We start from the raw sequence: 56,992 nt of genomic DNA, 5'->3' as shown, positions 1-56,992 counted from the left end.
CCACCGCGAGGAAGATCGAGAGCACCGCGCTGGCCAGCCCGGAGGTCATCAGATAGGGCGTGAAAAACTGTCCCTCGTTGTGGTGCTGCACCGAGTCACGGAAGGGTGTGACCACCACCGCGAGCACATTGACCAGCGCGATCAGCCGCAGGTACCAGACCGTGCCGGTCGCGGCGAGCGGCCGCAGCCGGGGCAGCAGACCGGCTCGGGGCGCGGCCGGGGCAGCCGGCGACGGCTGCTTGGTGGTGGTCGACACAGCTCAATTCCAAACGATCGGATCCGGCGGCGCATCCGCACTGCTGGTGGAGTGTCATCAATCGTGGCGCAGCCCGGCGGAGATCCGCGTGAACCGGGCAGCCGATTCCCACCCCGCCGATCGGCGGGGGTGAGAACCGTTCGACGTCCTAGGCTCGTCTGCGAGCAAGGAGCTAAGGAGGGATCGTGACGGCGATCCGGGTGCTGATCGTGGACGACGAGCTGCTGGTCCGCTCGGGTCTCGGGCTGATCGTCGGATCGGCCCCCGACCTGGAACTGGTCGGCGGCTGTTCGGGCGGCGAGGCCGAGGACCTGGTGCGGCGGCTCAAGCCGCACGTGGTGCTGCTCGACGTCCGGATGCCCGACCTGGACGGCATCTCGGTGCTGCGCCAGCTGCGGGCGCTGCCGGAGCCACCGGCCGTCTCGATGCTCACCACCTTCGACACCGACGAGTACATCGGCACCGCGCTGCGGGCCGGGGCGGCCGGCTTCCTGCTCAAGGACACCGCGCCGGACCAGCTGGTGCACGCGGTGCGGATCCTGGCGGCCGGCGGCAGCATGCTCTCGCCGGCGGTGACCCGCACCGTGATCGGCGGCTTCGTGGAGGGCGGCGGCCCGGACGCGGCGGCGCTGACCCTGGTCCGCTCGCTGACCGGGCGCGAGCTGGACGTGCTGGCGCTGCTCGGCGAGGGCCTGGCCAACGCCGAGATCGCCGACCGGCTCTTCCTCGGCACCGGCACGGTCAAGGACCACATCAGCGCGATCCTCAGCAAGCTGGGAGCGGCGAACCGGGTGCAGGCCGCCGTGATCGCGCACCGCGCCGGACTCGTACGGCCGACCGGGCAGTGATCCAGGACCTCTGGCGCAGGCTCTCGCCGACCGCCCGGCACCGACTGGCCCTGTTCGTCCCGGTGGCCTACGCACTGCTGGAGAGCTGGCTGCTGGACCGCGACACGGTCTGGTGGAAGAACGCGCTCAACTGCGTGGCCGCCCTGGGCCTGCTGCTGCGGCTGCGCTACCCCGTGGTCTCGATGCTGCTCGCCCTGCCCGGCACCTTCTTCACCGAGAGCTGGCTGGCCCCGATCACCGCGCTGTACTCGGTGACGGCCGCCCGGCGCCGGCCGCTGGTGCCGGTGCTCTGCGCGAGCGCCTTCGCGCTGGCCGACTACTTCACCTGGTCGGTCTCCGGGCAGAACTCCGGGATCGATCCGGTCGCGCTCACCCAGACCAACGGGCTGGCCCTGATGCAGTCGCTGCTGCTGGGCACCGCCCCGGTGGCGCTGGGCATGCTGGCCCGCACCCGGCGGGAGCTGACCCTGCGGCTGACCGAGCTGACCCGCGGCCAGCGGCGCGAGGCCCGGCTGCTGGCCGAGCGGGTGCTGGCCACCGAGCGGGCCCGGCTGGCCCGCGAGATGCACGACGTGGTCTCGCACCAGGTGAGCCTGATCAGCGTGCAGGCGGGCGGGCTGCAGGTGTCCACCACCGATCCGAACGCCGAGCGCACCGCGCAGACCATCCGGGAGCTGTCGGTGCGCACGCTGCAGGAGCTGCGGCAGATGGTCGGGGTGCTGCGCGCGGCCGGCGGCGCGGGCCTGCCGGGGTCCGCCGAGCCGAGCGGGCCGCCGCTCGCGCCGCAGCCCCGGCTGGCCGACCTGCCGCGGCTGATCGAGGACAGCGGCCTGCCCGACGGCGAGGTCGAGCTGGCCCCGGGCGAGCGGGAGTGGCCCGAGGCCGTGCAGCGCGCCGCGTACCGCACGGTGCAGGAGGCGCTGACCAACATCCGCAAGCACGCGCCGGGGGCCGCGGTGCGGATCGCGGTCACCGAGCAGGGCGCCCAGCTGCTGGTGGAGGTGCGCAACGGGCCCGCCGACGGCCCCCCGGACGGCGGCCCGGCCCTGCCCGGCGGCGGGCACGGACTGGTCGGGCTGCGCGAGCGGGCCCAACTGCTCGGCGGTCGGCTGACCGCGGGGCCCACCACCGACCGCGGCTTCGTGGTCCGCGCGGAGTTGCCCAGCGGGCGTGGGTGAGCGGGCGCGGATAGGGCCGGACGAGTGCGGTTATCAGGCCGGTTGCTCCGCCGTGCGGGTGACTGCGGGTGACTTTCCGGCTGCGTCACCGTTCCGCGGGGGATCGAAGCCGAAGAGTAGCCCGAGGACACTTTCGGTCAGTGCTGATCGGAAGTGCTCTCGTCTGCCCCTCTTCTATCCGGCAAGGAATGGAGACACCCCCATGAAGGACTTCCGCAGGGCTATCGCCCTCGCCTGCGCCACCGGTGCGCTGGTGCTGGGCGGCGCCGGTGCCGCCTCGGCCGACAACTCCGCTACTGCCGTCGGCACGGCGATCGGCTCGCCCGGCATCCTGTCCGGCAACGTGATCCAGATTCCGGTCAACATCCCGATCAACCTCTGCGGCAACTCGATCGACGTGATCGGCCTGCTCAACCCGGCAATCGGGAACACCTGCACCAACGGCTGACGCCGCGTACCTCGGCCGGCTCCGCCCCTCGGGGCGGGGCCGGCCCTCTGCTGTCCGGGCGGCTACCGCTGTGGTGAGGTGCGCCGGGCGGTACCGGCCAGCCGCAGCTGGCGCAGTGTCCAGCCGCGCCCCGCCGGATCGAGGGCGCCGGTCGCGGCCGTGAAGAGCTCGGCGGCCCGGCGGTAGGAGAGCCGCCCGCGCCCGGTCAACGGGCAGCGGTCCACCGTCGGCGTGCCGGCCGGCGCGCGCCGATCGGTCAGCAGCAGCGGCCCACCGGCCCGGCTGACCAGCAGCAGCGGCAGCAGCCGGGCCGCCCCCGACCCCCAGCGCAGCCCGTCCGCCCGGCCACGCCCGCGCCGCCCCGAGACGTCGATGTCGCCGACGTCCAGGGCCAGCAGCCGCTCGATCGAGGCGTTGGACTCGTACACCAGGTGCCAGCAGACCTGGTCACGCAGCGGTGCGGCCAGCGCCAGCACCGCCGCCACCTGATCCGGGGTCAGCGCCGCGGGCGCGTCCCCGGGCAGCGCGGCGGGCGCAAGGCCGGCGGTCGGGTCGGTCCGCAGCCAGCCCTGGGCCCGCCACCAGGCGAGCGCGCCGCGCAGCGCGGACAGCTCCCGGTTGGCGGTGCGCGCCCGGGCCGAGCGAGCGGCGAAGTGCGCGCCCAACCGGCCAGGGGTGCGCGGGTCGTCCAGCAGGGCCAGCGGCAGCACCGGCGGCTGGGCCCGGCGCCGGCCGGCGCCGCTGGGCACCGGACGGTCGGCCAGCGCCCAGGCCCAGCCGGCCAGCGCGATCCGGTAGACCCGACGGGATTCGACGCCGATCCCCGCCGCCGCCAGATAGCGCTCGACCGCCACCGCGTACTCGACCGGTTCCCGCAGTAAATCAGCCACCGATTTCTCCCTGTTCTCGCAGTTCATCGCGGATTTACTGCGCCAGTTCCGGCATTGTCGGAAATTGACTCGGCATCACTCAATTCTAGTCCGGTAAAGCCTTGTGCCGGAGCCGAACTGACGGGCACTCTGCTGAGCATGACGACCGCTCTCGACGGGCGCCGCAGAATCGTGCGCGCCCTCTTTCAGCACGCCCTGTGCCAGGGCCTTCGATCCGGCCTCGACCCGCTGCGCACGGACCGCGAATTCCGCGTCTTCTTCCCCGGCTACGCCCTCTCGCTGCTCGGCTCCGCGATGGCTCCGGTGGCGCTCGCCTTCGCGGTGCTGCACGGCCCGGGCGGCGCCGACCGGCTCGGCTGGGTGCTGACCGCCCGGATCCTGCCGCTGGTGCTGGTCCTGCTGGCCGGCGGCGTCGCGGCCGACCGGCTCGGCAGCCGGCGGGTGATGCTGGCCGCCGACCTCTTGCGCGCCCTGAGCCAGGGCGCCTTCGCCCTCCTGCTGCTGACCGGCCACGCCCCGTTTTGGGCGATCCTGCTGCTCGCGGCGGTCGGCGGCGCGGGCGAGGCGGTGTTCACCCCGGCGCTGACCGCGCTGATCCCGCGGCTCTCCCCGCCCGGGCGGCTCACCGAGGCGAACACCCTGCTCACCCTGGCCCGGTCCACCGCCGCCGTGGCGGGCCCCGCGCTCGCCGGGCTGCTCACCGCCGCCGCCGGGCCCGGCGCCGTGCTGGCGCTGGACGCGGGCAGCTTCGCCGCGAGCGTGTGGTCGCTCGCCCTGCTGACGGTGCGCCTGCCGGCCGGCGAGCCGGGTCCGTCCTACCTGGCCGACCTGCGCGCGGGCTGGACCGAGTTCCGCTCGCGCAGCTGGTTCTGGGTCACCTGCCTGCACATCTGCCTGTTCAACTTCCTGCTCTGGGCGCCGTTCCTGGTGCTCGGCCCGGCCACCGCCGGTCAGCGGCTGGGCGGCGCGGGGTCCTGGGGCCTGATCATGGCGGCCTACGGCGCCGGCTCGGTGTTCGCCTCGCTGGGCCTGCTGGGCCGCCGGCCCGCCCACCCGGTACGGCTGGCCACCCTCGCCTCGGCCGGCTGGGCGCTGCCCCCGGGCGCCCTGGCGCTCGGCGCCCCGCTGCCCTGGGTCTGCGCGGGCGCGCTGGTGGCCGGCGTCGGCACCGCGGTCAACGGCACCCTGTTCGCCACCGCCGAGCAGCGGCTGATCCCGGCCGCCGCGCAGGCCAGAGTCGCCGCCTACGGCAGCCTGGGTGCCTTCGCGCTGGGCCCGCTGGGCCTGGCCGCGGCCGGACCCGCCGCCGGGCTCCTCGGCACCAGCACCGTGCTCGGCTTCGGCGCCCTGTGGCTGCTGCTCTCCACCGGCCTGGTGCTCACCGTTCCTTCGGTGCGCCGAAACTGACCAGCCGACGGCCGTGCGGCAGCGGGATCCGCAGCCCGTCCCGGTCCGCGCCGGCCAGGTCGAGGGCGGCCGCCACCTCGGGCGGCGCCGGGCGCGCCCCGAGCAGCGCGGCGGTCAGCCGGGCGGCCGCCAGGTGCCAGTCCCGCGAGCGGCGCAGCATCGCGTGATCGCCGCCGGCCACCTCGATCCCGGCCACCCGCGCACCGGCCTGCCGGGCCCGGGCCGCGAAGTCCGCGGTGGCGGCGGGATCCGTCACCCGGTCGCGGTCCCCGTGCAGGGTCACCAGCGTGCGGCCCGCCAGTTGCTCGCACGGGTCCTCGGGCGGGCACCAGGGCGCGAGCGCCAGCACGCCGGTCACCGCCAGATGCCCCGCGGCCTGCAGCGCCGCCCGGCCGCCCATCGAGTGGCCGAGCAGCACCACCGGCACCGGGCCCAGCTCGGCCGCCAGCCCGTCCAGCACCGCCATCACGTCCTTGGCCGGATCGGCCCGCTCACCGTTCCAGCCCTGGTAGCGGTAGCGCACCAGCCCCACCGCCGGCCGCTGCCCGGCCGTGGCCCGCAGCAGCGGCGCCACGAAGCCGCGCATCCGCACCGCCGCCGGCTGCCAGGGGCGGGCCGGCACCATGCTGGCCACCTGCCCCCCGTGCAGCACCAGCACCACCGCCCGGGCCCCGCCCGGCCGCACCCGCCACCGCACCCCGCGCATCCGCACTCCTTCGCCCTGCCTTGGACCGGCCTGCTCAGCATCCAGTGTCGCGGGTACGCCGCAGGGCCGGTCGGCGCGAGGTACGTCACGCCGACCGGCCCTGCGGGAGCGGCCCTACGGAAAAGCGGTCAGCCTCGGGCGCTCCGGCGGCGGGTCGCCACCAGGATGCCCGCGCCGGCGGCCAGCACCACGGCGCCACCGACGGCGTAGGTCACCGTGCCGGCCGCACCGGTGAACGCCAGGCTCTGGGCACCGGCGGCGGACGGCTTGGCGGAGGCCGACGGCGTCGCGGCGGCAGCGGCGGCCGGCTGCGAGGCGGCAGCCGACGGCGTCGCGGCGGCGGCCGGGACGGACGCGGCCGGGACGGACGCGGCCGGGCTGCTCGGCGCGGCGCTGGTGGCGGCGGCCGGGGCGGCGTTCACCGTGAAGGTGCCGGTGGCGTCGCTGAACGGGTCCTCGTACGGCTTGGAGGCATAGACGGCGTAGCCGCTGTGCAGCTTCACCTGGGTGGTCTGCAACGCGGCGTCCGCCTTGAAGGTGAGCTTCAGCGTGGCGTCACCAGGGACCATGTGGCAGATGGCCAGCTCACGGCCCTCGACCGGCGTGGTGTGCTGGTAGGCCACCGGCGTCGCCTTGCAGCTGACACCGTTGTCCGCGGTGGCCGAGAGCATGTCGAGCCCCTGCGGCAGGTCGATCTGCTCCTTGGGGGACGGGTACCAGGTCTGCCCGGCGACGGCGTCGTCGGCCGTGACCACCACGTCCGAGTTGTCGACGGAGTGCAGCTTGACGGTCTGCACCACGCTCTGCCCCGCCGTGAAGTCACTGAGCTGGAAGGTGCTCTTGTCCTGGGCGGCGCGCTCCTTCGACTCGACCTCCAACAGGTGGCTGCCGGTCTGGGTGATCTTGCCGGCCTGCTGGTCGGCCTCCACCTGGGCGAGGGTGGTGTCGCCGTGCGGGACCAGGGTCTGGGAAAGCTCGATCTTCGTCGCGTCCGGAGTGCCGGCGCCGATCTGGACATCGACATCGGCGCGGGCGGCCGCGGTGCTGGTCGGCGGGCCGGGCGGGATGGTGGGGCCCGTGGCGGGCGCGGCCATGTCGCACAGGAACGCGGCGGCCTGGGCCGGGTCCGTGCCGGGCACGGCCGGCGTGCAGCTGCCGGTCGGGAAGGTCAACGTGACGCCCTTGGGCAGCGCGGGGCTCTGGGCACCCACCGGCTTGACCGCGACCAGGACCTTGGCGTTGACCGGGGAACCGGCCGGGCCGCTGACCCAGATCGCCTCGTCCTCATGGTCGCCCGGAGCCATCACCTCGGACTGCTGCCCGGGGTTGTACCCGGACCACTGCTGAAGGGTGAGGCCACCCAGATCGTCGGCCTGGGCCGCTGCTCCGAGAGCCAGCTGGAGCGAGGTCAGACCGAGCGCGGCGAGAGAGAGCGCCGCCGTACGAGCGAGTTTCACGAAACCATCCTGCATGCGAAGCGGCCTGCTGCGGCCGCGTCAGCGCTAAGGCCATCCCCCGGCGCCGGATCACCATAGCTAGCGGATGCCGTCATTCCGCATAGCGATCGCCTTCGTACTGGATTTGTTATCTGCCCACGAGTTTGACTTCCGGTCAATCCGATCGCGATCAACCTCTGTCAATAAATGCCCATTCCAGCAGTCCAGTTAGCGATGATTTCATCAAATATCGGTCAATATCGACCAGTCGGCGGACCGTCCCCATCCGGTTCCCTACCCTCGGGAGTACCCGAACGATCTCTTGGTCCAACGATCCCTGGGAGGCCCGATGGCCGGTGTCGACAGTGCGCTCAAGGAGGCGATGACCATCGAAGGCGCCCTCGGGGCAGCCCTGGTGGACATCGGCAGCGGGATGACGCTCGGCTCGCTGGGCCACGCGAACGACCTCGACCTGACCCTCGCGGCGGCCGGCAGCACCGACGTCGTCCGTGCCACCCTGCGCGCGGCCGAGCTGCAGGGGCGGGCCGGCGAGGCCATGGAGGACATCCTCACCACACTCACCCGCCAGTACCACCTGGTGCGGCCGCTCACCGGCTCCGGCGGCCAGGGCCTCTTCCTCTATCTGGTGCTGGACCGGGCCCGGGCCAACCTCGCCATGGCCCGTCACCGCGTCCACCGGATCGAGAGCGAACTGACCATCTGACCCGTCCGCCCCCGTCGGCACCCGCCCCCGCCGGCACCCGCCCGGGCTCAGGCACCTTCCCGTGCGGCCGCCGTCCGCTGCCGCACCCGGTCCCGGGTGGCCTCGGGCAGCTCGGGCACGTCGAGCAACAGCGGCAGCAGCTCCGGCTCCAGGGTCAGCGCCCGGTACACGGTGGCCACGGTCACCCCGTGCCCCGGACGGTGCAGCACCCGTACCGGATCGCCGGCCCGGACCGCCCCCGGGGTGAGCACCCGCAGGTAGGCGCCGGGCAGCGCCCGCTGGGTGAAGCGCTTCACCCAGCCCCGTTCGCCCAGCCACCCCGCGAAGGTGCGGCACGGGATCCGCGGCACGGTCACCTGCAGGACCAGGCTCGGCCCCAGCTGCCAACGCTCGCCGATCAGCGCGCCGTTCACCTCCAGGCCCTCGGTGGTGAGGTTCTCGCCGAACAGCCCGGGCGTGACCTCACGCCCCAGCTCCGGGGCCCAGCCGAGCAGGTCCTCCCAGGCGTAGGCGTAGACCGCCTGGTCCGGGCCGCCGTGGTGGCGCAGGTCGCAGATCGCGTCGCCGGCCAGCGCGCTGCCCGAGACCGGCGCGACCACCTCGATCGGGCCGTTGACCGGCCGCTTGTCGATCCCGGTGGTCCCCATGTCGGAGAACTCGGTCAGGGTGGCCGACCCGATGTTCACGGACCGGACGAAGGCGCTCGACTTCATGGGTCCAATTATCGCCGCCCGGCCGGCGCCGCCTCCCCCGGGCGGCCCAGCAGGCCGGGCCCCACCCCGCCCCGGCCCCCAGGCTGGGCCTCATGGACTCGCCGTCCCGCGCCGCCCGCTGGCCCCGGCTACTGCTGGCGGCCAGTGCACCACTGCTGCTGGTCGTCTTCTTCACCGTGCCGCTCGGCACCTTCGGCCCCGAGCACCCCGTGCTCAGCTGGTCGGTCTTCGCCCTGCTGCAGGCCACGCTGGCCGGGTTGCTGCTGCGCGAGATCCAGCTGATCGTGGTGGGCTCCCCGCGCGGCCGGCCCGGTCTCGGCATCCCGCTGCTGAGTCTGGTGGCCCTGCTGGTCTTCGCGGGCGCCTATCTCTCACTGGCCCGCGATCCGGGCGAGTTCAAGGGCCTGTCCACCCGGATCGACGCCCTCTACTTCACCGTGATCACCATGTCGACGGTCGGCTACGGCGACATCGCCCCGCTCGGCCAGTCGGCCCGGGTGGTGGTGATGCTGCAGATCCTCTACACCCTGGTCTTCCTCACCGCCGGAGCCACCGCGGTGGGCCAGTACCTGCGCGGCCGGCTCGGCGAGCGGGCCCGGCAGCGGCACGGCGGGGCCCCGCACAAGAAGCACGGATCCGGTTGAGCTCGCACAGCGGACCGGCGCATACGAGAAAGGGCCCCACCTCGATGACTTCCGTCATCTCGGTGAGACCCTGTCTCACTGTGCGCGAGGGGGGAGTTGAACCCCCACGCCCTTTCGGGCACTGGAACCTGAATCCAGCGCGTCTGCCTATTCCGCCACCCGCGCATGGGTGTTGTCGTAGATGCTAACCGATCGTCCGGGTGAGGTCGAACCGGTTTGGACCCGCTTCGCTTCTCACTCGGCCGGTTTCGGCTCCCTCTCGGGCGCCCCTTCCGACATGGAAAACATTAGCACGGTCCACGGGGAACCTACGAATCCATCCCCGGCCCCGACCTGCACAGCTGTCCCGGACCCGCCACTCGAACGGCCTGGCGAACGGGTGAGCCAGGGATGAGGGCCCCCGCCCGGGGGTACCTCTCGTTGCACCAGGACCACCCGAGCAGACAGGGTGTGCGCAAGCGCACGCCCCGTTGTCCGGCGGCCGGGGAACCGTACAGATGGCCGCGGCGTGGATACGATCAGTACGGAAGTACCGCAATCGGGCCCCCTCGGCCCGAGCCGGAAGCCGAGAGCCCTGTGGAAGGGGGTGCCCAGTGGGAGTCCTGAAGAAGTTCGAGCAGCGACTCGAGGGTCTCGTGAACGGCACCTTCGCCAAGGTGTTCAAGTCCGAGGTCCAGCCGGTGGAGATCGCCGGAGCGCTGCAGCGTGAGTGCGACAACAACGCCACTATCTGGAACCGCGACCGCACCGTGGTGCCCAACGACTTCATCGTCGAACTCAGCCCGCACGACTACGAGCGGCTGAGCCCCTACGCCGGCCAGCTCGGCCAGGAACTCTCCGGCATGGTGCTGGAGTACGCCGAGGCGCAGCGCTACAGCTTCCTCGGGCCGCTGCAGGTGAACCTGGAACGGGCCGACGACCTGGACACCGGTCTGTACCGGGTGCGCAGCCGCACGCTGGCCGGTGAGACCCCCGAGCCGCCCGCCCCCGCGCCACCGGCGTACGGCCGCGGCCCGGCGGAGGAGCCCAGCGCACCGTGGCAGCAGAGCAGCGCACCGACGTACGCCGGTCCGCCGCCCGCCCCGAGCGCTCCGCCCGCCGTGCCGTCCGCGCCGCCCGTCGGCGGCGGCCAGAGCAATGTGCGGCCCTTCCCGGGGGCCGGCACCGGCGCGGGCACCCGGCGCTGGATCGAGGTCAACGGGACCCGGCATCAGATCACCGGCAACGCCTGCGTGCTGGGCCGCTCCACCGAGGCCGACGTGCGGATCGACGACCCGGGTGTCTCGCGCAAGCACGCCGAGATCCGCCCCGGCAACCCGGCCATGGTGCTCGACCTGGGCTCCACCAACGGCATCGTGGTGGACGGACAGCACACCCAGCGCGCTACGCTCCGCGACGGCTCGCGGATTGTCGTGGGCTCCACGACGATCATCTACCGACAGGTCGAAGGGTAGGGCGAGCTCCGGTGTCCGAACTGACTCTGACAGTCCTACGGCTGGGATTTCTGGCCGTGCTGTGGCTGTTCGTCATCGTCGCGGTGCAGGTGATCCGCGGCGACCTGTTCGGTGCCAAGGCCACCGCCAAGGTCGGCCGGCGAGCGGCGCGCACGGCGGCCACGCCCGCCGCGGCAGCGGGAGCCGCCGGGGCAGCGGGCACTCCCGTGCGCCAGCAGCCCAGCGCGCCGAGCGGACGCGAGGCGACCCAGGGCGGTCAGCGGTCGAACGGCCGCGGCCGGCAGCCGGCGGCCGAGGGCGGCCGGCGCGGAGCGCCGACCCAGCTGGTCGTGGTGGAGGGCGCACTGGCCGGCACCACGGTCGCGCTGCAGGGCCAGGTCATCACGCTCGGGCGGGCCCACGACTCCACCATCGTGCTCGATGACGACTACGCCTCCTCGCGCCATGCCAGGATCTACCCCGATCAGACTGGGCAGTGGACCGTGGAGGATCTAGGCTCCACCAACGGCACCTATCTTGACCGGCAGCGGTTGACCACGCCGACGCCACTGCAGGTGGGAATGCCGATCCGTATCGGCAGGACCGTCATCGAACTGCGGAAGTAGTAGCGCATGAGGGACAGCACCCCGTCCATGACCAGCCGGGACGGCAGCACCACGGCTGCCTGCGCCCTGCGCGAGGCCCAGAGGGGGGCACGCACCGTATGAGCCTCGTGCTGCGTTTCGCCGCGGGTTCCCACAAAGGCCTGATCCGCGAGGGAAACGAGGACTCCGGCTATGCCGGGCCCCGGTTGCTGGCGGTGGCCGACGGGATGGGTGGCGCGGCGGCCGGTGAGGTCGCCTCCTCCGAGGCGCTCAGCGCGATCATCGCGCTGGACGAGTCGGACCCGAACGCCGATCTGCTGACCCTGCTGAACGATGCCGTCCAGGGCGCCAACGACCGGCTGCGCCTGATGGTGGAGCAGGACCCGCAGCTGGAGGGCATGGGCTGCACGCTCACCGCGCTGCTGTGGACCGGCGAGCGGATGGGCCTGGTGCACGTCGGCGACTCGCGCGCCTACCTGCTGCGGGACGGCTCGCTGTCCCAGATCACCCAGGACCACACCTGGGTGCAGCGCCTGGTCGACGAGGGCCGGATCACCGCGGAGGAGGCCGAGACCCACCCGCAGCGCTCCCTGCTGATGCGCGCGCTGGACGGGCGCGGCCAGGTCGAGCCCGATCTGTCGATCCGTGAGGTGCGGGCCGGGGACCGCTATCTGATCTGCTCCGACGGCCTGTCGGGCCCGGTCAGCCACCAGACCCTCGAAGAGACGCTCGGCAGTTTCTACGCGCCCGAGCCGACCATCCAGGAGCTGATCCAGCTCGCGCTGCGCGGCGGCGGCCCGGACAACATCACCTGCATCGTGGCCGACGTGCTCGACGTGGGCCCCAGCGACACCCTCAGCGGCCAGTTCGTCGCCACTCCCGTGGTGGTCGGCGCGGTGGCCGAGGGGCCGCACGGCACCGCGCTGGACAACGCGATCATCGACACCCCGGCCGGGCGTGCGGCCGGGCTCGGCCGCCCGCAGCAGCCCCCGCAGGGCGCCTTCGGACCGGCCGACGGCTACGGCGGCGCCCCGGGCGGCTTCGGCCCGGCCCAGGGCTACGGCGAAGCGGGCTACGGCGAGGCGTCGTCGGAGGGCTACCAGGAGGGCTACGGCCAGCCCGGCTACCCCCAGGCGCCCGAGGGCTACGGCCCCGCCGGCCACCCGGCCGAGGGCTTCGGCGCGCCGGAGGGCGAGTACGACGCCGAGGGCTACCGCGCCGCGGAGGAGTACCGGACGCCGCCCGCCGAGCAGCCGCGCAAGCGCCGCTGGTTCCGCCGCTCGGCGATCACCGCGGTGGCGATCGGCCTGGTCGGCGGCGCCGCCTACGCCGGGTACCAGTGGACCCAGGGCCAGTACTACGTGGGCGACCACGACGGCCATGTCGCCGTCTACCAGGGCGTCAACCAGAACCTGGCCGGGCTGAACCTCTCCTCGGTGCACCAGGACTTCCCGGACGCCACGCTCGCCGACCTGCCCGCCTACCAGCAGTCCCAGGTCAAGAACACCGTCTCGGCGAACAGCCTGGACGCCGCCACCCAGCGGGCGCGGGACTTCGAGGCCCAGGCCTCGGTCTGCCACAAGCTCAAGCAGCCCACCACGGCACCCGGCGCCACGGCGACCAGCGCCTCGTACCACGCCTCACCCAAGGTGGGCGCCTCACCCGCGGCGCCCTCGGCCACGGCCACCCCCGGCCAGCCGACCCAGCCCAGCAGCCCCAGCCCGAGCACCCCGGCGCAGAGCACGCCGCCGGCCGCGCCGAGCACCCCTGCGGGGCCGCCGCCGCTCACCGCGGACGAGCAGAAGCTGGCCGGGAACTGCTCCTGACGAACCCCACGGGTGCGCGGCCGGGCAGCCCGGCGCGCGGCATCGCCGCCCGCCTCGGCCGGTCGCGCACCTGACGGTCCGTCGCATCGCCTCGTCACCGACCGGTGTGCGACGCCCACGGAACCGACCCGCCCGGTCGGGGCGTAAGGGTTAGTGCGGTTGAATGACTCCCGCCGCACCTACGGGCGGCGAGCACGCCGCGCGCGCCAACGAGGAGGGGACCGCGTCTCTTGAACAAGCCCATCCGACGGGTCTCCGTCTTCTGCATGGTCCTGGTCTTCGCGCTGCTGCTGCGCGCCAACTGGATCCAGGCCGTGGTCGCCGACTCCTACGCCGACAACTCGCACAACCAGCGGGTCAAGTTCGACGAGTACTCCTATCCGCGCGGCAACGTGATCACCGCCGACGGCCAGCCGATGACCGGGTCCAGCGCCACGACCAGCATCAAGTACAAGTACAAGATCGACTGGAAGAACGGTCCGCTGTACGCCCCGATCACCGGCTACAACTCCCAGGTCTACAGCAGCACCGGCCTGGAGGCCCTTGAGGACCCCGTGCTCGGCGGCACCGACGACCGGCTCTTCGTCAACGACACGATGGACATGCTGACCGGCGGCAAGAAGCAGGGCGGGGACGTGATCACCACGATCAACGCCAAGGCCCAGCAGGCCGCCTTCCAGGGCCTGGGGGACAAGAAGGGCGCCGCGGTGGCCATCGACCCGCGCACCGGCGCGATCCTGGCCCTGGTCTCCACCCCGTCCTACGACCCGAGCACCTTCGCGGGCAGCAGCACCGCGGACGGCAAGGCCTACAGCGCCCTGCTCAGCGACCCGAACCAGCCGATGCTGGACCGGGCCCTCAAGGAGACCTACCCGCCGGGCTCGACGTTCAAGATCGTCACCGCCGCCACCGCGTTCGAGACCGGCAAGTACCAGAACCCGACCGACCAGACCGACACCCCCGACCACTACATCCTGCCGGGCACCACCCGCGAGCTGCACAACGACAGCGACGGCGAGGCGTGCGGGCAGGCCACCCTGATCGACGCCTTCGCGATCTCCTGCAACACCGTCTACGGCAAGCTCGGCGCCGACCTCGGCGAGGAGAAGCTGCTCGCGCAGGCCAACAAGTTCGGCTTCAACGCCACGGTGGACACCCCGATCCGCTCCGCGGCGAGCACCTTCCCCAGTGACTCCACGCCCGACGGCACCGCGATGGACGCCATCGGCCAGCACAACACCGCCGCGACCCCGCTGCAGATGGCCATGGTCGCCGCCGCGGTGGCCAACAACGGCAAGCTGATGCAGCCGTACCTGGTGGACCAGGAGAAGACGGGCAGCGGCAGCGTGCTCTCCAAGCACACCCCCAAGGAGATGGACCAGGCGGTCAGCCCGGCCACCGCCCAGAAGCTGCAGCAGATGATGGTCGCCGTGGTGCAGAACGGCACCGGCAGGCTGGCCCAGATCCCCGGCGTCGAGGTCGGCGGCAAGACCGGCACCGCCCAGCACGGCACCGACGCCAAGGGCCTGCCGTTCGCCTGGTTCGTCTCGTACGCCAAGGTGGGCAACGACATCCCGGTCGCCGTGGCCGTGGTGGTCGAGGACGGCGCCGCGACCAGCGACGAGATCAGCGGCGGCAGCATCGCCGCACCGATCGCGAAGTCCGTCATGCAGGCGGTGATCGGGCACTAGGGCTTGAGCGTCGGGCTGGTGCTCCGGCGCCGGAGCAGATGTGGATCGCCCTGCCCCATCGGGCAGGCGCTCGGATACCGGTCTGGTCTCAGCTGGCGGGCGTGTCGAGTTGTCGCTACGGCGACCGGTAGCGTATCCGCAAGCGGCGGGTGTGCCCGCGGCTCGGTCAGGTGGCCCGCCGGGGTCCGGCGACCGACGTCACAGAACCACCGTGGCAAGGGCAGCGTCACTACAGCAATGTGCGGGGACACCTACGTCATATCCTCACCGGCCGGTGAGGGAGAGGGCCGGAACTATGGAAGAGCCTCGTCGCCTAGGCGGCAGGTACGAGCTCGGCGGCGTCCTCGGACGCGGTGGCATGGCCGAGGTCTACCTCGCCCATGACACCCGGCTCGGCCGATCCGTCGCAGTGAAGACGCTCCGGGCCGACATGGCCCGGGATCCGTCGTTCCAGGCCCGGTTCCGCCGCGAGGCGCAGTCCGCCGCCTCGCTGAACCACCCCGCGATCGTCGCCGTGTACGACACCGGCGAGGACTACATCGACGGCATCTCCATCCCGTACATCGTGATGGAGTACGTCGAGGGCTCCACCCTGCGCGAGCTGCTGCACTCCGGGCGCCGGCTGCTGCCCGAGCGCGCGCTGGAGATGACCATCGGCATCCTGCAGGCCCTGGAGTACTCGCACCGGGCCGGCATCGTGCACCGCGACATCAAGCCCGCCAACGTGATGCTCACCCGGCAGGGCAACGTCAAGGTGATGGACTTCGGCATCGCGCGCGCCATGGGCGACGCCGGGATGACGATGACCCAGACCTCCGCGGTGATCGGCACCGCGCAGTACCTCTCGCCCGAGCAGGCCAAGGGCGAGACGGTGGACGCGCGCTCCGACCTCTACTCCACCGGCTGCCTGCTCTACGAGCTGCTCACCGTGCGCCCGCCGTTCATCGGCGACTCGCCGGTCGCGGTGGCCTACCAGCACGTGCGCGAGGAGGCCCAGCCGCCCTCGGTCTACGACCCCGAGGTGCGCCCCGAGGTCGACGCGATCGTGCTCAAGGCGCTGGCCAAGGAGCGGGACTACCGCTACCAGAGCGCCGACGAGATGCGCGACGACATCGAGCGCTTCCTCGACGGCCTCCCGGTGGCCGCCGCCCAGCAGGCCGCCGCGTACGGCATGGGTGGCTACGGCTACGACCAGAACGGCTACCCCGCCGAGCACGACCCCTACGGCCAGACCAACCTGCTGCCCCAGCAGGGCGGCCCCGGCTCCGCGCCGACCACCATGCTCTCGCCGGTGGGCCAGCAGGGCTACCAGCAGGGCGGCCCCGGCAACGGCTACGACGACAGCGCGTACAGCCCCGACGGGTACGACGACGGCCCGCGCGGCAGCCGCCGGCGCGAGGACCCGCCGAAGAAGAGCAACGCCTCCTGGATCATCCTGGCCATCGCCGCGGTGTGTGTCCTGGTCGGCTCGTTCTTCGTGGCCTCGGTCATGTTCAAGACCAACAGCGGCGGTGGCAGCAGCCAGATCACCGTGCCCACCCTGACCGGCAAGAGCATGGCCGACGCCACCACCGCCGCGCACGCCACCAACGCCAAGCTGACCGTGACCCAGGGCGACCCGATCCCCTGCGGGAACGTCGCCAAGGACCTGGTCTGCCAGCAGAACCCGGCGGCCGGCGCGCAGCTGGCCTCCAACGGCCAGATCACCGTCCAGCTCTCCAGCGGCCCCGGCCAGAGCCCCGTCCCGACGGTGACCGGCCAGCCCAAGGACGCCGCCTCGCAGGCGCTGACCGCGGCCGGCTTCACGGTCGCGCCGCTGCAGTACGCCAACGACGACACCATCCCGCAGGACTCGGTGATCTCGCAGAGCCCGGCGGGCGGCGCCAAGGCCGACCCGAACACCCCGGTCACCCTGACCGTCTCGTCGGGCCCGGGCAAGATCGCGATCAGCAGCGTGGTCGGCCAGCCCGCGCAGGCGGCCGTCACGGCCCTCCAGGGCCAGGGCTTCACCACGATCGACAGCACCTCGAAGACCACTCCGGTCACCGATCCCACCACCCAGGCGGTCGGCACGGTCGCCTCGCAGACCCCGGCGGCCGGCACCAAGGCCTCCAAGAGCGCCCCGATCACGCTGACGATCTACACCGCGCCGGCGAAGGTCAACGTGCCGATCCTGGTCGGCAAGACCTACAAGGACGCCTTCGCGGCGCTCAGCGCGCTGCACCTGACCCCGAGCGTGGTCTCGGGCCCGCAGGACGACAACGCCCTCGTGATCAACAGCACCCCGGCGTCGGGCACCCTGGTCGACCCGAACTCGACGGTGCAGCTCACCACCCAGGCGGCCCCCGCGTCGCCCCCCGCCACGCCGGCCAAAGGGGGTCCCTCCGGCGCCTCCTTCCCCTCCTTCGGGTTCCCCTTCTCACCACCGGGGGGGAACGGGAACAACGGGGGGAACTAAGCCCTGATGTGACGCCGTGAGCCACGCGAAGGGCCCTGGACGACCGTGGTCGTCCAGGGCCCTTCGCGTGGCCCGCCCGGGGGCCCGGCGCTCAGTCCCGCAGCTCCGGCGGCGGGGTGCGGCTCGCGTCCACCTGGTCCACCCGCACCAGGCTGCCCCAGACCGCCATCCGGTAGCGGGAGGTGTAGACCGGCGTGCAGGTGGTCAGCGTGATGTAGTGGCCCGGCTTGGTGTAGCCCGAACCCTCGGGGACCGGGGCGATGACGCCGACGTCGTACTTGCTGGTCTCCGGCAGGGTCGCGTCGACCCGGTAGACGTACCAGTGGTCGCGGGTCTCCACCACCACCGCGTCGCCCTTGTCGAGCGCGTCCAGGTCGTGGAACTTCGCGCCGTGGCCGTCCCGGTGGGCGGCCAGGGCGAAGTTGCCGCTCGGGTCCCAGGGCATCGCCGCGCGGTAGGGCTGCTGGTAGACGCCCGCCACGCCCTCGTTGAGCACCTCGGGACCGGTGCCCAGCTTGATCAGCACCTGGTAGTCCTTGCCGAGCGCGGGCACGTGCAGGAAGCCGACCCCGTCACCGGCCTGGTAGGGCACCGCCGGGGCCGGCGCCCCGGCCGCGGGCGCCGACCAGACCTGCCGCAGCCGGTCACCGGCCTGGTGCGCCTGACGCTCCGCCAGCAGATCGGTCCACCAGAGCGAGTAGCCGACGAAGAGCGCCAGCACCAGGCCGGCCGTGATCAGCAGCTCACCGAGGAGCCCGAGCACCGCCGCGACGCGCGAACGGCGCCGGCGCGGCGGGTCGGCCGCCGAAGCATCGTCGACCGGCTGGTGCGACAGGTCCGTCACGCTGGCTCCGCTCGCTCGTCCGGCTGCGGCGCCCGGTGTGACGGCCCGTCTCTACTGGCCGCTCTGCAGCGCCGACGGCAGCCCCTGGCTGCGCGGCCGGTCGTCCACCATCTTGCCAAAGACGATGAGCCGTCCCTGGGCACTGAACTCCGGCGTACAGGTGGTCATGGTGATGTAGCGACCCGCTTGGGTGAACGGGGAGCCCTTGGGGATTGACTGCAGCACCGACACGTTGCCCGGCGGGGTCATCGGGATCCCGCCCTCCACCTCGTAGGTGTAGTAGTCCGTCTGGGTCTCCACGACGATCTTGTCGCCGGGGGAGAGCTGGGCGAGCTTGCGGAACGGCTGGCCGTGCGTGGTGCGGTGGCCGGCGACGGCGAAGTTGCCGCTGGCGTCCGAGGGCATCGCGGTGCCGGTGTAGTGGCCGACCAGGCCGTGGTCCAGCACGGTCGTGGTGTCGGTGCCCTCGGCGATCGGGTCGACCAGACCGATCTTGGGCACGTGGATGATCGCGAAGCCCTTGCCGGGTGTGAAGGTGGGCGCGGGCGTGTTGGACGCGCCGGGCGAGGGGGTGGGCGCGGGCGCGGCGGGAGCGGCCCACTGCTGCTCCAGCTTGCTGCGAGCGGCGTTCGAGTCGGCGTTGGCCTGCACGTTGGTCCACCACAGCTGGTAGGCGACGAAGAGCAGCATCACCAGGCCGAGCGTGATGAACAGCTCGCCCACCGCGCGGGCCAGCAGCACCCGCTTGCGCTCCTTGGGCCGCGCCACCGGGCCGCGCCGGCCACTGGCCCGGCGGCGCCCGGTGCCGGAGCGGACCGTCATTCCGCCCTGCGCGCGGCGCCGCTCGGCCCGCCCGGTGTCGGCGGCCTGGGCCTCGGCCGGGCCCGCCGGAGCGGCCGATATCGTGCGCAGCTGCAGCGTCTGGTCGGCCAGCCACGGGTAGGCGGGCTGCTCGGCCGTGGACTGGTCGGCCGACTGCGCCGGGTCGTAGACGCCCCAGCTGTCGGGCTCCGGGGCGCCGCCGTACGGGCCGGAGCCGTTGCCGGTGGCCGGCTGGCCCGGCCGCCCGTACCCGGGGGTCCCGCCGCCGGGCGTGCCGTACCCCTGGTACGCGTCCTGGCGCCCCTCCGGGCGCACCGCCGTCACGGAACTCAGCCCCGACCGATCACCGGGGCGAGCCCGGCCGAACGGTCGATCGCCGCCGGGTCGCCACACTCGGCCAGCCAGTTGGCGAGCATCCGGTGCCCTCCCTCGGTGAGCACCGACTCGGGGTGGAACTGCACGCCCTCGACGGGCAGTTCCCGGTGCCGCAGGCCCATGATGACACCGCTGTCGGTGCGGGCGGTGACCACCAGCTCGGCGGGCACGGTCTGCGGCACCACGGCCAGCGAGTGGTAGCGGGTGGCGGTCATCGGCGCGGGCAGGCCCGCGAAGACCCCGCCGTCCTCGTGACTGACCAGCGAGGTCTTGCCGTGCAGCAGCTCGGGCGCCCGCCCGACCACCGCGCCGTAGGCCACCGCGATCGACTGCAGGCCCAGGCACACCCCGAAGAGCGGCAGCCCGATCTCCGCGCAGTGCCGCACCATGTCGATGCAGACCCCGGCCTCCTCGGGCGCGCCGGGACCGGGGGAGAGCAGCACACCGTCATAGCCGTGCTCGCCGTCGCGGCGCCGCGCCCGATCGACCGTCAACTCGTCGTTGCGGACGACCTCGCAGGTCGCACCCAGCTGGTAGAGGTACTGGACCAGGTTGAAGACGAAGCTGTCGTAGTTGTCCACCACGAGGATCCGCGGTGCGGTGTCGGGCGAGGCCATGCGTGCTGTCTCCGGGTGAGTGCGGACGGGCGAGGGTCGGTGGCGCTCGGTGCGGCTGGTCAGCCGCCGTTGTTCACCGTGACGTCGTTGAAGGGGAGCAGCGGTTCCGCCCAAGGGAAGACGTACTGGAAGAGCACGTAGACCACACCGAGGATCAACAGCAGCGAGATGACGGCCCGCACCAGGAAGTGCCCCGGCAGGTGGCGCCAGATCCAGCTGTACATGGTGCTCCCTAGGTGATGGATGGTGGGCACCAGAGTAGACCTCGAAGCTGTGCGGATTGGTTGCCGTCGCCGATCTTCCCGACACTCCCCCGATTCCCGACAGCGCCCGATTCCCGGCCGGATCCGGCCGGGGCCCGACGCGGCTACTGCCCGGTGGCGGCGTGCAGGTCGGTGCTGCCGGTGTAGCCGGGCAGGTTCAGCTCGCCGTTCTCCTGCACCTTCCAGCCCAGCCCGTAAGCCGTGACGTACTGCAGGTAGTTGCGCACCGAGGGGTCGGCGTCCACGGCGGCATGCAGGTCGGTGGTCCGGCCCACGGCCCGGATCACGTACGGCGGCGAGTAGACCCGGCCCTGCAGCAGCAGCGTGTTGCCGACGCAGCGCACCGCGCTGGTGGAGATCAGCCGCTGGTCCATCACCTGGACGCCCTGGGCGCCGCCCCGCCACAGCGCGTTGACCACGGCCTGGATGTCCTGCTGATGGATCACCAGGTCGTTGACGCCGGGCTCGGGCACGCCGGGGATCCGGGCGGTGGCGTCCGGCGGCGCGTCGTTCAGGGTGACGGTCAGGCCGGGGCCCTGCAGCGGGGTGAGGCCCGCCTGCTGCTGGAGGGTGGCCAGCAGATCGGCGTCGGCGGGGCTGCGGCCCTGCTGCTTGGCGAGCTGGTCGGCGCGCTGCTGCTGGTCGGAGATGGCGGACTGGGCCTGCTGGTTCTGGTTGCTGCGCTGCTGTATGACGTCGCCGAGCCGCAGCAGCGAGTCGTCGGTCCTCAGGTCGATGCCGTGGGCGGCGTGCGCGCTGACGTAGAAGAGCATTCCGGCCAGGGCGAAGACGCCGCAGGTCAGGACAGGACCGACAATTCGGGGCGAGTCGCGTCGAGCCGAGGCCGGCGACGGGGGAGGGTCCCCGGAAATCGAGGAATTAGGCACCGTACCCTTATCTCCTTCCGACCCGGCGAGCCACTACGCTAACGGACGCCGGTGGCATGTGCGGATCCTGAGCCGTACGGACCCGGTCCCACAGCCGCCCGCCCAGCCCCGCTGCACCCTGCGCGGTCCACAGCGCATCGACAGGAGAGCTCCTCGTGCCGAAGTCTCGACTCCGCAAGAAGTCCGACTACACCCCGCCGACGACGGCCACTGCCGTCAAGCTCAGTACCGGGCGCAGCTGGGTGGCCCCCGTGATGCTCGGGCTGTTCCTGATCGGGTTGGTCTGGATCGTCACGTACTACGTGACCAGCAGCAGCTACCCGGTGCACGCCTGGGGCAACTGGAACATCCTGGTCGGCTTCGGCTTCATCGCGGCGGGCTTCGGCGTCTCCACGCAGTGGAAGTAACCGCCCGCTGAACACCCCCTGATGCCGCCCCGCCGTGCTGCCGCACCGGTGGGGCGGCTCGTCGCGCTGTGCAAGCGCAGTCCTACGAACCGCTTATCCACACGGTTATCCACAGTGGGGAAAAGTCGACCCATCCTGTGGATAACTCACCCGGGCGAAGCCTGTGGAGGATCGGCCCAAAACCCGTCCCCACCTGGTGACTTCGCTGACGGACACGCGTAGACCGACCTCCGGAGCACCATTCGGCACACAGCCTGTGTGCGGTTCACCGCATGCTGTGGACAACGTCAGGCGCCCCACTGGGGGGCGCACACTCGGCGATACGCGCCCCCGTCGGCGCTGACGGCGCTCAGCCGGTCAGCCGCGCCGACTCCACCAACACGATCGCGACCACCACGGCCAGCATCACGACCACCGTGCCGGCCTGCACCAGGTTCCGGTTCGCCCGCGGCGCGTACATCATCCCGATCCCGGTCAGCACGCCCGCGACCAGCCCGCCGATGTGGGCCCGCCAGTCGACCTGCGGCACCGAGAAGGTGATCACCAGGTTGAAGACGATCAGCGCGATCACCGGGCCCAGCGGCTGCCGGGCCACCCGGTAGAGCACGGCGGTGGCGCCGAAGACCCCGAAGATCGCCCCGGAGGCGCCCAGCGAGGCCACGGCGGACCCCGCGACCAGGTAGACCAGCGCACTGCCGGCCAGCCCCGAGACCAGGTACAGCGCGAGATAGCGCACCCGGCCCAGCACCCGCTCCAGGGTGGGACCCATCCACCAGAGCGCCAGCATGTTGGAACCGACGTGGAGCGGCGCGGTGTGCAGGAAGGTCGCGGTGAGCAGCCGGTACCACTGGTCGGGCCCGGCGGCCACGCCGTAGCCCGTCCCGGACGGCGAGACGTAGCTGTACAGCTCCCACTGGTTGGCCAGCGACTTGTCCAGGTAGCCGGCGAGCAGGAAGACCACCAGGTTGATCCCGACGAGGATCTTGGTCACCAGTGCACCGTCACCCGTGAGCCGGCCGCCGAACCGGGTGGTCGGCGCCTGGGCGGGCCGGGCGGCGGTCGCACCGCGCACGCACTCCGGGCAGTGGAAGCCGACCGAGGCGTCGATCATGCACTGCGGGCAGATCGGCCGGCCGCAGCGCGAGCAGCTGACCCCGGTCTCCTGGTCGGCGTGCCGGTAGCAGCGCGGCAGCACGTGTGCCTCGGCCGCCGCCTCGTCCTGGGCCATCTGCGGATCTTCCTCCTCATGACAGTTCCCGGTACCGCTCCGCCACACGGAGGGTCACCGGGAACGTCAAGGCTACTGCCGCGCAAGCGGCGCCGACAGGACTCAGCTGCGGGTGATCTCGACCGACTCGATCACCACGTCCCGCACCGGACGGTCAGCGCGGCTGGTGGGGACCACCGCGATCTCGTCGACGACCTTCTGGCCGGCCTCGTCGACGACCTCACCGAAGATGGTGTGCTTGCGGGTCAGCCAGGCGGTGGGGCTCACCGTGATGAAGAACTGCGAGCCATTGGTGCCCGGGCCGGCGTTGGCCATGGCGAGCAGGTAGGGCTTGGTGAAGGCCAGGTCGGGGTGGAACTCGTCGGCGAACTTGTAGCCCGGGCCGCCGGTGCCCTGACCCAGCGGGTCGCCGCCCTGGATCATGAAGTCCTGGATCACCCGGTGGAAGATGGTGCCGTCGTAGAGGCGGTCGGTGCTCTTCCTACCGGTCTCGGGGTGCACCCACTCACGCTTGCCCTCGGCCAGCTCGACGAAGTTCGCCACCGTCTTCGGAGCGTGGTTCGGGAAGAGCTTGACCACGATGTCGCCGTGGTTGGTCTTGAGCGTCGCGAACAGTTCCTCGGCCACCAGCAGCGCCTTCCTTCTCTCTCCAGTACTGACCGCTGCATCATGCCACGCCCGCCCCACCGGCCCGGGGGCCACGCGGAGAGCGCCACAGCGCGGACGGCCCAGCCTGCCATGCGATAGGACAAATCGGGATGCATGATCTCGAATCAGCTGGATAAGTGCATAGACGATGCCACCCAGGAGGAGGATCCCCGTGACCCGCTTGGACACCGCACGTGAGACGGCAGGCAAGACCATGGACTCGCTGGCGCCCTACGCCGCCACCGCCAAGGACACCGCCGCGCACTACGCGGACGAGGCCCGGCAGCGGCTCGGTCCAGCCCTCGACGCGCTCGGTCCGCGGGTCGAGGCGGCCGCCTGCCAGGCCAGGACCGGCACCCGGCAGGCCGCCCACTCGGCCGCCCACTCCGCCCGGTCCGGCTACAGCAGGCACCTCGCGCCCCACGTCGGGCAGGCGTTCACCGCCCTGCCGCCGCGCGCCCAGGAGAACACCCTGCGGGCGGTGCACCGGGCGCAGGAGGCCGCGCTGGCCGCCAAGCACTCCGCCGACCGAGCCGGCGACTACGCGCGCGCCACCACGCTGCCCAAGCTGGCCGGCGCGCTGGACGAGGCCCGGTCCGCCGCCGGCCCCGCGCTGCACGAGGCGCAGAGCCGCGGCGCGGCCGCCCTGATCGCGCTGCAGGGCCAGGTGAGCCCGGCGGAGATCAGCAAGCTGGCCGCCAAGAACGCCCGCAAGGCCCGCTGCAACGCGCTGGCCACCTCACTGGCGGTGGCCGGCGCGGTGGCGGTCGGCGGCGGGGTGCTGATCTGGGCCTGGTGGCACAAGCGCAGCGAGCCGGAGTGGCTGGTCGAGCCGCCCGAGGTGCAGGGCCCGCCGACCTCCGTGCACCCGGGCACCGCCCCGCTCAACGGCTCCGGCCCCGGCGCCGCCGACGAGACCGACCAGCCGCTGCCGGACTCCCCCGGCGGCACCCCGCACCCGGACGACGGCCACCCCAAGCCGCACGACCCACGCAAGCCGCACTGAGCCCCGCCGGGCCACCGAAAACGCGGATGGCCGACCTGTTTCCAGGTCGGCCATCCGCGTTCGCGCTGTGGAGCTTAGGAGACTCGAACTCCTGACATCTGCCTTGCAAAGGCAGCGCTCTACCAACTGAGCTAAAGCCCCGTGACGGTGCACCGGTCGCCGTCGGAGAACAGCGTACCGGGTCCGTCGGAAAATCTTGAGCAGGTATCCGGCATCAGCCAGGCAGGCGGGATCCGGGGAGGTCCAGCGGGACCTCCCGTCGTCCGCTGCGGGTCAGCGGCCGGCCGGGATCGGGTCGGTGGCCTCGGTCCACAGGTCCTGCTCGGCACGGTCGGCCTGGACCTGACGGTAGACAAAGAAGCCGCCGAGGGCGACCAGGGCGACCAGGAGGAGCTTCTTCACCGCGGGACCTCGTCCTTCTCAGCGTGGGCAGTCTCAGCAGCCGGCTGTCCGAACCGGGCGTCCGGGCTGCGAGTCCTCGAATGTGCACGTATGAATCGGCGGTTGGCGAGCCAAACCGCTCTGCGGCCGATGATACACACCCGTGTCCTGTTCGAGACCGGCCAGCGGCAGCTCAACCGGCGGACCCTGACGACGGTTTGACGGCGCGGTGCCCGTCAGCACGGCGGGCGGCGGGTCCGGCACCGGTGCGCAGCGGCCGTTCGGCGCCGGTGCGACGGCTCAGTCGGCCGGGCCGGGGCGCCCGAAGGCCACCGTGGCGTCGTCGTGGCGCTTGCCGCGCAGCCCGGGCGGTTCGGCCAGCTCAGCCGCCCGTACCGCCCGTAGGGCCCCTTCCGGGCCCTGCTCGTCCAGCACGTCGAGCAGCTGCCGCCAGCTCCAGCCGTACCGCTCGACCAACCGCGAGACGCCGTCGGTGAGGACCGCGAAGCGGCGTACCTCGCCCCACGGGTGGCAGCCGGTCAGCGCCTGGTCGGCAGCCTCGGGGCGGGTGCTGGCCACCCAGAAGCCGCCGGGGGCGTTGCGCAGCCGGGCGACGGTGGCCAGATCGTAGGCGGGCAGGCGCTCGACCCGGTCGTCGAGCACCACCTCCAGCCGACCGTCCGTCAGCTCCACCAGGACCGGCGAGTCGGCGAGCACCAGGTGCTCCAGCCGATCGCCGCGCCGGCGCAGCAGCGCCACGGTGGCCGAAGGGCTGTCAGGGTGGCCGAGATCACAGCTGTCCGCGTGCAGCTCCCGCAGCCGTTCGATCGCCGCCCGCAGCACCTCGGTCAGTGGCCACTGCGGCTCCTCGACCAGCAACTGCCCCAGCCGCACCCCCAGCCGCCTGGTCACCCAGGCCACGTCGTGCCGGCAGCCGGTCTCGGGCGCGCTCACGGTGGCACCGTCCAGCACCACCACGAAGTCCTCGCCCGCCAGCACGAAATCCTCGTTGGCCCGCCCGCCCGGCGCCGCCACCGACAGATAGCCGACCCGCATCCACCCGCTCCTCTGCCTCGAAACAGCGCCGAAAACAGAAGCGCCCCGGATGGTGAACCATCCGAGGCGCTCTCGCAGGTGGGCCTAACAGGACTTGAACCTGTGGCCTCTTCCTTATCAGGGAAGCGCTCTAACCGTCTGAGCTATAGGCCCTTGCCGCACTGAAAGATTAGCGGACCGATGGCCGATCTCCCAAATCCACGCTCTCGGCCCCGCTCGGCCCGGCAATCGCAACGTGCAGCTCAGGGGCACCGGGCCCGGCGGCGGAGGGCTCGGCGCGGGCCAGCCACTGCTCCCGGGTGGCCTGCAGGCCGCTGTCGCCGCTCGTGGCGGTGCGCACGGCCAGCACCTGGTTGACCCCGATCCGGTTCTCCTCGAAGGCCAGCGCCGAGGCGGCCATGTACAACCGCCAGACCCGCGCCCGGCCCCGGCCCACCAGCCGGATCGCCGTCGGCCAGCCGGCCTCCAGGTTGGCCACCCACTCGCGCAGCGTCAGCGCGTAGTGCTCGCGCAGGGCTTCGACGTCGCGCACCTCGAAGCCCGCCTCCTCCAGCAGCTCCACGGTGTGGCCCACCGGCGCCAGCTCGCCGTCCGGGAAGACGTAGCGGGAGATGAACGGGCTGCTGCGGTAGACCTCGTCGGGGCGGCTGGGGCGGCGGGCGATCTGGTGGTTGAGCAGCCGCCCGCCGGGGACCAGCAGGTCGTACAGGCCGCCGGCGTAGACCCGGTACTGCTCGCTGCCGACGTGCTCGGCCATGCCGACGCTGGAGATCGCGTCGTAGGGGCCGTCGGTGATCTCGCGGTAGTCCTGCAGGCGGATCTCCACCCGGTCGGCCAGCCCGGCGGCGGCCACCCGCTCGCGGGCCAGCGCCACCTGTTCGGCGGAGATGCTCACCCCGACGGCGGTGACGCCGTAGTGCTCGGCCGCGTGCAGCACCAGCGAGCCCCAGCCGCAGCCGACGTCCAGCAGGCGCATCCCGGGACGCAGGCCCAGCTTGCGGCAGATCAGGTCGAGCTTGGCCGCCTGGGCGTCCTCCAGGCTCTTGCTCTCCGGCGTCCAGTAGGCGCAGGAGTAGACCATCGAACTGCCGAGCACCAGGCGGTAGAACTCGTTGCCGACGTCGTAGTGGTGACTGATCGCGGCCCGGTCGCGCCGCCGGCTGTGCAGCCGGCCCTCGGGGCGGGCCTCCTCGGCGGGCAGCGCGGGCTGCGGGCCGAGCGCCCCGACCTTGGCCAGCACCGCCGCCGCCCGGCGCCCCGCCGGGCCGGTCAGGTCGCCCAGGCCCAGGTGCAGGTCGCGTACCTCGGGACGTTCGGCGAAGTGCGCCACCTCGGCCAGCACGGTGTAGAGGTCCTCGCCGGGGCCGAGGTCCAGGTCGCCGGAGACGTAGGCACGCGCCAGCCCGAGCTCGCCCGGGGACCAGAGCAGCCGGCGCAGCGCCCGCCGGTTGCGCAGCAGCAGCACCGGCGCCTGCGGGGGCCCCGCGGCGCTGCCGTCCCAGGCCTGCAGGCGGAACGGCAGCTGGGTGCCGACCAAGTCCTCCAGCGCACCGACGAGCTGCTGGGCGATCTGTGCCATCAGTGAACCTCCGCGCAACCGAGTGGACAGCGCTCGCGCGGAGGCTGTCCCGTGGGCCGAACCGGTAGCCGTGCAGCGGGACGCTCCAGCCAATCCAGGCACCGTCACCCGGCTCCGGCGGCGCGCCGGGGCCGGGCCCGGCTGTCACCCGAATGACGAAGCGGACCCCCTCGATCCAACAACCGAAGGGGCCCGCGCATGCCGTGTTTCGCGAATTTGGTTCGTACTGTGAGACGTTTTCTGACGATCGATCAGCCTATGACCGGGCGAGCGTCAGTCCTCCTCCGCCAGGGTCAGCTCGATGCCGCCGGTGAAACCCGCCGCCGCGTTGTAGATGAACGCCGCCAGGGTGCAGAGCGCGGTCATCAGGATCACGTCCACGACGGCGATCAGCGAGGTGTAGGTGAGCACCTTGCCGAAGCCGATGTAGTCCATGATGTTGATGCCGTTGCCGCTGCCGCCGGTGCCCGAGCCGGTGGCGTCCTTGAGCATGTTGCCCACCGAGCTGAAGACGCCCAGCGAGTCCAGCACGCCCCACAGCACGGCCGCCGCGACGATCATGATGATGCCGAGCGCCAGCGACAGCAGGAAGCTGACCTTCATCACCGACCAGGGGTCGGCCTTGGTGATCCGCAGCCGCGCCTTGCGGGTGCGCCCCGCCAGGCCGGCCTGGGCCGGCACCGGAGCGGCGGCGGGGGCCGTCGCGGGACGCCGCGGTGCGGCGCCCTGCGGTGCGGCGGGCCCGGCGCTGCGGGTGCCGCGCGGCGGGGTCGGCTGCCCCTTGGTGTACGTGGTCGGCGTCGAGTAGCCGCTGCCACCCGGCGCCGGCGCACCCGGCGGCTGGGCCGGGGCCGGCGTGTAGCCGCCGCCCGAGCCCACCGCGGACATCAGCGAGGTGGAGGCAGCCGGGTGCTCGGTCGGCGGCTGCGGTACACCTCCGTACGGCGCACCGCCCGGCGCGGCACCTCCCGCAGCACCCGTGGTCCCACTCACTCTGGTGTCCTCCCAGTTTCCCGCCGGGGGCGCGCTGTACGCCCCGGTCGACACTCCACTGTGCGGCATCAAGCTGAGAAGCCCGAAACCGGGGCAGGCCGGCCCTCCCAGCCCGTGAGCGGGAGTGCCGGCTGCCCGATGTACGTCAGCCCAGGTCAGCGGCGTCGTCAGCGGTCGGTGCGGGGTCGGTCACGGCCTCCGCCGTGCCCTCGACCACACCTTCCGCAGCAGCCTGCGTGCCGTCCTCGGCCGAATCCTCGGCCCCGTCCTCGTCCTCCGCCTCCGCGTTGCGGGCCACGCCCACCACCGCGTCGCGCTTTCCGAGGTTGATCAGTTGGACGCCCATGGTGTCACGTCCGGTTTCACGAACTCCGGAAACCCTTGTGCGGATCACCCCACCCGAGAGGGTGATGGCCATGATCTCGTCGCTCTCCTCGACCACCAGCGCGCCCACCAGCGAACCGCGGCCCTCGACGATCTTCGCCGCCTTGGTGCCGAAGCCGCCGCGGCCCTGGACCCGGTACTCGTCCACCGGGGTCCGCTTGGCGTAGCCGCCGTCGGTCGCGGTGAAGACGAAGGTACCGGGCCGCACCACGTTCATCGACAGCAACTCGTCGTCCTCGCGGAAGGCCATGCCCTTCACGCCCGAGGTGGCCCGGCTCATCGGGCGCAGCGACTCGTCGGTGGCGGTGAAGCGGATCGACTGGGCCTTCTTGGAGACCAGCAGCAGGTCGTCCTCGGCGGAGACCAGCTCGGCGCCGATCAGCTCGTCGTCCCGGCCGTTCTCGTCGGTGCGCAGGTTGATCGCGATCAGACCGCCCGAGCGGGGCGAGTCGTAGTCCTTCAGGTGCGACTTCTTGACCAGGCCCTCGCGGGTGGCCAGCACCAGGTACGGCTTGTCCTCGTAGGTGCGCACCGCCATCACCTGGGTGATGTGCTCCTCCGGCTGGAAGGCCAGCAGGTTGGCCACGTGCTGGCCGCGGGCGTCGCGCCCGGCGTCCGGCAGCTCGTAGCCCTTGGCCCGGTAGACCCGGCCCTTGTTGGTGAAGAAGAGGATCCAGTTGTGCGTGGTGGTCACGAAGAAGTGGTCGACGAGGTCGTCCTGCTTCAGCTGCGCGCCGCGCACGCCCTTGCCGCCGCGCTTCTGCGAGCGGTAGAGGTCGGAGCGGGTGCGCTTGACGTAGCCGCCACGGGTGATCGTGACGACGATGTCCTCCTCCGCGATCAGGTCCTCGACCGACATGTCGCCGTCGAAGGGGATCAGCGTGGAGCGCCGCTCGTCGCCGTACTTGTCGACGATCGCGGTCAGCTCCTCGGAGATGATCTCGCGCTGACGCGCCGGCGAGGCCAGGATCGCGTTGTACTCGTCGATCTTGCGCTGCAGCTCGTCGTGCTCGTCGGTGATCCGCTGGCGCTCCAGAGCGGCCAGGCGACGCAGCTGCATCTCCAGGATCGCGTTGGCCTGCAGCTCGTCGATGGCGAGCAGGCTCATCAGGCCGCTGCGAGCCGCGTCGGCCGAGTCCGAGGCCCGGATCAGCGCGATGACCTGGTCGATCATGTCCAGCGCCTTGAGCAGCGCGCGCAGGATGTGGGCGCGCTCCTCGGCCTTGCGCAGCCGGAACCGGGTGCGCCGGACGATGACCTCGACCTGGTGGCCGACCCAGTGCCGGATGAAGGCGTCCAGCGAGAGCGTGCGCGGCACGCCGTCCACCAGGGCCAGCATGTTGGCGCCGAAGTTGGTCTGCAGATCGGTGTGCTTGTAGAGGTTGTTCAGCACCACCTTGGCGACCGCGTCGCGCTTGAGCACGATCACCAGGCGCTGGCCGGTGCGCGAGGAGGACTCGTCGCGCACGTCGGCGATGCCGGCCACCCGGCCGTCCTTGACCAGGTCGGCGATCTTCAGCGCCAGGTTGTCCGGGTTGACCTGGTACGGCAGCTCGGTGATCACCAGGCACTGGCGGCCCTGGATCTCCTCGACCTCGACCACCGCGCGCATGGTGATCGAGCCGCGCCCGGTCCGGTAGGCGTCCTCGATGCCGCGGCGGCCCACGATCAGCGCGCCGGTCGGGAAGTCCGGCGCCTTGATCCGCTCGATCAGGGCTTCCAGCAGTTCCTCGTTGGAGGCGTCCGGGTGCTCCAGCGCCCAGAGCGCGCCGGAGGCCACCTCGCGCAGGTTGTGCGGCGGGATGTTGGTGGCCATGCCGACCGCGATGCCGGTGGCACCGTTGACCAGCAGGTTGGGGATGCGCGAGGGCAGGACGGTCGGCTCCTGCGAGCGGCCGTCGTAGTTGGCGGCGAAGTCGACGGTCTCCTCGTCGATGTCGCGCATCATCTCCATGGCCAGCGGCATCAGCTTGCACTCGGTGTAGCGCATCGCCGCGGCCGGGTCGTTGCCCGGCGAGCCGAAGTTGCCGTTGCCGTCCACCAGCGGCATCCGCAGCGACCAGGGCTGGGCCAGCCGCACCACGGTGTCGTAGATCGAGGTGTCACCGTGCGGGTGGTAGTTGCCCATCACGTCGCCGACCACGCGGGCGCACTTGTAGTAGCCCTTCTCGGGCCGGTAGCCGCCGTCGTACATCGCGTACAGCACACGCCGGTGCACCGGCTTGAGGCCGTCGCGGACCTCGGGCAGCGCACGGCTGACGATCACGCTCATCGCGTAGTCGAGGTAGGAGCGCTGCATCTCGGTCTCGAGCTCGATCGGCTCGACCCGGGAGACAAAGGTATCGGTGGAGCCGGTTTCCGGCTGCTCGCCCTCAGGACGGTTGTCGTCGACCACTGGTGGTCAGTTTCCTTTCACGCGTGACTGGAGTGTGCGATCCATCGCGGTCGCTTGGTGAGCTGCGATGCCTCGTCACACGTCCAGGAAGCGGACGTCCTTGGCGTTGCGCTGGATGAAGGACCGACGGGCCTCGACGTCCTCGCCCATCAGGACCGAGAAGAGGTCGTCGGCGCGGGCCGCGTCCTCCAGGGTGATCCGCTGCAGCAGGCGGTGCGCGGCGTCCATGGTGGTGATCCGCAGCTCCTCGGCGTTCATCTCGCCCAGACCCTTGAAGCGCTGGATCGCGTCGTCCTTGGGCAGCCGGCGCCCGGCCGCCACACCCGCCTCGATCACCGAGTCGCGCTCGCGGTCGGAGTAGACGTAGTCGAAGTCGTCCTTGCCCCACTTGATCTTGTACAGCGGGGGCATCGCCAGGTAGACGTACCCGGCCTCGACCAGCGGGCGCATGAAGCGGAAGAGCAGGGTGAGCAGCAGGGTGCGGATGTGCTGCCCGTCGACGTCGGCGTCGGCCATCAGCACGATCTTGTGATAGCGCAGCTTGGACTCGTCGTAGTCCTCCTGGATGCCGCAGCCGAAGGCCGAGATCAGCGCCTGGACCTCGGTGTTCTGCAGCACCTTGTCGATCCGGGCCTTCTCGACGTTCAGGATCTTGCCGCGGATCGGCAGGATGGCCTGGGTGCGCGGGTCGCGGCCCTGCTTGGCCGAGCCGCCGGCCGAGTCACCCTCGACGATGAAGATCTCGCACTCGGCCGGGTCCTTGGACTGGCAGTCGCTCAGCTTGCCGGGCAGCGAGGCGCTCTCCAGCAGGCCCTTGCGGCGCGTCAGGTCGCGCGCCTTGCGGGCCGCCATCCGGGCGGTGGCCGAGTTGATCGACTTGCGGATGATGTCCGCGGCCTCGGTCGGGTTGCGGTCCAGCCAGTCGTTCAGCTGCTCGTGCACCACGCGCTGGACGAAGGTCTTCGCCTCGGTGTTGCCCAGCTTGTCCTTGGTCTGACCCTCGAACTGCGGCTCGCCGAGCTTGACCGAGATGATCGCGGTCAAGCCCTCGCGGATGTCCTCGCCGGAGAGGTTCTCGTCCTTCTCCCGGAGCAGCTTCTTGTCCCGCGCGTAGCGGTTGACCAGGCCGGTCAGCGCCGCGCGGAAGCCCTCCTCGTGGGTACCGCCGCCGTGCGTGTGGATCGTGTTGGCGAAGGAGTAGACCCCCTCGGTGTACGAGGAGTTCCACTGCATGGCGACCTCGACCGAGATCGTCTTGTCCTTGTCCTCCGCCTCGAAGTCGATCACCGAGGGGTGGATGACCTCGCCCTTGCGGGAGTTGAGGTCCTTCACGAAGTCGGCGATGCCGCCCTCGTAGTGGTACTTGGCGGAGAGCGGCTTGCCCTCGTCGTCGACGTGCTCATCGCGCTCGTCGGTCAGCGAGATGCTCAGGCCCTTGTTGAGGAAGGCCATCTCCTTGAAACGGCGCGAGAGCGTCTCGAAGGAGTAGACGGTGGTCTCGAAGATGTCCGGGTCGGCCCAGAACGTGACGCTGGTGCCGGTCCGGTCGGTCACCTCGTGCTGCTGCAGCGGGGCGGTCGGGGCGCCGAGCTTGTAGTCCTGGGTCCACCGGTGGCCATCGGTGTGGATCTCGATGGCGAGCCTGGTGGAGAGCGCGTTGACCACCGAGACGCCGACGCCGTGCAGACCGCCGGAGACCGCGTAGCCGCCACCGCCGAACTTGCCGCCCGCGTGCAGCACGGTCAGCACGACCTCGACGGCCGGCTTCTCCTGCCCTGGGACGATGCCGACCGGGATGCCGCGGCCGTTGTCGACCACCCGCACCCCGCCGTCGGCCAGGATCGTCACGTCGATGGTGTCCGCGTGCCCCGCCATCGCCTCGTCGACGGAGTTGTCCACCACCTCCTGGACCAGGTGGTGCAGCCCGCGCTCACCGGTGGAACCGATGTACATACCGGGACGCTTGCGAACCGCGTCGAGCCCCTCCAGCACCTGGATGTTGCTGGCGGTGTAGGAGGTACCCGAGGACGGGTCGGTGGGGACGGGGGACTGGCTGGAATCGCCGGAATCGGCCACGAAGCGCCCTCTCTGGCACAGCACGGGCCGCATCCCCGCCCAGGGTTCGGGCGGACGTGCGACCACGGCGTTTCGACTCAGTTACCGCAAGCGGCAGTGTTTGACTCTCAGTCTACCGGTACCACTGACATAGATGGGCGTTTGGCAGGCTCTGAAGGCGGATTTGCCGCCCCGAATCCCCTCCGCACATGTCCCGATACTCGCCCGGGGGGCTCAGCGGCCTCACGCGGGCCGTCAGCGGTTCCGGAGGTATGCGCTCCGTCAAGGGGGACCCACCGGCCGGGATCACCCCCAGGTGTCACGCGGCCCCTGGCTGCCCGGGGCCCGCAGCCGGCCGTAGCGCCGCTCCGGCGCCGAGGGGCCGAGCACCCGGATCAGCCGGACCGTGCCGTGTCCCAGCTCGTGGTTCAGCCGGGCCACCAACTGCCGCGCCAGCAGGCGCAACTGAGTGGCCCAGGCGGTGGAGTCACAACGCACCGTCAGCACCGCCTCGGCCTCGGCGAACTGCTCGGGGGTGCAGTGCGCGGCGATGTCGGGACCGACGATCTGCGCCCAGCGGCCCATCACCCCGCCGACCGCGGCCGGGGCCTCCCAACCACGCTCCGTGATCAAACGATTGAGTGCGGCCCCCAGCGGGACCGGGTCGCGACCGTCCGCGCGGGCGCCGCTGCGCAGTCCGTGCCGCTTCGCCTCACGCTTCTCGCGGACCTGCTCGCCGCGCTGGCGGGCCTGCTCCTTGGCCGCGCGCAGGGCGACCCGCGCCAGATCGACGCCGGACAGTTCCGATTCACTCACGGGCGGTGCACTTCCTTCCCCAGCCTGTGGACAGACCAGGGTACGAGGTTCCTGGGCGGTCCCGAAGCGAGCCACGAAGACGGCTACGAAGACGCCTACGAACCGAGCCTGGTCACTTCGCCCGCGGCGACCGCGTACCGGGTACCGGCCAGCGCCTTCGGGACGTCCTCCGGCACCGCCGCCGTCACCAGCACCTGCTCGCCGCCGGCCACCAGCTCGGCCAGCTGCTCGCGGCGGCGGGCGTCCAGCTCGGCGAAGACGTCGTCCAGGATCAGCACCGGCTCGCCGCCGTCCGCCCGCAGCAGCTCGTAGGAGGCCAGCCGCAGCGCCAGCGCGAACGACCAGGACTCGCCGTGGCTCGCGTACCCCTTGGCGGGCAGCGTGCCGAGCAGCAGCCCCAGCTCGTCGCGGTGCGGGCCCACCAGGGTCACCCCGCGCTCGGTCTCCTGCTTGCGGACCGCCTGCAGCGCCTCCAGCAACTGCTGGTGCGCCTCCTCCCGGCTGCCCGGCAGCCCGCCCTCGAAGGAGGAGCGGTACTCCAGCCGGGTCGGCCCGCCGCCCGGGGCGAGCCGTTCGTAGGCCTGCTCGACCAGCGGCGCGAGGGCGGCCACCAGTTGCAGTCGAAAAGCCGTCAACTCGGCGCCGGCCTGGGCCAGGTGGCCGTCCCAGACGTCCAGGGTGGACAGGTCGGCGCCCTTGCCGCCGCCGGCCCGGCGGGCCATCGCGGCGGTCTTCAGCAGCGCGTTGCGCTGCTTGAGCACCCGCTCGTAGTCGGCGCGCACCCCGGCCAGCCGGGGCGCCCTGGCGGTCAGCAGCTCGTCCAGGAAACGCCGCCGCTCCCCCGGGTCGCCCTTCACCAGGGCCAGGTCCTCGGGGGCGAAGAGCACCGTGCGCAGCAGGCCCAGCACGTCGCGCGGGCGCACGTTGTCCGAGCGGTTGATCCGGGCCCGGTTGGCCTTGCCCGGGGTGATCTCCAGTTCGAGCAGGGTGGTCCGGCCGCGGTCCACGACCGAGCCGCGGACCACCGCCCGCTCGGCGCCCTGGCGCACCAGCGGCGCGTCGGTGGCCACCCGGTGGCTGCCCAGCGTGGAGAGGTAGCCGATCGCCTCGACCAGGTTGGTCTTGCCCTGGCCGTTGGGCCCGACGAACGCACTGACGCCCGGGTCGAGGGAGACCTCGGCCCGGGCGTAGGAGCGGAAGTCGGCGAGCGACAGGTGCGCGACGTGCATGGCTGTGGACTGCGCTCGCCTTCTGGACCGTCGGCTCTGCTCGACTACTTCGACTCGACCGCGTGGCCGCCGAACTGGTTGCGCAGCGCGGCGATCATCTTCATCTGCGGGGAGTCCTCCTGGCGGGAGGCGAAGCGGGCGAAGAGCGAGGCGGTGATGGCCGGCAGCGGCACGGCGTGGTCGATCGCGGCCTCCACCGTCCAGCGGCCCTCGCCGGAGTCCTGCGCGTAGCCGCGCAGCTTGTCCAGGTGCTCGTCACCGTCGAGTGCGCGCACCGCGAGGTCGAGCAGCCAGGACTTGATCACGGTGCCCTCCTGCCAGCTGCGGAAGACCTCGCGCACGTCGGTGACCTCGTCGGAGGCCTCCATCAGCTCCCAGCCCTCGGCGAAGGCCTGCATCATCGCGTACTCGATGCCGTTGTGGACCATCTTGGCGAAGTGCCCGGCGCCCACCTTGCCGGCGTGCACCGAGCCGAACTCGCCCTCCGGCTTGAGCGCGTCGAAGATCGGCTGGACCCGCAGGACGTGCTCGGCGCCGCCGCCGTACATCAGCGCGTAGCCGTTCTCCAGGCCCCAGACGCCACCGGAGACGCCGCAGTCCACGAAGCCGATGCCCTTGGCGGCCAGCACCTTCGCGTGCTCGATGTCGTCGGTCCAGCGCGAGTTGCCGCCGTCGACCACCACGTCGCCGGGGGAGAGCAGCTCGGCCAGCTCCTCCACGGTCGCCTGGGTCGCGGCGCCGGCGGGAACCATCACCCAGATCACACGGGGGCCCTGCAGCTTGGTGACCAGCTCCTGAAGGCTCGCGACATCGGCGAGGTCGGGGTTGCGGTCGTAGCCGATGACGGTGTGGCCGGCGCGGCGGATGCGCTCGCGCATGTTGCCGCCCATCTTGCCGAGACCGATGAGGCCGAGCTCCATGACAAGTCCTTACCTGGGGTGTCGTGCGTGACGGCGGCGCCGTTGCCGCGACACCAGAGCCTACGCCGCGCGGCTGTCCACAGCCCTGGGACGGGCTGTGGACACCACCCACGTCGTCAGGTCCCGACCGGTTCGGGCGGCGGTCAGCCGCTCAGGCGCACCGGCATGATCAGGTACTGGTAGGCCTCGTCGACCTCGGCGTCCACCGCCGCCTTGCCCTTGAGCAGAGCCGGCTTGGTGGAGGTGGTGAAGCACAGGTTGGCGTACGCGGAGTCGATGGCCTTCAGGCCCTCCTCCAGGTAGCCGGGGTTGAAGGCGATCGAGATGTCGTCGCCCTCAAGGTCCGCGTCGATCCGCTCGGTGGCCTGGGCGTCGTCGCCCGAGCCGGCCTCCAGGGTCAGCACGCCCTGCTCGAAGCTCAGTCGCACCGGGGTGTTGCGCTCGGCGACCAGCGAGACGCGCTTGAGCGCCTCCAGGAACGGCTGGGTCTGGACCGAGGCCTCGGCGTTGAACTCGGTCGGGAAGAGGGTGCGGAACTTCGGGAAGTCGCCCTCCAGCAGCCGGGTGGTGGTACGCCGCCCGGCGCCCTCGAAGCCGATCAGGCCCTCGCCCGCGCCACCCGAGGAGAGCGCGATCGAGACGGTGTCGCCACTGCCCAGCGACTTGGCGATGTCCTGCAGGGTGCGGGCCGGGACCAGCGCGACCGCCGAGATGTCCGGCTGTTCGGGCTTCCACAGCAGCTCGCGGACCGCGAAGCGGTAGCGGTCGGTGGCGGCCAGGGTGATCTTGTCGCCCTCGATCTCGACCCGGACACCGGTGAGCACCGGCAGCGTGTCGTCGCGGCCGGCGGCCACCGCGGCCTGGCTGACGGCCGAGGCGAAGACGTCGCCGGAGACCGTGCCGGTGGCGGTGGGCATCTGCGGCAGCGTCGGGTACTCGTCCACCGGCAGAGTCGGCAGGGTGAAGCGGGAGCTGCCGCAGACCACGCTGACCCGCTGGCCGTCGGTGGAGATCTCCACAGGCCTGTTGGGAAGGTTGCGGGCAATGTCGTTGAGCAGCCGGCCGGAGACCAGCACGGTGCCCGACTCCTCGACGTCGGCGTCCAGCTCGACCCGGGCCGAGACCTCGTAGTCGAAGCCGGACAGCGCCAGGCTGCCGTCCTGGGCGGTCAGCAGCAGGCCGGCCAGCACCGGCACCGGCGGCCGCGCCGGGAGGCTGCGAGCAGCCCAGGCCACCGCCTCCGCGAGGACGTCACGTTCCACCCGGAACTTCACCGGTCACCGCCTCCTGAGGTCCTGCAGTCGCTTGCAGCTCTTGATCGTCTTCTGGCACCTGGTCCGGCGCCCGGGGCCACTGGAGCAGCGAGCCGAGCCCGCCTCGGCTCCAGGTGCCGAAGGACAGTCTGACGTACTCGGCCGACACTCGAGGCCGACGGGCGGAAGGAGGCCGAACAGATGTCGGGGTCCGGTTGTCCACAGTTTTCGGCGCACCCCGCTGTTGAGCCAATCCATGGGTCTCTAGGTGTAGTGGTAGTAGTAGGGCCTGTGGATACCGTGGATAACCCCGTTTCCGCAGGTCAGAGCAGGTTTTTTGTCCACACTGGGTGTGGACCGCGGCAGTGGAAAACCTGGTGCCGCTGTGGACAGCGGAGCGTTACTCACAGGCCACCGAGGGTATCCACAGGTTTTCCCCAGGGCCGTCCCCAGATTCGGACCGGGTTATCCACGTGCGCCGGTCAACTTCTCGTGACGCCTTTCACACCGGGCGATGAACAGGGCTTGTCCGTTGTCGAACAGTGGATAGCGCTGTGGAGAAGCTGGGGATAATCGCCCCTCGCCTGGGGACAGCCGGTGGACAACTCTCGGCGCCGGTTGACGGCCCGCCAGCTGTCCACATGCTGTGGATAACTGTTGTGCACAAGTACACAGGCGGCTGACCTGCGGCGAAGAGCGTAGCGGTGGGCGGGCTGTGGAGAAATTCGGGATAACTCGGTGATCCCCACGCTGTGGACGGGGAAAAACACCCGTCGCTGTGGACAACGCCTCCGCGGGCCCTCGCTGTTCGAATCGCTGGTCAGATGTGCGATCGGGGCCGGAGCTTGGTGGATCGTCAGCTGGTGCGAGCCTTCCCCGGCGCGGTGCGTTTCACACACTCGGTTGGCGTACATCGGGCGCGATTGACCGGTGCCACCCGGCGGACGGGACCGGGAACGCCGAAGGGGCCGCCAGGGGCCTCGGTGGAGGTTCCTGGCGGCCCCTTCAAGGGCCCTGACAGCTCTAGCTCTTGATGCGGTTGGTCAGCTCGGTGACCTGGTTGTACAGCGAGCGCCGCTCGGCCATCAGCGAGCGGATCTTGCGGTCCGCGTGCATCACCGTGGTGTGGTCGCGGCCGCCGAACTGGGCGCCGATCTTCGGCAGGGAGAGGTCGGTCAGCTCGCGGCAGAGGTACATGGCGATCTGACGGGCCGTCGCCAGCACCCGGCTGCGGGAGGAGCCGCAGAGGTCCTCCACGGTGAGCCCGAAGTACGCGGCGGTCTGCTGCATGATCACCTGCGCGGTGATCTCCGGCCCCGCGTCCTCGTCCCCGCCCGGGATCAGGTCCTTGAGCACGATGCCGGCCAACTCCAGGTCAACCGGCGAGCGGTTGAGGTTGGCGAAGGCGGTCACCCGGATCAGCGCGCCCTCCAACTCCCGGATGTTGCGGGTGATCCGGGAGGCGATGAACTCCAGGACGTCGGCAGGGGCGTTGAGCCGTTCCTGGATCGCCTTCTTGCGCAGGATCGCGATCCGGGTCTCCAGCTCGGGCGGGGTGACGTCGGTGATCAGGCCCCACTCGAACCGGTTGCGCAGCCGGTCCTCCAGGGTGATCAGCTGCTTGGGCGGCCGGTCGGAGGAGAGGACGATCTGCTTGTTGGCGTTGTGCAGGGTGTTGAAGGTGTGGAAGAACTCCTCCTGCGTCGACTCCTTGCTCGCCAGGAACTGGATGTCGTCGACCAGCAGGATGTCCATGTCCCGGTAGCGCTTGCGGAACGCGTCCGCCTTGCCGTCCCGGATCGAGTTGATGAACTCGTTGGTGAACTCCTCCGAACTCACGTACCGCACCCGGGTGCCGGGGAAGAGGCTGCGCGAGTAGTGGCCGATGGCGTGCAGCAGGTGGGTCTTGCCCAGGCCGGACTCGCCGTAGATGAAGAGCGGGTTGTAGGCCTTGGCCGGAGCCTCGGCCACCGCCACCGCGGCCGCGTGCGCGAACCGGTTGCTGGCGCCGATGACGAAGGTGTCGAACAGGTACTTGGGGTTCAGCCGGGCGGCCGGTTCGTCCTTGCGGCCGCTGTCCGCCGAGGGGGCGCCGGGCGGGGCCGGCACACCGGGGACCGGGGTGCGGTCGGCGACCCGCTCGGGCAGCGCGGTGGTGGGGCGGTCGTTCTCCGGCGGCAGCGCGCCGGAGCTCTGGGCACCCTGGCCCGGACGGTCCTGGTCGCCGGCGGGGCGGATGGCGGGCGGCAGGTCGCGGCGCGGACCCTGGCCCGGGCGCGGGGGGTGACCCGCGCCACGCGGGCGCGGGTCCTCGCCGGTGGAGTCGTAGGCGCCGCCGAACAGGTCGCCCTGGGCGTGCTCGCCACCGGGCTGCCCCGGCCCGCCCGGGCGCGGCCCGGCGGACTCGTTCTCCCGGTCATTCCAGTCGCGGTAGCCGCGTTCCTGGTAGGTCTGCGCCGGGTAGCCGGGGGTCGGGTAGCCCCCGCCGTTCTCCGGCCGGGGCGGTCCCCACGGCTGTTGCTGCTGCTGGTAGGGCTGCTCCTGGTAGCCGTCGTACGGCTCGCCGTAGCCGTAGCCGCCCTCGTAGGACTGCTCGCGGTAGCCCCGGCCTGGGTAGTCGCGCGGCGGCTGGGGGGCGCCGGGCCAGCCCTGTGGCTGGGGCCCGGCGTGGGGGGACGGCTCGGTGGCCGGCCTCGGCTCGATGTTCGAACGTTCGGGGGCCGGCCGGGCCTCGGTGGGCTGCGGCTCGGGCTCCATCGCGGCCGGCACGGGGCTGGGCGGCACGGCATTGGCGTCCACCATCACGGCGATCCGCACCGGGCGGCCGAACTGCTGGCTGAGCCCGTCGGTCAGCTGCGGCAGCAGCCGGCCCTCCAGCACCTGCTTGGCCCACTCGTTCGGGGCGGCCAGCAGCGCGGTGTCGTGCATCATCCACATCGGCTGGGTGCGCTGCACCCAGAGTTTGTCCTTGTCACCGACCGAGGTGTCGTTGACCAGCCGCTCGACGACCTTCGCCCAGGCGGGGACGAGGTCGCTGTTGACATCAGCCACTGGTGCACGCTTTCTCGTTCCCCCGAAGGGGGTGGTCCTGGTCAGGATCTGGGGCGTCAGGATGTGGGGCTGGCTCAGGTCGATGAACAAAACCAGACAAGTCCTGCAACGGTAGTCAGCGGGCAGAGCTGATTCAAGTTGTTGTCCACAGCCTGTGTATGAGCGGGTCGATCTGTGCGTGACGCGGGTCGATCCGTGCGTGACGCGGGCCGAGCTGTGTGTGATGCGGGCCGACCCGTGCGCGACCCAGGCCGATCCGCCGCGCGACCCGGCCCGATCCGCGCAGCGCGTGGGCCGGGAATCCTTGTGCGGCCGGGCCGATCGGATGCCGGTTTGACCCTCGGCCTTCTCGCCGCGTACCGTAACCAGGTCGAGTTGTCGATGGCCGCTGCCGCATGTCCGCGGGTCCGCCCCGCTTCCAGAAGGCGCGCAGCACGGGCGCCGTGGATTGCCTCAAACCCAGCAGACCTGGGGATTCGGGCCGGATTTCCCAGGACGAAGGGGAGATCACGCGGACGCACGGTGACGGCCAACTTGCAAATCGTCACCCTACGATTCACCCCAGGAGCCCCCGAGTGAGCAAGCGCACCTTCCAGCCGAACAACCGTCGTCGCGCCAAGACCCACGGCTTCCGGCTGCGGATGCGTACCCGCGCCGGCCGCGCCATCCTGGCGGCCCGCCGTGGCAAGGGCCGCAGCGCCATCTCCGCCTGATCCGCGTAAGGGTCTGCAGTGCTGCCCTCCGAGAATCGGCTGCGGCGGCGCCAGGACTTCGCGATCGCGGTGAAACGCGGCCGCCGAGCCGGTCGGCCCCTGCTGGTCGTCCATCTCAGACGAGATGACGAGCCAGTGGGTCAGGCAGACGGGTACAGCGACTCCCACCCGCACGTCGCCGAGGGGCCTCCCTCGGCGCGTGCGGGTTTCGTCGTGAGCAAGGCTGTTGGTCCCGCCGTGGTCCGCAACCTGGTCAAGCGTCGTCTGCGTCACCTGGTCCGCGAGCGTCTGGCCCGGTTGCCCGCAGGTAGCCTGATAGTGGTACGGGCGCTGCCCCCAGCGGGGACGGCCTCGTATCTGGATCTTGCACATGACCTGGACGCCGCGCTGAAGCGGCTGCTCCGGACCGATCCGACCTCCCCGGGAGGAGGATCAGGGCGATGAAGTACCTGCTGATGGGTCTGATCAGGCTCTACCAGCTGACGATAAGTCCGCTGCTGGGCCCGGTCTGCCGCTACTACCCCTCGTGCTCGCACTACGGCTACGAGGCGGTACGGACACACGGTGCGATCAAAGGCAGCGTGCTGACCGGCTGGCGGATCCTTCGGTGCAATCCCTGGTCCCCGGGTGGTGTGGATCATGTGCCGCCGCGTAAGCGTCCCGTTTGGCACCAGCGGCTTCGTACCCTGGTGCAGTCCAGGACCGGTAGTGCCACGGGTGCGGAGCCGACCGGCTCCGCGGCCCGCGGCCCGGTCACCTCAGGCTCGACGGCTGCTGGTCAGACGTCGGTAGGCCCGATGTCCGAAAGCCTGACGACCAAGCCCAATGCCCAAGGAGTCTGACCGGTGACCTGGTCCTTCCTGAACCCCCTCTACACCGCTGTTTCGTGGATCATCGTCCAATTCCACGCGCTGTACAGCAATGTCTTCCCGGCCGACAGCGGCTGGGCCTGGGGCCTCGCCATCGCCTCCATGGTGATCGTGATCCGGATCTGCCTGATCCCGCTTTTCGTGAAGCAGATCAAGTCGACCCGGGCCATGCAGGCGATCCAGCCGAAGATGAAGGCCATCCAGGAGCGCTACAAGAGCGATAAGCAGCGCCAGTCCGAAGAGATGATGAAGCTCTACAAGGAGGCGGGCACCAACCCCTTCTCGAGCTGTCTCCCGATCCTGGTGCAGATGCCGTTCTTCACCGCCCTCTACGGGGTGCTGAGCTCGGTCGCGCACAACAAGGAAATCGGCGTCATCAACGGCTCGCTGCTGGCCAGCGCGGGCAAGGCGCACATCTTCGGCGCCCCGCTGTCGGCCACCTTCGTGCACTCCACCGAGACCAACGTCAAGATCGTCACCGCGGTGATGATCGTGATGATGTCGCTCTCGCAGTTCGTCACCCAGCGCCAGCTGATGACCAAGAACGTGGACCTCACGGTCAAGACGCCGTTCATGCAGCAGCAGAAGATGCTGATGTACGTCTTCCCGTTCATGTTCGCCGTGATGGGCATCAACTTCCCGGTCGGTGTGCTGGTCTACTGGCTGACCACCAACGTCTGGTCGATGGGCCAGCAGCTGGTCGTGATCCGCAACAACCCGACGCCGGGCAGCAAGGCCTGGGACGAGCGGCAGGAGCGGATGAAGGCGTCCGGCCGGCTGAACCCGGACGGCTCGATCATCAAGGGCGCCGGTGTGCTCGGCTTCCTCGGCGGGGGCAAGGCGAAGGCGGCCGCCGAGCAGCAGGCCGCGGCCGCGCTGACCGAGACGGTCCAGGTGCGTCGCCAGCAGCCGCGCAAGCAGACCAAGGCCCAGCGTCAGCAGGTGCACGGTGGTCCGGTGAAGACCGACCAGACCAAGGCGGACGACGAGCCGGCGGCGGAGACCGACGCGCAGGTCGAGGACGCGGTGCCCAGCGCGCAGGGGGCGGGCAAGGCGCAGACCTCGGGCGGCGCCAAGCGGCCGGCCACCAAGCAGGGTGGCGGCGCCAAGCGCGGCCCGCAGCAGAGCGGTCAGCGACCCAAGAAGAAGTAGTCGCCACCCGCGCCTGAACCCATCGATCCTCGATTTCGGCCCGTACTCGTGGGCCCTGTCTGTGAAGGAGTCCCTCCCGTGACGGAAGGCACCACCTCCGCCGTCGATGCCGGATCGGCCGCCCCGGCTGAGGAGTCGGCGGACACCCTGGTCGCTCGCCTGGAGCAGGAGGGTGACATCGCGGCCGACTACCTCGAAGGCCTGCTGGACATCGCCGACCTGGACGGCGACATCGACATGGATGTCGAGGGTGACCGGGCCCTGGTGTCCATCGTGGGTGAAGGCAACGACCGCACCCTGCAGCGGCTGGTGGGCCAGGACGGTGAGGTGCTGGAGGCGCTCCAGGAGCTGACCCGGCTGGCCGTGCACCGGGAGACCGGTGAGCGCAGTCGGCTGATGCTGGACATCGCCGGCTTCCGGGCCCGCAAGCGCGAGGAGCTGGCGGAGCTCGGGGCCAAGGCCGCCGAGCAGGCCCAGCAGACCGGCGAGTCGGTCAAGCTGCGGCCGATGACGCCGTTCGAGCGCAAGGTCGTCCATGATGCGGTGGCCGCCGCCGGGCTGCGCAGCGAGTCGGAGGGCGAGGAGCCGCAGCGCTGCGTCGTGGTCCTGGCGGGCTGAGGCCCGGGGCTCCATCCCTCGACGACCCCGTTCGCACGGTGCGGCTGTGCGAACGGGGTCGTCGCTCCTCGGGGCGCTGTGCGGGGGATGCCTCGCGAGCGGTACTTCGAGTTGGCGTGGGATGTTTCACGTGAAACGGTGCTAACGGTGGATTCGGTGAGCGGAGAGGCTGAGATGGCGACGGAGAGTGCGGCGGCCGAAGGGGTGCCGGAGGGTCTGGGCGAGCCGCCGCAGGCGGCGCGGGAGATCTTCGGCGAGCGGTTCGCCTCGGCACAGCGTTACGCCGAGCTGCTGGCCTCGGCGGGGGTGCAGCGCGGGCTGATCGGTCCGCGGGAGGTGCCCCGGCTGTGGGACCGCCATGTGCTCAACTGCGCGGTGCTCTCCGAGCTGCTGCCCGAAGGGGCGACCCTCTGCGATGTGGGTTCAGGCGCGGGGCTGCCCGGGATCCCGGTGGCGCTGGCCCGGCCCGACGTGTCGGTGACCCTGCTGGAGCCGCTGCTGCGGCGCACCACCTTCCTGGAGGAGGTGGTGCGGGAGCTGGGGCTGACCAACGTCACGGTGCTGCGCGGGCGGGCCGAGGAGATGATCGGCAAGGTCTCGGTGGAGATCGTCACCGCCCGGGCGGTGGCTCCGCTGGACCGGCTGGCCGGCTGGGGGATGCCGCTGCTGCGTCCCTACGGCCAGATGCTGGCGCTCAAGGGGGACACCGCCGAGCAGGAGCTGGCCGACTCGCGGGCGGCACTCAGCAAGCTCGGCGCGGTGGAGTGGGCGGTGATCCCGGTCGGGGAGAGCGTGCTGGGCGCCGCGACCCGGGTGGTGCAGGTGCAGGCCGGTGAGAGCCCCGGCGGGGTGAAGGCCGCCACCCGGCGGGCGAAGGCGGCCCGGGCCGGTCGGGCCAGTGGTCGGCCGGTGGAGCCCCGTGGTGGGCCTCGTCGCCGGCGCTGAGCGACCGGGCCGAACGGCCCATGGCAGAAACCGGGAGGCCCCGGGGCGCGGATCGCGCTCCGGGGCCTCTTGCGTTGGGCCTCTTGCGTTATCCGGAGTGTCGCACCGTCAGATATCCGACATTGCGGGCATGGTGTTTCACGTGAAACGTCGCTCGTTGCTTCCCGCCAGTTTGGACCTCAGGCTCCGCCGGGGGCTCGGCCGTGGCCGGGCGGAGACTGTTGCCGCTCCGGTTTCACGTGAAACACTGAGCCCCATGCAGGACTCGGAGACCATCGACCAGATCGATGACACCCCCATCGCGCGGGCGGCGCAGGCCGCCGTGCAGGCGCTGGGGCGGGCGGGTGAAGGCCTGCCCCGGCCACCGGCGACCCGGGTGATCGTGGTGGCGAACCAGAAGGGCGGGGTGGGGAAGACCACCAGCACCGTCAACATGGCCGCATCGCTGGCCATGCACGGACTGCGGGTCCTGGTGATCGACCTCGACCCACAGGGCAATGCCTCCACCGCGCTCGGCATCGATCACCATGCCGAGGTGCCGTCGATCTACGACGTGTTGGTGGAGGGCAAGCCGCTGGCCGACGTGGTCCAGCCGGTGGTGGAGGTGGAGGGGCTGTTCTGCGTCCCCGCCACCATCGACCTGGCCGGTGCGGAGATCGAGCTGGTCTCGCTGGTGGCCAGGGAGAGCCGGCTGCAGCGGGCGATCGCCGCCTATGAGCAGCCGCTGGACTACATCCTGATCGACTGTCCGCCCTCGCTCGGGCTGCTGACGGTCAACGCCCTGGTGGCCGGCCAGGAGGTGATGATCCCGATCCAGTGCGAGTACTACGCGCTGGAGGGGCTGGGACAGCTGCTGCGCAACGTGGAGCTGGTGCGGGCGCACCTGAACCCGACGCTGCACGTTTCCACCATCCTGCTCACCATGTACGACGCGCGGACCAGGCTGGCCGCCCAGGTCGCGCAGGAGGTGCGCAACCACTTCACCACCGAGGTGCTGCGGACCGCGATCCCGCGCTCGGTGCGGATCTCGGAGGCACCGAGCTACGGGCAGACGGTGCTCACCTACGATCCCGGCTCCACCGGTGCGCTCTCCTACCTGGAGGCCGCTCGGGAGCTGGCGCTGCGGGCGGTGGGCCTGGAGGGCCCGGCCACCGCGGTGGAGCAGGCGGCGGCCGAGGCCCTGGACGCGGTGGGACACCACCGACACACGATCGGCGCGCAGGCGACGCCGACGGCACAGCACAGCACGATGGAGGGCAATCGGTGAGTGGTCGCAGGGGTCTGGGTCGTGGGCTGGGTGCGCTGATCCCGGCAGCCGGTGCTTCGGCGCCCGCCGGGGCGGCGGCCACGACCGCCGCCGCCGAGCGGCCGGTGGCGCCCGGCGGAGCGCCGGTGCTGGCGACCGGAGCGGTCTCGCCCAGCGCGGTGCCGGTGCTGCCGGCGGGGCGCGGCACGGTGGCGGCGCGGGCGGCTTCGATCGCTCGGCCGGAGCTGGTGCCGGTGGAGGGGGTGCGGTTCGCCGAGCTGCCGCTCGACGCGATCACGCCCAATCCGGCGCAGCCGCGCCAGGTCTTCGACGAGGACAAGCTGGCGGAGTTGATCACCTCGATCAAGGAGGTGGGTCTGCTCCAGCCGGTGGTGGTCCGTCAGGTCGGTCCGGAGCGCTATGAGCTGATCATGGGTGAGCGGCGCTGGCGGGCCTCCCAGGAGGCCGGGCTGGAGCGGATCCCGGCGATCGTGCGGGCCACCGAGGACGACAAGCTGTTGCTGGAGGCCCTGCTGGAGAACCTGCACCGGGCGGAGCTGAACCCGCTGGAGGAGGCCTTCGCCTACCAGCAGCTGCTGGAGGAGTTCGGCTGCACCCAGGACGAGCTGGCGGACCGGATCGGCCGCTCCCGCCCGCACCTGTCCAACACGCTGCGGCTGCTCAAGCTCTCCCCGGCGGTGCAGCGCCGGGTGGCCGCCGGCGTGCTGACCGCGGGCCACGCCCGGGCGCTGCTCGGGGTCGCGACCGAGTGGCAGCAGGAGCAACTGGCCAAGCGGATCGTGGCGGAGGGGCTCTCGGTGCGCAGCACCGAGGAGATGGTGAAGCTGCTGGAGCCGCAGGAGAAGCCGAAGCCGGCCGGGCCCAAGGCGGGCAAGATCCTCTCGCCGGCCTTCAACGACCTGGCGGGGCGGCTCTCCGACCGGTTCGAGACCCGGGTGAAGGTCGAGGTCTCGCAGCGGGGCGGCAAGCTGGGCAAGGGCAAGGTGGTCCTGGAGTTCGCCTCGGTGGAGGACCTCAACCGGATCCTGGACAGCCTGGCGCCGGGGGAGGACGGGCTGCGGCTCTCGCAGAGCTGAGCCCGGCGAGCCCGAGCCCAGGGCCGGGCCGAGGACGGGCATGCTGGACCGGTGGGTGCATGTTTCACGTGAAACATGCACCCACCGGTGTCTGTACGGGTCCTGGGGAAGAGTGCGCCGGTTGTGCTGGTTGGCCGCTGCCCCCCGGGGGAGGAACCGAACGAGGAGGTGTGCCGTATGGGTCGCAGGATCGTCCCCCTGACGCTGGACAACCTGGGGGATCTGCCCGCGCCCTGCCGCTCCTGTGTCTTCTGGGAGCTCGATCCGGTGCGCGGCCGGGAGGCGGTGGACAGCGGGAAGGCGGCGGCGGAGAAGGAGGGGTGGATCTCCGCGGCGCTGCTGGAGTGGGGATCCTGCGGGCGGCTGGTCTACGTCGACCAGGAGCCGGCCGGGTTCGTGCTCTACGCGCCGCCGGCCTATGTGCCGCGCTCGCAGTCCTTTCCGACGAGCCCGGTCTCCCCTGACGCCGTCCAGCTGATGATCAGTCGGGTGCTGCCGGGCTATCAGGGGCAGGGAATCGGGCGGGTGCTGGTGCAAGCGGTGGCCAAGGACCTGCTGGGGCGCGGGTTCCGGGCGATCGAGGCCTTCGGGGCGGCTGGCGGCGAGCGGTCGAGCTGCCTGCTCCCGGCCGAGCACCTGCTGGCGGTCGGGTTCAAGACGGTGCGCCCGCACCACCGCTATCCACGCCTGCGGCTGGAGGCACGCGCCACCGTCTCCTGGAAGGGCGGTGCGGAGGGGGCGCTGGAGCGGCTGCTCGGTGCCGGGCGCAAGGAGCCCGCACTGCGGCCGTTCTGACGCGGCCGGGGTGCCGGCCCGCAACGCCGGAGGGCGGCCCCCACAGGGGCCGCCCTCCGGCGTGTGGTGCCGTCGGCTCAGCCGGCGGTCTTCACCGTGATGATGCCGTCGAGGTCGCGCAGCAGGGCGGCCTTCGGCTTGGCGCCGACGATGCTCTTGACGAGCTCGCCCTTGACGTAGACGTTCATGGTCGGGATCGAGACGATGCCGTACTGCGCGGGGACGGCCTGGTTCTCGTCGACGTTGAGCTTGGCGATGGTGAGCTGGTCGCCGTACTCCTCGGCGACGGCCTCCAGCACGGGGGCGACCTGGCGGCACGGGCCGCACCATTCGGCCCAGAAGTCCACGATCACGGGCTTGTCGCTCTTGAGGACATCGCTGTCGAAGGTCGCGTCGGTCACGGTTATGGTGGCGCCGGCCACGGGAACTCCTAAGGTCGCATACGGGGTGGTGCTGGGTGCTCCGACCGGGACAACAACGCACCGGTGGATTCTGTTTCGCGGCCGGGGTGTTTCACGTGAAACACCCCGCCACGAAGGGGCGGTGCCGGGAGGTCAGACCGCGACGGCGGCGGCCTGGCTCTCCTGCCCGGCCGCGTCGGCCAGGTGGGCGAGGTAGCGCTCGGCGTCCAGGGCGGCGGCGCAGCCGGTGCCGGCCGCGGTGATCGCCTGGCGGTAGGTGTGGTCGACCACGTCGCCGGCACCGAAGACGCCGGGGATGTTGGTGCGGGTGGTGGGGGCGTCCACCTTGAGGTAGCCCTCGGCGTCCAGCTCCAGCTGGCCCTTGAAGAGCTCGGTGCGCGGGTCGTGGCCGATCGCGATGAACAGGCCGGTGACCGGCAGCTCGCGCAGCTCGCCGGTGGTGGTGTCCCGCAGGGTCACACCGGTCAGCTTCGGGTCGCCGTGGACGGCCTCGACGGCGCTGTCCCAGGCGAAGCTGATCTTCGGGTCGGCGAAGGCGCGCTCCTGCATCGCCTTGGAGGCGCGCAGCTCGGCCCGGCGGTGCACGACGGTGACGGACTTGGCGAAGCGGGAGAGGAAGGTGGCCTCCTCCAGCGCGGTGTCACCGCCGCCGACCACCGCGATGTCCTGGTCCTTGAAGAAGAAGCCGTCGCAGGTGGCGCACCAGGAGACGCCGCGGCCCGAGAGCGCGTCCTCCCGGGGCAGGCCGAGCTTGCGGTGCTGGGAGCCGGTGGTGACGATCACGGCATGGGCCCGGTGCACGACGCCCTCGGAGTCGGTGACCGTCTTGATGTCGCCGGTGAGGTCGACCGCGACGACGTCGTCCGGGACCAGCTCGGCGCCGAACCGCTCGGCCTGGCCGCGCATGTTGTCCATGAGCTCGGGGCCCATGATGCCGTCCCGGAAGCCGGGGAAGTTCTCCACCTCGGTGGTGTTCATCAGCGCGCCACCGGCGGTGACGGCTCCTTCGAAGACCAGCGGCTTGAGGGAAGCGCGCGCGGTGTAGAGCGCAGCCGTGTAACCGGCCGGGCCGGAACCGATGATGATCACGTTACGGACGTCGCTCACTGAATCTCCTGGTTCGCATCGCGACCCGCGCCAGGCGGGGAGGGTGGCGGTCCTGCTCCGCCGCCCGGGACAACGACTCACCAGTGTCGCGCATTCCCAGGTCCTGGTGTACCAGCGGCCGCCCATCGGACGGCCGTGGCGCCCCCGCGAGCGTGTTCAATGGGCCGGGATCCCCTCCTGGAGGCGAACCGTGGCGGGCGAGTTGGGGGCGGTGGTGGCGCAGCCGGCGGCGAGCAGATAGACGTCCAGGTGCGCCGGATCGTCGCTGATCCGGAAGACGTAGACGTCCACCGGAGCGCCCTGGAAGCTGCCGTGCGTCACCAGCAGTGGCTGCTCGCCCTGGTGGCCGGTGACGGCGGACTCGACGCAGGCGGGCAGTGTGGTCGCCGCGGGAGAGGCGTGGTCGGGCACGGCCTGCTCGCTGCTGGCGTGCGGCAGGTTGCCGGGGCCGGCGGGCAGCAGTGCCCGGAGCTGGTCGGGCAGCCCGTCGGCGGTGAACGCGGGACCGGCCGGGGCGAGGGGCGAGGCGCTGCCGGGGTGCTGGGGCGTCGGTGTGTTCGAGGTGGCATAGGGGGCGGGACCGTCGGCCGTGGCGGGGGCCTGTGCGGAGCTGGTCCCGGGGTTCCCGGTGCCGACCAGTACGGCCGCGGTGCCGCCGCCGAGGATCGCGAGGCAGGTGACGGCGGCCGCCAGCAGCCGGGCCCGGCCACGGCGCGGTCGGGTGCGCCCGGGGCCGCTGGGCCCGGGCCCGGTGGGCCGGCGCGCGGTACCGGGCGGCGCGGCGACGGCCGGCCTGCCGGGTGCGGTGGCGGTCGTGGCGGGTGTGGTGGGTGCGGCGGTGGGCGTGGCCTGGGCAGCGGGCGGGGCCTGCTCGGTGATCGCCGCGGTCAGCGCGGCGTCGATCCGCAGGGCGACATCGGCCGGCATCACGGGCGGCTCGTCGTCCGCCAGCAGCCCGGTCAGCTCGGTCAGCGTCGCCAGGGTGTCCGAGCAGTCGGCACAGCCGGCCAGGTGGTTCCACAGACCGGCCGCCTCGGCGGGGCCCAGCAGGTCCTCGTGCAGGTCGGCCAGCTGGTCGACGCTGGGATGGGAGGCGGTCGGCGCCGACTCGACGGGGTCGGGGGTCTGGTTCGTCATCGGGGCGTCGCGTCTCCTTCCAGGCTCGGATCTTGGGCGGGGATGCCAGGACCCCGCGATGGGACGGACGCGGTGCCCGGTCGGTTCCCCGGTGGACCGGCCGCGGGTGTGCCGGGCGGTGTTTCACGTGAAACATCACCCGCGGCGGTGCCCGGCGGCCCCTCACCCGGCTCGGCGCCCGCCCGCAGGTGGCGCACCAGTGGCAGCAGCCGGGCCCGGCCCCGGGCGCAGCGGCTCTTCACCGTGCCCACCGGAACGCCCAGCAGTTCGGCGGCCTCGGCCACCGGATAGCCCTGCATGTCGACCAGGACCAGCGCGGCCCGCTGCTCGGCCGGCAGCTCGGCCAGGGCCGCGCCGAGCTCGCGGCGCAGCTCCTGCCGGATCACCAGGGCGTCGGTGGGCTCGGCGGCGGGCACCAGGGTGTCGAGCCGGCCCGGTTCCTCGTCCAGCGATCCGGCGCGCCGGCTGCCGGCCCGCCGGGCCCGGTCCAGGCAGGCGTTGACCACGATCCGGTGCAGCCAGGTGGTGACGGCCGAGCGGCCCTGGAAGGTGTGTGCGGCGCGCAGTGCCGAGATCAGGGCGTCCTGCAGCGCGTCGGCGGCCTCCTCGCGGTCGCCCAGGGTCCGCAGGGCGACCGCCCACAGTCGGTCCCGGTGACGGTGCACCAGCCGGCCGAAGGCCGCCTGGTCCCCGGCGACGTGCCGGGCCAGCAGCTCGGCGTCGCTCTGCTCGCCGGCCTCGGGCGGCTCTGGTCGCGCCGGTCCTGCCATCTGCCTGCCCCTCGGATGCCCCTGGCCGCGCTCAGGTGCCGGTGGGCCTCATGCGCGGCCGGGACGCGCTGTGGCGACCCGGCGCCGCAATCAGCCGGAGACCTTGATCTCGGACACCTGGCCGCGGTAACTGCCGTCCCTATCCTTGGGGAGGCTGGTCAGCCAGATCAAGAGGTAACGGGAGGTGACCGGCGCGGTCAGCTGGAACCGGGCGTCCGTTCCGGTGGCGTTGGCCAGTGGCTGGCCGAAGCCGTCGAGGGTGCTCGGGGCACTGCCGCCGGAGGCGCTGGGCACCCGCAGTTCGGCGCTGGTGGTGCCGAGGAACTGGACCTCGATCGAGCTGACCGACTTGGCCGAGCCCAGGTCGACCAGCAGGCCGGTGCCGTGGCCGATGGTGGGCAGATCGGAGAAGTAGCCCTGGGTCTGCCAGGCGCCGTCCGGGTTGCCGCTGTTGATCTCGGAGATCAGCTCCGGGTGCATCGGGCCACTGCCGAAGGGGTTGAACGACTGGATCTGGGCGATCTGCAGCGCCGTGGGCGGCTTGGCGGAGGGCGAGGCCGAGGACACCACACCGGCGCCGCCGCTGGTGCCGAGCGCCTGCTTCTGCGTGGTTGTCCCCAGGCGGCCGGCCAACTCCCAGGAGCCGTAGCCGATCGCGCCCAGCAGCACCACGGAGACCGTCCACTGGAGCACCTGCTTGGCTCGTCGCCGGCGCGGCCGCGGGGCCGGCGCGGCGGGGGCCGGTTGCGGGAGCGGGGCGGGAGCGGGGCGGTGGCCGCCCGGCGGAACGGGCCGCAGCACCTGGGTGCGGTTGTCCGGGCGCACCGGCGCCGGGTAGCGGGGCACGGCCCGTTCGGTGGCCGACTGCTCCGGTGCGGGCTGCCGGATCTTGGGCAGCAGGGCGATCTCCGTGGCCAGCGCGGCCGGTGAGGTGATCGGTACCAGGCCGCGCGGCGGCGGATCCGACAGCACGCGCATGGCCAGGTCGGCCAGACCCTGGTGGACGTCGGGCCGCAGCTGCGCCGGCGGGGCCGGCGGGCTGCCCTCGGGCAGGCCGGGGAGGTCGTAGCGGTTCTCCGGGTGCGGCCAGTGGTGGGTGAGCGCGGCGTACAGCAGGGTGCCGATCGCCCGGGTGTCCGTCAGCTCGGCGTCCCGGTCGGGCAGCCCGCGCAGCGCCGCGTCGACCGCCACCCCGTTGATCCGGTACTGGCCGGTGTCGGTGCGCAGTACGCAGCGCGGGGTCAGCCGCAGGTGCGAGCGGCCGCTGCGGTGCGCGGCGGCGATGGCGTCGGTGACCTGACGGGCCATCTGGTAGGCGTCGTAGGGCTCCATCGGGCCCGGGGCGAGCAACGTGGCCAGGTCGGTGGCGCCCGGCAGCCACTCCCGGATCACGTAGACCAGTTCGCCTTCCTGGACCGCGTCGAGCACCTGGACGAAGCGCGGGTCGCCGAGCAGGGCGGCGGAGCGGGCGGCGGCCAGTACGCCCTCGGCGCGCTTGCTGCCGGCCGCGAGCAGGTGGACGCCGACCGCGCGGCGCAGCTTCTCGTCCACGGCCCGCCAACTGCTGAAGGCCGTCGACTGGGAGATGCGCTCCTCCAGCCGGTAGCGGCCCGCGATCTTGTCGCCGCTGTGGCGCTCCGGGACCGGGAGATGGTCGTCGGGCACCTCCGCGTCGTAGCCGGAGTCCAGCTCGGCTTCGGAGTCGGCTTCGGAGTCGGCCTCGGAGTCGAGCTCCGGGGCCTCCGACGCCTCCTTGGCGTCTTCCCCGGCGGCCTCGGCGAGGTCCTCGGCCGGGCCCCGGCCGGCGCCGGGCAGTGGCAGCACCTGGGTGGCGCTGTTCGCGCCGGCGGGCAGCGGCATCACCTTGGTGGTGCCCGACTCGCCGTCGCCACCGGCGCTCTCGCCGGCAACCGGCTGGTCGGCCAGTTCCGCGGCGATCTCGGCGGTGGAGAGCGGCGCGGTGATCTCGCCGGTGGCCTCGTTCGGGGACTCGCCCGGAGCTTTGGCCTCCGCACGGTCGACGACTGCCTTGGTGCGATCCTTGGTGCGATCAGCCACCGTCGTCCTGCCTCCCCTTGTAGCGCCCGGTCCGGCACCCCCGCCGGCGTGTCGCCGGGCGGCGGACAGGCGAGGACCCGGGTCTGCAGACCAAGTCATTCGAAGACAATTGTGCCCACTCTTCCCACCCGAGGACGACCGCTGACGGGGCCAACCGGTTTCCACGGTGCCACTACCGACCAGTAGGTGGACAAACTGATGGGCGGTCAACGGCCAAGGCGACCGCGGATCATCCCGACCACCGTGGTCAACTCCTCGATCCGCAGTCGGCGGGCGACCGTGAGGAAGACCGCCAGCTGACCGGCGCCGGCCACCGCCACGGTGATCACACTGCCCAGCCAGCCGTCCAGCAGCGTGCGGAGCACGAGCGACAGCAGCAGGCCGACCAGTGCCGCCGGCAGGCAGGCCAGCGCCAGCCGCACGTAGGTCTTGGCGATCCGCGCGGTGTCCAGTCCGCCGATCCGCTGCTTGAGCCTGGGCAGCGCCACCGCGACGCCCACCACGTACGAGGCACCGTAGCCGAGCGCCATCCCGGTGACCGCCCACTGGGCGGGCAGCAGCAGGAAGCAGAGCAGGGCCGTCGCCGCCTGGGTGACGGCCACCCAGACGGTGTTGGAGAACGGGGTGCGGGTGTCCTCGTAGGCGTAGAAGCCGCGCAGCAGCACGTACTGCACCGAGTAGGGGATCAGGCCGAGCGCGAAGGCGGAGAGCATGAAGCCGACCGCCGTGGTGCCGTGCGCCGCGCTGCCGCCGTTGCCCAGGCCGTAGATGGCGCCGCCGAGCTGCGGGCCGAGGGCGAGGAAGAGGAAAGCGGCGGGCACGATCGCCACCGCCGAGGTGCGCAGCCCGTAGGAGAGGTCGTCGCGCACCGCGCCGGGGTCGCCGTCGGCGGCCGAGCGGGACAGCCTGGGCAGTACCGCGCTCATCACCGAGACGGTGATCACCGCCATCGGCAGCTGCCAGATCAGCAGTGCGTTGGAGTACGCGGCAAGTCCGACCCCGAGGTAGCCGTGCGCGGCGGCCCGGCTGCCGGCCGCGGTGGCCAGCTGGGTGACCACCAGGTAGCCGGCCTGGTTGGCCAGCACGAAGAGGAAGGTCCACTTGGCCAGCCGGGCGGCCTTGCCCAGGCCGTGCCCGCGCCAGTCGAACCGCGGCCGGAAGTGGAAGTCGGCGGCGCGCAGGTAGGGGAGCATCGCCAGCGCCTGGACGGCCAGGCCCAGCATGGTGCCGAGGCCCAGCAGCCGCAGACCCTCGGGGGAGATGCTCTCGGGGGTGACCCGGCTGTGCTGGAAGGTGCCGAAGACCCACAGGTACATCGCGAAGGTGAAGATCACCACGATGTTGTTCAGGACCGGGGTCCACATCATCGCGCCGAACCGGCCACGGGCGTTGAGGATCTGGCCCATCACCACGTGCACGCCCATGAAGAAGATGGTCGGCAGGCAGTAGCGGGCCAGGGCCACCGTGCTGTCGGCGCTGGCCTGACCGCTCATCAGCGAGTGCGAGATCAGCTGGACCAGCAGCGGGGCGGCCAGCACGGCCACGAAGACCACGCCGGCCAGACCCACCATCACCAGGGTGAGCAGGCGGTTGGCGTAGGCGGTGCCGCCGTCCTGGTCCTGCTTCATGCTGCGGACCAGCTGCGGCACGAAGACGGCGTTCAGCGCGCCGCCGCCGATCAGGATGTAGAGCAGGGTGGGCAGCGTGTTGGCGGCGGAGTAGGAGTCGCCCATGGTGCCGACGCCGATCGCGGCGGCGATCACCATGGTGCGCAGGAAGCCGGTCCCCCGGGAGACCAGGGTGCCGGCGGCCATGATCGCGCTGGAGCCGAGCAGGCTCGCGACCTTGCCGCCGCTCGCGGTAGCCGGCTCCTCGGCGGGGTCCTCGGGCTGCTCCGGGTCGCCCGGTTCCTGGGTCCCGGCCGGCTCCTCGGGTTCGGCCGACTCCTGGGGTTCGGCCGGCGTCGGTCCGGCTGGGTCGCCGGACTCGCCCGGGAGGTCGAAGCTGAACGGCACGTCGGACTCGGGCTCCGCCGTGGCCTCCAGCAGCGCGGCCTCCTCGGGGCTGAGCGGCGGGTCGAACTCGATGACCGGGACGAAGGGCCGCTTGGACACCTCGCTGGTCGGGTAGGCGGCCGCGAACAGGTCGTCGACACCCACGTACTCGGCGGTCCCGGTCTCGTGGGGTGAGCCGTCCGCGGGCTCGGCCCCGGTGCCGGCCTTGGCCTCGGCGTCGGTGCCGGTTTCGGCGCCGGGTTCGGTGGCAGGGACGGTGCTGAGCACCGCGGGGGCGGGCGTGGCGGCTGCCTGGCGGGCCCAGCGGGAGGCGGGCACCACGGGCTCGGCCGGCGGCTCGGCGGCCCTGTCACGCCGCTTCTGCCGCTTCTGCCGCGCCGCCTTGTTCGGCGGCGCGGCAGAAGCGGGCTCGGTGTTCGCGGCAGGGCTGTCGTCGGCGGCCTCATCCGGTTCCGTGACGTCCGGAGCCTCGACAGTGGGCTCGGGACTGCCCTGGTGGTACGGCCCCGGGCCGTCAGGTGCGGCGTACGGGTCGGCGGCGAAGGGGTCGCGCGCGAAGGTCTCGGTGAGGTACCAGTCGCTCTCCTCGGCCACCGTGGACGCCCGCTCCTCGGCCGGGGGGACCGACTTTCCGCCGCCCCCGCCCGCGGCCGGGGGGACCCCCGTGCTCCGCTCGCTCATGCCACCTCATCGCTGGTCGGTCCGGCCGTCTCCGAGAGATCTCAAGGACCTACTGTCTCATCACCAGCGGCCCGATCCCGGCTTTCGGCACCGTGCGCTAGGGGTGCGCCGTGGTCCCTTCACGGGGCCGCGGACTGTCCGCTTCGTACTGATTCATCCCGCCGTCGGTCCGCGGATCCGCGTCGGCCCCGGCCTCGGGGTCGAGCGCCCCGCCGGCCCCGTCCGGTGCGTCGGGGTTCGCCAGCGGTGCGTCCGGGTCGTCGTCCGGCTCGCCCTTGCGCTTGCGGCGCTGCAGGAAGAACCTCAGCCCGGCCAGCAGCACCAGCAGGACGCCGGCCCCGACCACCCACCACACGCCGTTGGGCACCTGGCTGACCTCGACCGAGAACTTCACCTCGTCGCCGTACTTCTGCGGGTTGGGCCCGACCGTCCACAGCTGGGCGGTCATCTGCACCACGCCGTTGCCCTGGGCCTTCGCGTAGAACCTGGCCGAGATGCTCTGCGCGCTGCTCAGCGAGATGTTCTGTTCCTTGCTGACGGTCACCCGGTAGGGCTGGCTGGAGGTGAGCCGCAGTTGGAGGTTGATCACCGGCTGGGTGAGGTCGTTCTTGACGCTGACCTGCAGCACACCCTCGTTACCCGCAAGGGTGATCTTGTTGCTCTTCTTCGGGATGCTGACGGCGTTGACCAGCTGGCCCAGGTTCTTGGAGACGTTGGTGCGGTAGTCGTCGCCGGCCTTGCGGTCGGTGCGCCAAGCAGTGGAGACCGAGCTCATCATGGCGGCGCTGAAGGGGCTGTTGACCCGCCCCGGGTTGGTGAGGATCTGCAGCAGCAGGTCCATCTGGGTCTGCACGCCGGCGACCTGTTCGAGGTCGGTGGCCGGCAGCTCGTCGGC

General features: G+C 71.7%; 52 protein-coding genes and 3 tRNA genes (2 of these 55 running past the window's edge). 22 read left to right on the top strand and 33 right to left on the bottom strand.

The window, feature by feature from the left end; translation table 11 throughout:
• Positions 1-256, bottom strand: partial view of a phosphatidylglycerol lysyltransferase domain-containing protein gene (locus ACFZB9_RS29255; RefSeq protein WP_391452062.1) — the 5' end (the start) only. It extends 1,583 nt beyond the left edge of the window; only the first 256 of its 1,839 coding nucleotides appear in the window; its start codon is at positions 254-256; its stop codon lies beyond the left edge, outside the window.
• Between the two features lie 185 nt (positions 257-441).
• On the opposite strand from ACFZB9_RS29255, the gene ACFZB9_RS29250 reads away from it, so the two are divergent.
• The 3 genes from ACFZB9_RS29250 (at position 442) to ACFZB9_RS29240 (ending at position 2,730) form a co-directional block, all read left to right on the top strand.
• Positions 442-1,104, top strand: coding sequence for a response regulator (locus tag ACFZB9_RS29250; RefSeq protein ID WP_391452060.1), 663 nt, complete (start codon positions 442-444; stop codon positions 1,102-1,104).
• On the top strand, positions 1,101-2,282 hold the full coding sequence (locus ACFZB9_RS29245) for a sensor histidine kinase (protein WP_391452058.1): 1,182 nt from the start codon (positions 1,101-1,103) through the stop codon (positions 2,280-2,282). Before ACFZB9_RS29250 ends, ACFZB9_RS29245 begins: the two co-directional genes overlap by 4 nt.
• Before the next feature lie 202 nt (positions 2,283-2,484).
• On the top strand, positions 2,485-2,730 hold the full coding sequence (locus tag ACFZB9_RS29240; RefSeq protein ID WP_391452056.1) for a chaplin: 246 nt from the start codon (positions 2,485-2,487) through the stop codon (positions 2,728-2,730).
• Positions 2,731-2,792: 62 nt separating this feature from the next.
• Here the strand turns inward: ACFZB9_RS29240 and ACFZB9_RS29235 are convergent, their stop codons facing one another.
• Complete coding sequence (locus ACFZB9_RS29235) at positions 2,793-3,620, bottom strand: hypothetical protein (protein ID WP_391452054.1); 828 nt, start codon at positions 3,618-3,620, stop codon at positions 2,793-2,795.
• Positions 3,621-3,758: 138 nt separating this feature from the next.
• Here ACFZB9_RS29235 and ACFZB9_RS29230 point away from each other — a divergent pair, with 138 nt between their 5' ends.
• The gene (locus ACFZB9_RS29230; protein ID WP_391452052.1) at positions 3,759-5,027 is read left to right on the top strand and encodes an MFS transporter; all 1,269 of its coding nucleotides are present in this window, start codon (positions 3,759-3,761) and stop codon (positions 5,025-5,027) included.
• On the opposite strand, the gene ACFZB9_RS29225 is transcribed toward ACFZB9_RS29230, so the two are convergent.
• Positions 4,999-5,733, bottom strand: coding sequence for an alpha/beta fold hydrolase (locus ACFZB9_RS29225; RefSeq protein WP_391452050.1), 735 nt, complete (start codon positions 5,731-5,733; stop codon positions 4,999-5,001). The two genes, ACFZB9_RS29230 and ACFZB9_RS29225, sit on opposite strands and share 29 nt — an antisense overlap.
• Before the next feature lie 128 nt (positions 5,734-5,861).
• On the bottom strand, positions 5,862-7,190 hold the full coding sequence (locus tag ACFZB9_RS29220) for a hypothetical protein (protein ID WP_391452048.1): 1,329 nt from the start codon (positions 7,188-7,190) through the stop codon (positions 5,862-5,864).
• Positions 7,191-7,518: 328 nt separating this feature from the next.
• On the opposite strand from ACFZB9_RS29220, the gene ACFZB9_RS29215 reads away from it, so the two are divergent.
• Positions 7,519-7,893, top strand: coding sequence for a hypothetical protein (locus ACFZB9_RS29215; protein ID WP_391452047.1), 375 nt, complete (start codon positions 7,519-7,521; stop codon positions 7,891-7,893).
• A gap of 47 nt (positions 7,894-7,940) precedes the next feature.
• On the opposite strand, the gene ACFZB9_RS29210 is transcribed toward ACFZB9_RS29215, so the two are convergent.
• Positions 7,941-8,606, bottom strand: coding sequence for an MOSC domain-containing protein (locus ACFZB9_RS29210; RefSeq protein WP_391452045.1), 666 nt, complete (start codon positions 8,604-8,606; stop codon positions 7,941-7,943).
• A gap of 92 nt (positions 8,607-8,698) precedes the next feature.
• Here ACFZB9_RS29210 and ACFZB9_RS29205 point away from each other — a divergent pair, with 92 nt between their 5' ends.
• Positions 8,699-9,250: a potassium channel family protein gene (locus ACFZB9_RS29205; RefSeq protein WP_391452043.1), complete on the top strand. Its 552-nt coding sequence runs from the start codon at positions 8,699-8,701 to the stop codon at positions 9,248-9,250.
• 81 nt (positions 9,251-9,331) lie between these two features.
• Here the strand turns inward: ACFZB9_RS29205 and ACFZB9_RS29200 are convergent.
• Positions 9,332-9,415, bottom strand: a tRNA-Leu gene (locus ACFZB9_RS29200).
• A gap of 428 nt (positions 9,416-9,843) precedes the next feature.
• On the opposite strand from ACFZB9_RS29200, the gene ACFZB9_RS29195 reads away from it, so the two are divergent.
• From ACFZB9_RS29195 to pknB, 5 genes are all read left to right on the top strand, one after another.
• Complete coding sequence (locus ACFZB9_RS29195; protein WP_391452041.1) at positions 9,844-10,704, top strand: FhaA domain-containing protein; 861 nt, start codon at positions 9,844-9,846, stop codon at positions 10,702-10,704.
• Between the two features lie 11 nt (positions 10,705-10,715).
• Positions 10,716-11,309, top strand: coding sequence for an FHA domain-containing protein (locus ACFZB9_RS29190; protein WP_391452039.1), 594 nt, complete (start codon positions 10,716-10,718; stop codon positions 11,307-11,309).
• Positions 11,310-11,407: 98 nt separating this feature from the next.
• Complete coding sequence (locus ACFZB9_RS29185; RefSeq protein WP_391452037.1) at positions 11,408-13,114, top strand: protein phosphatase 2C domain-containing protein; 1,707 nt, start codon at positions 11,408-11,410, stop codon at positions 13,112-13,114.
• A 230-nt stretch (positions 13,115-13,344) separates the two neighbouring features.
• On the top strand, positions 13,345-14,805 hold the full coding sequence (locus ACFZB9_RS29180) for a peptidoglycan D,D-transpeptidase FtsI family protein (RefSeq protein ID WP_391452035.1): 1,461 nt from the start codon (positions 13,345-13,347) through the stop codon (positions 14,803-14,805).
• Positions 14,806-15,100: 295 nt separating this feature from the next.
• Positions 15,101-17,263, top strand: a complete 2,163-nt coding sequence (gene pknB / locus ACFZB9_RS29175; protein ID WP_391452033.1) for a Stk1 family PASTA domain-containing Ser/Thr kinase — start codon at positions 15,101-15,103, stop codon at positions 17,261-17,263.
• A gap of 91 nt (positions 17,264-17,354) precedes the next feature.
• Here the strand turns inward: pknB and ACFZB9_RS29170 are convergent, their stop codons facing one another.
• From ACFZB9_RS29170 to ACFZB9_RS29150, 5 genes are all read right to left on the bottom strand, one after another.
• Positions 17,355-18,107, bottom strand: a complete 753-nt coding sequence (locus tag ACFZB9_RS29170; RefSeq protein ID WP_391452031.1) for a class E sortase — start codon at positions 18,105-18,107, stop codon at positions 17,355-17,357.
• Positions 18,108-18,158: 51 nt separating this feature from the next.
• The gene (locus tag ACFZB9_RS29165) at positions 18,159-19,253 is read right to left on the bottom strand and encodes a class E sortase (RefSeq protein WP_391452030.1); all 1,095 of its coding nucleotides are present in this window, start codon (positions 19,251-19,253) and stop codon (positions 18,159-18,161) included.
• Between the two features lie 5 nt (positions 19,254-19,258).
• Complete coding sequence (locus ACFZB9_RS29160; RefSeq protein WP_391452028.1) at positions 19,259-19,921, bottom strand: aminodeoxychorismate/anthranilate synthase component II; 663 nt, start codon at positions 19,919-19,921, stop codon at positions 19,259-19,261.
• Positions 19,922-19,980: 59 nt separating this feature from the next.
• On the bottom strand, positions 19,981-20,145 hold the full coding sequence (locus tag ACFZB9_RS29155) for a hypothetical protein (protein ID WP_391452027.1): 165 nt from the start codon (positions 20,143-20,145) through the stop codon (positions 19,981-19,983).
• 143 nt (positions 20,146-20,288) lie between these two features.
• Positions 20,289-20,957, bottom strand: coding sequence for a DUF881 domain-containing protein (locus tag ACFZB9_RS29150; RefSeq protein WP_391452025.1), 669 nt, complete (start codon positions 20,955-20,957; stop codon positions 20,289-20,291).
• Between the two features lie 269 nt (positions 20,958-21,226).
• Between ACFZB9_RS29150 and crgA the strand changes: the two genes are divergently transcribed.
• On the top strand, positions 21,227-21,478 hold the full coding sequence (crgA, locus tag ACFZB9_RS29145; RefSeq protein ID WP_327068011.1) for a cell division protein CrgA: 252 nt from the start codon (positions 21,227-21,229) through the stop codon (positions 21,476-21,478).
• Positions 21,479-21,827: 349 nt separating this feature from the next.
• On the opposite strand, the gene ACFZB9_RS29140 is transcribed toward crgA, so the two are convergent.
• Both ACFZB9_RS29140 and ACFZB9_RS29135 read right to left on the bottom strand, forming a co-directional pair.
• The gene (locus ACFZB9_RS29140; RefSeq protein WP_391452023.1) at positions 21,828-22,706 is read right to left on the bottom strand and encodes a rhomboid family intramembrane serine protease; all 879 of its coding nucleotides are present in this window, start codon (positions 22,704-22,706) and stop codon (positions 21,828-21,830) included.
• 102 nt (positions 22,707-22,808) lie between these two features.
• Positions 22,809-23,333 (bottom strand): peptidylprolyl isomerase, encoded by a 525-nt coding sequence (locus ACFZB9_RS29135; protein WP_391452021.1) that lies wholly within the window; start codon positions 23,331-23,333, stop codon positions 22,809-22,811.
• A 193-nt stretch (positions 23,334-23,526) separates the two neighbouring features.
• Here ACFZB9_RS29135 and ACFZB9_RS29130 point away from each other — a divergent pair, with 193 nt between their 5' ends.
• The gene (locus ACFZB9_RS29130; RefSeq protein WP_391452019.1) at positions 23,527-24,360 is read left to right on the top strand and encodes a DUF5324 family protein; all 834 of its coding nucleotides are present in this window, start codon (positions 23,527-23,529) and stop codon (positions 24,358-24,360) included.
• Positions 24,361-24,428: 68 nt separating this feature from the next.
• Here ACFZB9_RS29130 and ACFZB9_RS29125 read toward each other — a convergent pair.
• From ACFZB9_RS29125 to dnaA, 13 genes are all read right to left on the bottom strand, one after another.
• A tRNA-Ala gene (locus tag ACFZB9_RS29125) sits at positions 24,429-24,501 on the bottom strand.
• A 132-nt stretch (positions 24,502-24,633) separates the two neighbouring features.
• The gene (locus tag ACFZB9_RS29120; RefSeq protein ID WP_211786189.1) at positions 24,634-24,762 is read right to left on the bottom strand and encodes a DLW-39 family protein; all 129 of its coding nucleotides are present in this window, start codon (positions 24,760-24,762) and stop codon (positions 24,634-24,636) included.
• Between the two features lie 279 nt (positions 24,763-25,041).
• Positions 25,042-25,797, bottom strand: coding sequence for a protein phosphatase 2C domain-containing protein (locus ACFZB9_RS29115; RefSeq protein ID WP_391452018.1), 756 nt, complete (start codon positions 25,795-25,797; stop codon positions 25,042-25,044).
• A 79-nt stretch (positions 25,798-25,876) separates the two neighbouring features.
• Positions 25,877-25,950: transfer RNA gene (locus tag ACFZB9_RS29110), tRNA-Ile, on the bottom strand.
• Positions 25,951-25,966: 16 nt separating this feature from the next.
• Positions 25,967-27,376: a class I SAM-dependent methyltransferase gene (locus tag ACFZB9_RS29105; RefSeq protein WP_391452016.1), complete on the bottom strand. Its 1,410-nt coding sequence runs from the start codon at positions 27,374-27,376 to the stop codon at positions 25,967-25,969.
• Between the two features lie 273 nt (positions 27,377-27,649).
• Positions 27,650-28,369: a DUF3566 domain-containing protein gene (locus tag ACFZB9_RS29100; RefSeq protein WP_391452014.1), complete on the bottom strand. Its 720-nt coding sequence runs from the start codon at positions 28,367-28,369 to the stop codon at positions 27,650-27,652.
• Positions 28,370-28,514: 145 nt separating this feature from the next.
• A complete protein-coding gene (gyrA, locus tag ACFZB9_RS29095) occupies positions 28,515-31,148 on the bottom strand; it encodes a DNA gyrase subunit A (RefSeq protein ID WP_391452012.1) in 2,634 nt (877 codons plus the stop codon).
• A gap of 75 nt (positions 31,149-31,223) precedes the next feature.
• Positions 31,224-33,248, bottom strand: a complete 2,025-nt coding sequence (gene gyrB / locus ACFZB9_RS29090; protein WP_391452010.1) for a DNA topoisomerase (ATP-hydrolyzing) subunit B — start codon at positions 33,246-33,248, stop codon at positions 31,224-31,226.
• 261 nt (positions 33,249-33,509) lie between these two features.
• A complete protein-coding gene (locus ACFZB9_RS29085; RefSeq protein WP_391452008.1) occupies positions 33,510-34,019 on the bottom strand; it encodes a DUF721 domain-containing protein in 510 nt (169 codons plus the stop codon).
• A 95-nt stretch (positions 34,020-34,114) separates the two neighbouring features.
• Positions 34,115-35,248, bottom strand: coding sequence for a DNA replication/repair protein RecF (recF, locus tag ACFZB9_RS29080; protein WP_391452006.1), 1,134 nt, complete (start codon positions 35,246-35,248; stop codon positions 34,115-34,117).
• Positions 35,249-35,292: 44 nt separating this feature from the next.
• The gene (gnd, locus tag ACFZB9_RS29075; RefSeq protein ID WP_391452004.1) at positions 35,293-36,168 is read right to left on the bottom strand and encodes a phosphogluconate dehydrogenase (NAD(+)-dependent, decarboxylating); all 876 of its coding nucleotides are present in this window, start codon (positions 36,166-36,168) and stop codon (positions 35,293-35,295) included.
• Between the two features lie 143 nt (positions 36,169-36,311).
• Complete coding sequence (dnaN, locus tag ACFZB9_RS29070; protein WP_391452002.1) at positions 36,312-37,442, bottom strand: DNA polymerase III subunit beta; 1,131 nt, start codon at positions 37,440-37,442, stop codon at positions 36,312-36,314.
• A gap of 1,002 nt (positions 37,443-38,444) precedes the next feature.
• Positions 38,445-40,472 carry a chromosomal replication initiator protein DnaA gene (gene dnaA / locus ACFZB9_RS29065; RefSeq protein WP_391452000.1) on the bottom strand — a complete coding sequence of 676 codons (2,028 nt, stop codon included), beginning with the start codon at positions 40,470-40,472 and terminating at the stop codon, positions 38,445-38,447.
• A 575-nt stretch (positions 40,473-41,047) separates the two neighbouring features.
• On the opposite strand from dnaA, the gene rpmH reads away from it, so the two are divergent.
• The 9 genes from rpmH to ACFZB9_RS29020 all read left to right on the top strand — a co-directional run bounded on the left by rpmH (position 41,048) and on the right by ACFZB9_RS29020 (position 47,907).
• Positions 41,048-41,185 (top strand): 50S ribosomal protein L34, encoded by a 138-nt coding sequence (gene rpmH, locus ACFZB9_RS29060; RefSeq protein ID WP_148643823.1) that lies wholly within the window; start codon positions 41,048-41,050, stop codon positions 41,183-41,185.
• Positions 41,186-41,203: 18 nt separating this feature from the next.
• Positions 41,204-41,629: a ribonuclease P protein component gene (gene rnpA / locus ACFZB9_RS29055; protein ID WP_391451998.1), complete on the top strand. Its 426-nt coding sequence runs from the start codon at positions 41,204-41,206 to the stop codon at positions 41,627-41,629.
• Entirely contained in the window at positions 41,626-42,027 is a 402-nt protein-coding gene (gene yidD, locus ACFZB9_RS29050) for a membrane protein insertion efficiency factor YidD (protein WP_327067997.1), read from the top strand. Before rnpA ends, yidD begins: the two co-directional genes overlap by 4 nt.
• A gap of 3 nt (positions 42,028-42,030) precedes the next feature.
• Positions 42,031-43,206 carry a membrane protein insertase YidC gene (gene yidC / locus ACFZB9_RS29045; protein WP_391451996.1) on the top strand — a complete coding sequence of 392 codons (1,176 nt, stop codon included), beginning with the start codon at positions 42,031-42,033 and terminating at the stop codon, positions 43,204-43,206.
• Between the two features lie 78 nt (positions 43,207-43,284).
• Complete coding sequence (locus ACFZB9_RS29040) at positions 43,285-43,824, top strand: protein jag (protein ID WP_391451994.1); 540 nt, start codon at positions 43,285-43,287, stop codon at positions 43,822-43,824.
• A gap of 174 nt (positions 43,825-43,998) precedes the next feature.
• A complete protein-coding gene (rsmG, locus tag ACFZB9_RS29035; protein ID WP_391451992.1) occupies positions 43,999-44,769 on the top strand; it encodes a 16S rRNA (guanine(527)-N(7))-methyltransferase RsmG in 771 nt (256 codons plus the stop codon).
• A gap of 172 nt (positions 44,770-44,941) precedes the next feature.
• Complete coding sequence (locus ACFZB9_RS29030; protein ID WP_391452126.1) at positions 44,942-46,036, top strand: ParA family protein; 1,095 nt, start codon at positions 44,942-44,944, stop codon at positions 46,034-46,036.
• The gene (locus ACFZB9_RS29025) at positions 46,033-47,112 is read left to right on the top strand and encodes a ParB/RepB/Spo0J family partition protein (protein WP_391451991.1); all 1,080 of its coding nucleotides are present in this window, start codon (positions 46,033-46,035) and stop codon (positions 47,110-47,112) included. Before ACFZB9_RS29030 ends, ACFZB9_RS29025 begins: the two co-directional genes overlap by 4 nt.
• A gap of 177 nt (positions 47,113-47,289) precedes the next feature.
• On the top strand, positions 47,290-47,907 hold the full coding sequence (locus tag ACFZB9_RS29020; RefSeq protein ID WP_391451990.1) for a GNAT family N-acetyltransferase: 618 nt from the start codon (positions 47,290-47,292) through the stop codon (positions 47,905-47,907).
• Between the two features lie 77 nt (positions 47,908-47,984).
• Here ACFZB9_RS29020 and trxA read toward each other — a convergent pair whose 3' ends face one another.
• The 7 genes from trxA to ACFZB9_RS28985 form a co-directional block, all read right to left on the bottom strand.
• Positions 47,985-48,329 carry a thioredoxin gene (gene trxA, locus ACFZB9_RS29015; protein WP_391451989.1) on the bottom strand — a complete coding sequence of 115 codons (345 nt, stop codon included), beginning with the start codon at positions 48,327-48,329 and terminating at the stop codon, positions 47,985-47,987.
• Between the two features lie 132 nt (positions 48,330-48,461).
• The gene (trxB, locus tag ACFZB9_RS29010) at positions 48,462-49,436 is read right to left on the bottom strand and encodes a thioredoxin-disulfide reductase (protein ID WP_391451988.1); all 975 of its coding nucleotides are present in this window, start codon (positions 49,434-49,436) and stop codon (positions 48,462-48,464) included.
• Between the two features lie 156 nt (positions 49,437-49,592).
• Entirely contained in the window at positions 49,593-50,573 is a 981-nt protein-coding gene (locus tag ACFZB9_RS29005) for a hypothetical protein (RefSeq protein ID WP_391451986.1), read from the bottom strand.
• Positions 50,570-51,343 carry an RNA polymerase sigma factor SigM gene (gene sigM / locus ACFZB9_RS29000; RefSeq protein ID WP_391451983.1) on the bottom strand — a complete coding sequence of 258 codons (774 nt, stop codon included), beginning with the start codon at positions 51,341-51,343 and terminating at the stop codon, positions 50,570-50,572. The genes ACFZB9_RS29005 and sigM overlap by 4 nt, the downstream gene beginning before the upstream one ends.
• A gap of 90 nt (positions 51,344-51,433) precedes the next feature.
• Entirely contained in the window at positions 51,434-53,401 is a 1,968-nt protein-coding gene (locus ACFZB9_RS28995; protein WP_391451981.1) for a serine/threonine protein kinase, read from the bottom strand.
• Between the two features lie 206 nt (positions 53,402-53,607).
• Positions 53,608-56,097, bottom strand: coding sequence for a murein biosynthesis integral membrane protein MurJ (gene murJ, locus ACFZB9_RS28990; RefSeq protein ID WP_391451980.1), 2,490 nt, complete (start codon positions 56,095-56,097; stop codon positions 53,608-53,610).
• A 97-nt stretch (positions 56,098-56,194) separates the two neighbouring features.
• Positions 56,195-56,992, bottom strand: partial view of a DUF6049 family protein gene (locus tag ACFZB9_RS28985; protein WP_391451978.1) — the 3' portion only. Its footprint extends 1,617 nt past the window's final position; 798 of the gene's 2,415 nt are visible here — the last part of the coding sequence; the start codon falls outside the window, past its right edge — the gene reads right to left on this strand; it ends in the stop codon at positions 56,195-56,197.

Origin of the sequence: Kitasatospora sp. NPDC008050, assembly GCF_042957465.1 — a bacterium.
GTDB lineage: Bacteria > Actinomycetota > Actinomycetes > Streptomycetales > Streptomycetaceae > Kitasatospora.
The sequence above is the reverse complement of the archived record's forward strand: the minus strand, read 5'-3'. Positions and strand labels throughout refer to the sequence as shown.

Coding starts and splice junctions, on each gene's coding strand:
- ACFZB9_RS29240 (WP_391452056.1), top strand. CDS start 2,485: ATGAAGGACTTCCGCAGGGCTATCGCCCTCGCCTGCGCCACCGGTGCG.
- ACFZB9_RS29230 (WP_391452052.1), top strand. CDS start 3,759: ATGACGACCGCTCTCGACGGGCGCCGCAGAATCGTGCGCGCCCTCTTT.
- ACFZB9_RS29225 (WP_391452050.1), bottom strand. CDS start 5,733: ATGCGCGGGGTGCGGTGGCGGGTGCGGCCGGGCGGGGCCCGGGCGGTG.
- ACFZB9_RS29215 (WP_391452047.1), top strand. CDS start 7,519: ATGGCCGGTGTCGACAGTGCGCTCAAGGAGGCGATGACCATCGAAGGC.
- ACFZB9_RS29210 (WP_391452045.1), bottom strand. CDS start 8,606: ATGAAGTCGAGCGCCTTCGTCCGGTCCGTGAACATCGGGTCGGCCACC.
- ACFZB9_RS29205 (WP_391452043.1), top strand. CDS start 8,699: ATGGACTCGCCGTCCCGCGCCGCCCGCTGGCCCCGGCTACTGCTGGCG.
- ACFZB9_RS29185 (WP_391452037.1), top strand. CDS start 11,408: ATGAGCCTCGTGCTGCGTTTCGCCGCGGGTTCCCACAAAGGCCTGATC.
- pknB (WP_391452033.1), top strand. CDS start 15,101: ATGGAAGAGCCTCGTCGCCTAGGCGGCAGGTACGAGCTCGGCGGCGTC.
- ACFZB9_RS29160 (WP_391452028.1), bottom strand. CDS start 19,921: ATGGCCTCGCCCGACACCGCACCGCGGATCCTCGTGGTGGACAACTAC.
- ACFZB9_RS29155 (WP_391452027.1), bottom strand. CDS start 20,145: ATGTACAGCTGGATCTGGCGCCACCTGCCGGGGCACTTCCTGGTGCGG.
- ACFZB9_RS29150 (WP_391452025.1), bottom strand. CDS start 20,957: ATGCTCTTCTACGTCAGCGCGCACGCCGCCCACGGCATCGACCTGAGG.
- ACFZB9_RS29140 (WP_391452023.1), bottom strand. CDS start 22,706: ATGGCCCAGGACGAGGCGGCGGCCGAGGCACACGTGCTGCCGCGCTGC.
- ACFZB9_RS29115 (WP_391452018.1), bottom strand. CDS start 25,797: ATGCGGGTCGGCTATCTGTCGGTGGCGGCGCCGGGCGGGCGGGCCAAC.
- ACFZB9_RS29105 (WP_391452016.1), bottom strand. CDS start 27,376: ATGGCACAGATCGCCCAGCAGCTCGTCGGTGCGCTGGAGGACTTGGTC.
- recF (WP_391452006.1), bottom strand. CDS start 35,248: ATGCACGTCGCGCACCTGTCGCTCGCCGACTTCCGCTCCTACGCCCGG.
- gnd (WP_391452004.1), bottom strand. CDS start 36,168: ATGGAGCTCGGCCTCATCGGTCTCGGCAAGATGGGCGGCAACATGCGC.
- yidD (WP_327067997.1), top strand. CDS start 41,626: ATGAAGTACCTGCTGATGGGTCTGATCAGGCTCTACCAGCTGACGATA.
- rsmG (WP_391451992.1), top strand. CDS start 43,999: ATGGCGACGGAGAGTGCGGCGGCCGAAGGGGTGCCGGAGGGTCTGGGC.
- ACFZB9_RS29020 (WP_391451990.1), top strand. CDS start 47,290: ATGGGTCGCAGGATCGTCCCCCTGACGCTGGACAACCTGGGGGATCTG.
- ACFZB9_RS29005 (WP_391451986.1), bottom strand. CDS start 50,573: ATGACGAACCAGACCCCCGACCCCGTCGAGTCGGCGCCGACCGCCTCC.
- sigM (WP_391451983.1), bottom strand. CDS start 51,343: ATGGCAGGACCGGCGCGACCAGAGCCGCCCGAGGCCGGCGAGCAGAGC.
- murJ (WP_391451980.1), bottom strand. CDS start 56,097: ATGAGCGAGCGGAGCACGGGGGTCCCCCCGGCCGCGGGCGGGGGCGGC.